Annotated in this window: 55 protein-coding genes and 1 tRNA gene (2 of these 56 cut by a window edge); 32 read left to right on the top strand and 24 right to left on the bottom strand. The window is 49.2% G+C overall.

What is annotated here, in order from left to right; genetic code table 11:
* Positions 1-556 carry the 3' portion of an isoprenoid biosynthesis glyoxalase ElbB gene (elbB, locus tag GJJ30_RS15275; protein WP_154176038.1) on the top strand. It extends 155 nt beyond the left edge of the window, so only the last 556 of its 711 coding nucleotides appear in the window; its start codon lies off the left edge, out of view; the stop codon is at positions 554-556.
* Positions 557-666: 110 nt separating this feature from the next.
* A tRNA-Leu gene (locus GJJ30_RS15270) sits at positions 667-748 on the top strand.
* 54 nt (positions 749-802) lie between these two features.
* On the opposite strand, the gene GJJ30_RS15265 is transcribed toward GJJ30_RS15270, so the two are convergent.
* From GJJ30_RS15265 to GJJ30_RS15255, 3 genes are read right to left on the bottom strand one after another with little or no spacing between them, the layout of a single operon-like run.
* Positions 803-1,294 carry a hypothetical protein gene (locus tag GJJ30_RS15265; protein ID WP_154176037.1) on the bottom strand — a complete coding sequence of 164 codons (492 nt, stop codon included), beginning with the start codon at positions 1,292-1,294 and terminating at the stop codon, positions 803-805.
* Positions 1,291-2,130, bottom strand: coding sequence for a fimbrial biogenesis chaperone (locus GJJ30_RS15260; protein ID WP_154176036.1), 840 nt, complete (start codon positions 2,128-2,130; stop codon positions 1,291-1,293). The genes GJJ30_RS15265 and GJJ30_RS15260 overlap by 4 nt, the downstream gene beginning before the upstream one ends.
* A gap of 6 nt (positions 2,131-2,136) precedes the next feature.
* On the bottom strand, positions 2,137-2,667 hold the full coding sequence (locus tag GJJ30_RS15255) for a hypothetical protein (protein WP_154176035.1): 531 nt from the start codon (positions 2,665-2,667) through the stop codon (positions 2,137-2,139).
* A gap of 225 nt (positions 2,668-2,892) precedes the next feature.
* Here GJJ30_RS15255 and GJJ30_RS15250 point away from each other — a divergent pair, with 225 nt between their 5' ends.
* The 4 genes from GJJ30_RS15250 to GJJ30_RS15235 all read left to right on the top strand — a co-directional run bounded on the left by GJJ30_RS15250 (position 2,893) and on the right by GJJ30_RS15235 (position 7,077).
* A complete protein-coding gene (locus GJJ30_RS15250) occupies positions 2,893-5,646 on the top strand; it encodes a hypothetical protein (protein ID WP_154176034.1) in 2,754 nt (917 codons plus the stop codon).
* A gap of 128 nt (positions 5,647-5,774) precedes the next feature.
* Positions 5,775-6,398 carry an SOS response-associated peptidase gene (locus GJJ30_RS15245; protein ID WP_154176033.1) on the top strand — a complete coding sequence of 208 codons (624 nt, stop codon included), beginning with the start codon at positions 5,775-5,777 and terminating at the stop codon, positions 6,396-6,398.
* Positions 6,399-6,539: 141 nt separating this feature from the next.
* Positions 6,540-6,761 (top strand): hypothetical protein, encoded by a 222-nt coding sequence (locus tag GJJ30_RS15240; protein WP_154176032.1) that lies wholly within the window; start codon positions 6,540-6,542, stop codon positions 6,759-6,761.
* On the top strand, positions 6,751-7,077 hold the full coding sequence (locus GJJ30_RS15235; protein WP_154176031.1) for a type II toxin-antitoxin system RelE/ParE family toxin: 327 nt from the start codon (positions 6,751-6,753) through the stop codon (positions 7,075-7,077). Before GJJ30_RS15240 ends, GJJ30_RS15235 begins: the two co-directional genes overlap by 11 nt.
* Positions 7,078-7,101: 24 nt before the next feature.
* On the opposite strand, the gene GJJ30_RS15230 is transcribed toward GJJ30_RS15235, so the two are convergent.
* The gene (locus GJJ30_RS15230; protein WP_154176030.1) at positions 7,102-7,707 is read right to left on the bottom strand and encodes a deoxynucleoside kinase; all 606 of its coding nucleotides are present in this window, start codon (positions 7,705-7,707) and stop codon (positions 7,102-7,104) included.
* A 95-nt stretch (positions 7,708-7,802) separates the two neighbouring features.
* Here GJJ30_RS15230 and trhO point away from each other — a divergent pair, with 95 nt between their 5' ends.
* On the top strand, positions 7,803-8,759 hold the full coding sequence (gene trhO / locus GJJ30_RS15225; RefSeq protein ID WP_154176029.1) for an oxygen-dependent tRNA uridine(34) hydroxylase TrhO: 957 nt from the start codon (positions 7,803-7,805) through the stop codon (positions 8,757-8,759).
* Here trhO and GJJ30_RS15220 read toward each other — a convergent pair.
* Positions 8,742-9,251: a GNAT family N-acetyltransferase gene (locus GJJ30_RS15220; protein WP_154176028.1), complete on the bottom strand. Its 510-nt coding sequence runs from the start codon at positions 9,249-9,251 to the stop codon at positions 8,742-8,744. The genes trhO and GJJ30_RS15220 overlap by 18 nt on opposite strands.
* A 134-nt stretch (positions 9,252-9,385) precedes the next feature.
* Here GJJ30_RS15220 and surE point away from each other — a divergent pair, with 134 nt between their 5' ends.
* On the top strand, positions 9,386-10,219 hold the full coding sequence (gene surE, locus GJJ30_RS15215; RefSeq protein ID WP_154176027.1) for a 5'/3'-nucleotidase SurE: 834 nt from the start codon (positions 9,386-9,388) through the stop codon (positions 10,217-10,219).
* A 13-nt stretch (positions 10,220-10,232) separates the two neighbouring features.
* A complete protein-coding gene (locus GJJ30_RS15210; RefSeq protein ID WP_154176026.1) occupies positions 10,233-11,840 on the top strand; it encodes a GH3 family acyl-acid amido synthetase in 1,608 nt (535 codons plus the stop codon).
* Positions 11,841-11,940: 100 nt separating this feature from the next.
* Here GJJ30_RS15210 and GJJ30_RS15205 read toward each other — a convergent pair whose 3' ends face one another.
* Positions 11,941-12,579: a LysE family translocator gene (locus GJJ30_RS15205; RefSeq protein ID WP_154176450.1), complete on the bottom strand. Its 639-nt coding sequence runs from the start codon at positions 12,577-12,579 to the stop codon at positions 11,941-11,943.
* A gap of 7 nt (positions 12,580-12,586) precedes the next feature.
* A complete protein-coding gene (locus tag GJJ30_RS15200) occupies positions 12,587-13,135 on the bottom strand; it encodes an NUDIX domain-containing protein (RefSeq protein WP_154176025.1) in 549 nt (182 codons plus the stop codon).
* A 70-nt stretch (positions 13,136-13,205) separates the two neighbouring features.
* On the opposite strand from GJJ30_RS15200, the gene GJJ30_RS15195 reads away from it, so the two are divergent.
* Together GJJ30_RS15195 and GJJ30_RS15190 are read left to right on the top strand one after the other, a co-directional pair.
* Positions 13,206-14,204 (top strand): cation diffusion facilitator family transporter, encoded by a 999-nt coding sequence (locus GJJ30_RS15195; RefSeq protein ID WP_154176024.1) that lies wholly within the window; start codon positions 13,206-13,208, stop codon positions 14,202-14,204.
* Positions 14,205-14,692: 488 nt separating this feature from the next.
* Positions 14,693-15,628, top strand: a complete 936-nt coding sequence (locus GJJ30_RS15190) for a sugar phosphate isomerase/epimerase family protein (protein ID WP_154176023.1) — start codon at positions 14,693-14,695, stop codon at positions 15,626-15,628.
* Positions 15,629-15,698: 70 nt separating this feature from the next.
* Here the strand turns inward: GJJ30_RS15190 and folE are convergent, their stop codons facing one another.
* Both folE and GJJ30_RS15180 read right to left on the bottom strand, forming a co-directional pair.
* A complete protein-coding gene (folE, locus tag GJJ30_RS15185) occupies positions 15,699-16,430 on the bottom strand; it encodes a GTP cyclohydrolase I FolE (protein ID WP_154176022.1) in 732 nt (243 codons plus the stop codon).
* A complete protein-coding gene (locus GJJ30_RS15180; RefSeq protein WP_154176021.1) occupies positions 16,393-16,809 on the bottom strand; it encodes a 6-pyruvoyl trahydropterin synthase family protein in 417 nt (138 codons plus the stop codon). The genes folE and GJJ30_RS15180 overlap by 38 nt, the downstream gene beginning before the upstream one ends.
* A gap of 339 nt (positions 16,810-17,148) precedes the next feature.
* On the opposite strand from GJJ30_RS15180, the gene GJJ30_RS15175 reads away from it, so the two are divergent.
* The 7 genes from GJJ30_RS15175 (at position 17,149) to GJJ30_RS15145 (ending at position 24,336) form a co-directional block, all read left to right on the top strand.
* Positions 17,149-18,507 (top strand): Gfo/Idh/MocA family protein, encoded by a 1,359-nt coding sequence (locus GJJ30_RS15175; protein ID WP_154176020.1) that lies wholly within the window; start codon positions 17,149-17,151, stop codon positions 18,505-18,507.
* Between the two features lie 115 nt (positions 18,508-18,622).
* Positions 18,623-19,855 carry a sugar MFS transporter gene (locus GJJ30_RS15170; RefSeq protein ID WP_154176019.1) on the top strand — a complete coding sequence of 411 codons (1,233 nt, stop codon included), beginning with the start codon at positions 18,623-18,625 and terminating at the stop codon, positions 19,853-19,855.
* Positions 19,855-20,931, top strand: coding sequence for a mevalonate kinase family protein (locus GJJ30_RS15165; protein WP_154176018.1), 1,077 nt, complete (start codon positions 19,855-19,857; stop codon positions 20,929-20,931). Before GJJ30_RS15170 ends, GJJ30_RS15165 begins: the two co-directional genes overlap by 1 nt.
* A gap of 152 nt (positions 20,932-21,083) precedes the next feature.
* A complete protein-coding gene (ispG, locus tag GJJ30_RS15160) occupies positions 21,084-23,105 on the top strand; it encodes a (E)-4-hydroxy-3-methylbut-2-enyl-diphosphate synthase (RefSeq protein WP_154176017.1) in 2,022 nt (673 codons plus the stop codon).
* A 78-nt stretch (positions 23,106-23,183) separates the two neighbouring features.
* Positions 23,184-23,372, top strand: a complete 189-nt coding sequence (locus GJJ30_RS15155) for a DUF6728 family protein (protein ID WP_154176016.1) — start codon at positions 23,184-23,186, stop codon at positions 23,370-23,372.
* Positions 23,369-23,722, top strand: coding sequence for an MmcQ/YjbR family DNA-binding protein (locus GJJ30_RS15150; protein WP_154176015.1), 354 nt, complete (start codon positions 23,369-23,371; stop codon positions 23,720-23,722). The genes GJJ30_RS15155 and GJJ30_RS15150 overlap by 4 nt, the downstream gene beginning before the upstream one ends.
* Before the next feature lie 65 nt (positions 23,723-23,787).
* Entirely contained in the window at positions 23,788-24,336 is a 549-nt protein-coding gene (locus GJJ30_RS15145; RefSeq protein WP_154176014.1) for a tetratricopeptide repeat protein, read from the top strand.
* Positions 24,337-24,348: 12 nt separating this feature from the next.
* Here the strand turns inward: GJJ30_RS15145 and GJJ30_RS15140 are convergent, their stop codons facing one another.
* From GJJ30_RS15140 to GJJ30_RS15130, 3 genes are all read right to left on the bottom strand, one after another.
* Positions 24,349-25,542 carry a DUF255 domain-containing protein gene (locus tag GJJ30_RS15140; RefSeq protein WP_154176013.1) on the bottom strand — a complete coding sequence of 398 codons (1,194 nt, stop codon included), beginning with the start codon at positions 25,540-25,542 and terminating at the stop codon, positions 24,349-24,351.
* A gap of 126 nt (positions 25,543-25,668) precedes the next feature.
* The gene (gene gldC, locus GJJ30_RS15135; RefSeq protein WP_154176012.1) at positions 25,669-26,019 is read right to left on the bottom strand and encodes a gliding motility protein GldC; all 351 of its coding nucleotides are present in this window, start codon (positions 26,017-26,019) and stop codon (positions 25,669-25,671) included.
* Between the two features lie 165 nt (positions 26,020-26,184).
* On the bottom strand, positions 26,185-26,937 hold the full coding sequence (locus GJJ30_RS15130) for a DUF4197 domain-containing protein (protein ID WP_154176011.1): 753 nt from the start codon (positions 26,935-26,937) through the stop codon (positions 26,185-26,187).
* 194 nt (positions 26,938-27,131) lie between these two features.
* Between GJJ30_RS15130 and GJJ30_RS15125 the strand changes: the two genes are divergently transcribed.
* The 4 genes from GJJ30_RS15125 to GJJ30_RS15110 all read left to right on the top strand — a co-directional run bounded on the left by GJJ30_RS15125 (position 27,132) and on the right by GJJ30_RS15110 (position 31,076).
* Entirely contained in the window at positions 27,132-28,391 is a 1,260-nt protein-coding gene (locus GJJ30_RS15125) for a competence/damage-inducible protein A (RefSeq protein ID WP_154176010.1), read from the top strand.
* 110 nt (positions 28,392-28,501) lie between these two features.
* A complete protein-coding gene (locus GJJ30_RS15120; protein WP_154176009.1) occupies positions 28,502-29,803 on the top strand; it encodes a dihydrolipoamide acetyltransferase family protein in 1,302 nt (433 codons plus the stop codon).
* 134 nt (positions 29,804-29,937) lie between these two features.
* Entirely contained in the window at positions 29,938-30,549 is a 612-nt protein-coding gene (locus tag GJJ30_RS15115) for a hypothetical protein (RefSeq protein WP_154176008.1), read from the top strand.
* The gene (locus GJJ30_RS15110) at positions 30,546-31,076 is read left to right on the top strand and encodes a 5' nucleotidase, NT5C type (protein WP_310588313.1); all 531 of its coding nucleotides are present in this window, start codon (positions 30,546-30,548) and stop codon (positions 31,074-31,076) included. The genes GJJ30_RS15115 and GJJ30_RS15110 overlap by 4 nt, the downstream gene beginning before the upstream one ends.
* Positions 31,077-31,232: 156 nt before the next feature.
* Here GJJ30_RS15110 and GJJ30_RS15105 read toward each other — a convergent pair whose 3' ends face one another.
* From GJJ30_RS15105 to GJJ30_RS15080, 6 genes are all read right to left on the bottom strand, one after another.
* Positions 31,233-32,045: an acyl-CoA desaturase gene (locus GJJ30_RS15105; RefSeq protein ID WP_310588312.1), complete on the bottom strand. Its 813-nt coding sequence runs from the start codon at positions 32,043-32,045 to the stop codon at positions 31,233-31,235.
* 125 nt (positions 32,046-32,170) lie between these two features.
* The gene (locus tag GJJ30_RS15100; RefSeq protein ID WP_438821598.1) at positions 32,171-32,809 is read right to left on the bottom strand and encodes a DUF4159 domain-containing protein; all 639 of its coding nucleotides are present in this window, start codon (positions 32,807-32,809) and stop codon (positions 32,171-32,173) included.
* Between the two features lie 73 nt (positions 32,810-32,882).
* Entirely contained in the window at positions 32,883-33,581 is a 699-nt protein-coding gene (locus GJJ30_RS15095; RefSeq protein WP_154176006.1) for a 16S rRNA (uracil(1498)-N(3))-methyltransferase, read from the bottom strand.
* Between the two features lie 45 nt (positions 33,582-33,626).
* Positions 33,627-34,196 carry a hypothetical protein gene (locus GJJ30_RS15090; RefSeq protein WP_154176005.1) on the bottom strand — a complete coding sequence of 190 codons (570 nt, stop codon included), beginning with the start codon at positions 34,194-34,196 and terminating at the stop codon, positions 33,627-33,629.
* Positions 34,197-34,283: 87 nt separating this feature from the next.
* On the bottom strand, positions 34,284-35,492 hold the full coding sequence (locus tag GJJ30_RS15085) for a M28 family metallopeptidase (protein ID WP_154176004.1): 1,209 nt from the start codon (positions 35,490-35,492) through the stop codon (positions 34,284-34,286).
* 197 nt (positions 35,493-35,689) lie between these two features.
* On the bottom strand, positions 35,690-37,879 hold the full coding sequence (locus tag GJJ30_RS15080; RefSeq protein WP_154176003.1) for a glutamine synthetase III family protein: 2,190 nt from the start codon (positions 37,877-37,879) through the stop codon (positions 35,690-35,692).
* Between the two features lie 317 nt (positions 37,880-38,196).
* On the opposite strand from GJJ30_RS15080, the gene GJJ30_RS15075 reads away from it, so the two are divergent.
* Positions 38,197-40,029 carry an LTA synthase family protein gene (locus GJJ30_RS15075; RefSeq protein WP_154176002.1) on the top strand — a complete coding sequence of 611 codons (1,833 nt, stop codon included), beginning with the start codon at positions 38,197-38,199 and terminating at the stop codon, positions 40,027-40,029.
* A 29-nt stretch (positions 40,030-40,058) separates the two neighbouring features.
* Positions 40,059-41,402 carry a tRNA (N(6)-L-threonylcarbamoyladenosine(37)-C(2))-methylthiotransferase MtaB gene (gene mtaB / locus GJJ30_RS15070; protein WP_154176001.1) on the top strand — a complete coding sequence of 448 codons (1,344 nt, stop codon included), beginning with the start codon at positions 40,059-40,061 and terminating at the stop codon, positions 41,400-41,402.
* A gap of 291 nt (positions 41,403-41,693) precedes the next feature.
* Here the strand turns inward: mtaB and GJJ30_RS15065 are convergent, their stop codons facing one another.
* The 3 genes from GJJ30_RS15065 to GJJ30_RS15055 all read right to left on the bottom strand — a co-directional run bounded on the left by GJJ30_RS15065 (position 41,694) and on the right by GJJ30_RS15055 (position 45,014).
* Positions 41,694-43,025 (bottom strand): ammonium transporter, encoded by a 1,332-nt coding sequence (locus GJJ30_RS15065; RefSeq protein WP_154176000.1) that lies wholly within the window; start codon positions 43,023-43,025, stop codon positions 41,694-41,696.
* A 70-nt stretch (positions 43,026-43,095) separates the two neighbouring features.
* Positions 43,096-44,313 (bottom strand): porin, encoded by a 1,218-nt coding sequence (locus tag GJJ30_RS15060; protein ID WP_154175999.1) that lies wholly within the window; start codon positions 44,311-44,313, stop codon positions 43,096-43,098.
* 347 nt (positions 44,314-44,660) lie between these two features.
* Entirely contained in the window at positions 44,661-45,014 is a 354-nt protein-coding gene (locus GJJ30_RS15055; protein ID WP_154175998.1) for a 4Fe-4S dicluster domain-containing protein, read from the bottom strand.
* Positions 45,015-45,201: 187 nt separating this feature from the next.
* Between GJJ30_RS15055 and GJJ30_RS15050 the strand changes: the two genes are divergently transcribed.
* Positions 45,202-46,221 carry an acyl-CoA reductase gene (locus tag GJJ30_RS15050; protein ID WP_154175997.1) on the top strand — a complete coding sequence of 340 codons (1,020 nt, stop codon included), beginning with the start codon at positions 45,202-45,204 and terminating at the stop codon, positions 46,219-46,221.
* Between the two features lie 81 nt (positions 46,222-46,302).
* Here GJJ30_RS15050 and GJJ30_RS15045 read toward each other — a convergent pair whose 3' ends face one another.
* Positions 46,303-47,031: a hypothetical protein gene (locus tag GJJ30_RS15045; protein WP_154175996.1), complete on the bottom strand. Its 729-nt coding sequence runs from the start codon at positions 47,029-47,031 to the stop codon at positions 46,303-46,305.
* 125 nt (positions 47,032-47,156) lie between these two features.
* Between GJJ30_RS15045 and GJJ30_RS15040 the strand changes: the two genes are divergently transcribed.
* The 5 genes from GJJ30_RS15040 (at position 47,157) to GJJ30_RS15020 (ending at position 53,872) form a co-directional block, all read left to right on the top strand.
* A complete protein-coding gene (locus GJJ30_RS15040; RefSeq protein WP_154175995.1) occupies positions 47,157-47,738 on the top strand; it encodes an RNA polymerase sigma factor in 582 nt (193 codons plus the stop codon).
* Entirely contained in the window at positions 47,735-48,460 is a 726-nt protein-coding gene (locus GJJ30_RS15035) for a hypothetical protein (RefSeq protein WP_154175994.1), read from the top strand. The genes GJJ30_RS15040 and GJJ30_RS15035 overlap by 4 nt, the downstream gene beginning before the upstream one ends.
* 290 nt (positions 48,461-48,750) lie before the next feature.
* Positions 48,751-49,458, top strand: coding sequence for a tetratricopeptide repeat protein (locus GJJ30_RS15030; protein WP_154175993.1), 708 nt, complete (start codon positions 48,751-48,753; stop codon positions 49,456-49,458).
* Positions 49,459-49,534: 76 nt separating this feature from the next.
* A complete protein-coding gene (locus tag GJJ30_RS15025) occupies positions 49,535-51,046 on the top strand; it encodes a S8 family serine peptidase (protein WP_154175992.1) in 1,512 nt (503 codons plus the stop codon).
* 12 nt (positions 51,047-51,058) lie between these two features.
* Entirely contained in the window at positions 51,059-53,872 is a 2,814-nt protein-coding gene (locus GJJ30_RS15020) for a CHAT domain-containing protein (RefSeq protein ID WP_154175991.1), read from the top strand.
* Here GJJ30_RS15020 and GJJ30_RS15015 read toward each other — a convergent pair.
* Both GJJ30_RS15015 and GJJ30_RS15010 read right to left on the bottom strand, forming a co-directional pair.
* A complete protein-coding gene (locus GJJ30_RS15015; protein WP_154175990.1) occupies positions 53,866-54,660 on the bottom strand; it encodes a glycoside hydrolase family 16 protein in 795 nt (264 codons plus the stop codon). The two genes, GJJ30_RS15020 and GJJ30_RS15015, sit on opposite strands and share 7 nt — an antisense overlap.
* Before the next feature lie 95 nt (positions 54,661-54,755).
* The gene (locus tag GJJ30_RS15010; RefSeq protein ID WP_154175989.1) at positions 54,756-55,595 is read right to left on the bottom strand and encodes an alpha/beta hydrolase; all 840 of its coding nucleotides are present in this window, start codon (positions 55,593-55,595) and stop codon (positions 54,756-54,758) included.
* Positions 55,596-55,751: 156 nt separating this feature from the next.
* Between GJJ30_RS15010 and GJJ30_RS15005 the strand changes: the two genes are divergently transcribed.
* Together GJJ30_RS15005 and GJJ30_RS15000 are read left to right on the top strand one after the other, a co-directional pair.
* Positions 55,752-56,456 carry an esterase family protein gene (locus GJJ30_RS15005; protein WP_154175988.1) on the top strand — a complete coding sequence of 235 codons (705 nt, stop codon included), beginning with the start codon at positions 55,752-55,754 and terminating at the stop codon, positions 56,454-56,456.
* A gap of 249 nt (positions 56,457-56,705) precedes the next feature.
* Positions 56,706-57,044, top strand: the 5' portion of a protein-coding gene (locus GJJ30_RS15000) for a DinB family protein (RefSeq protein ID WP_154175987.1). Its footprint extends 141 nt past the window's final position; only the first 339 of its 480 coding nucleotides appear in the window; it begins with the start codon at positions 56,706-56,708; the stop codon falls past the right edge of the window.

Genomic DNA, 57,044 nt, shown 5'->3' with positions numbered 1-57,044 from the left:
CGGCGAAGAAATGCCCGAAACCCGCAACGTCCTGGTCGAATCGGCCCGCATTGCGCGGGGTAAAATCCGTAACCTGGCGACGCTGACCGCCGACGAACTGGATGCGCTGGTGATGCCGGGCGGTTTTGGTACAGCCAAGAATATCACCAAATGGGCCTTCGAAGGTCCGAACGGAGCAATTTTGGAGCCCGTCAGACAATTTATTCGCGACCTGGTTGCCTTGAAAAAGCCGATTGTCGGACTGTGCATGAGCCCCACCACCATTGCCAAAGCGCTGGAAGGTAGCGGTATTTCCGCCACCCTCACGGTGGGTTCTGATCTGGAAGAAAGTCCGTACGAAATCAGCGGGATTGCCGCCGGAATCAATTCGCTGGGCCACCATGCTGAAATGAAAACCGTCCGGGAAATTTCCATTGATCGGGAAAATAAAATTATTACGGCGCCCTGTTACATGATGGAAGCTTCGATTCTGGACGTCCGGAACAACATCAAGGCGGCCATCGACGCATTGGTGGTGCTGCTGGAAGAGCAGGATTTAGATTTTACACGAGAGTAAAGAAGTGAAGGGACAAGAGTTAAAGACAAAAAACCGGGATATTCGTAGCCGGGCTTGATTTTTTAAGAGTCAATCTCTACTTTTGCATCCACAAAATAAGAAGTTTACCTGTCCATGTGGTGAAATTGGTAGACACGCCATCTTGAGGGGGTGGTTCCGCAAGGTGTGAGGGTTCGAATCCCTCCGTGGACACGAACTAAAAGCCGCTAAATCATTGATTTAGCGGCTTTTTCGTTTTAGAAAAACTTACAGCGCGGTATACGAGATGACCAGTGTCGTGGTGTAAGTTCCGCCGGGCTTCAGGAAGGGCGTCCCGCCCACCGCGCGGTACCGGATGGTCACATCCCGACTAAACAGGGCGGCCGCCAAACCCGTTGACAGGGTTTGGTTGGTGGTACTCAGAAAAATTTCAGGCCGGGTCGCCAGGTTGATCGACTGCACGCCAATCGACGAAACCGGAATGGAATTGGACTGGTATCGCAAATCATCCAGCGCGCGAATCTGAAGCGACCAGGCTACTCCCAGCGCAACAGAGAGGTTCACGGTAGCGTGATCCACCGAAACGCCGTTCTGGTAATGACTGACCGTGCTGAAACTCAGGGACGGATTTCCCAGCAATGTAAGACCCAGAAAGGCCGGAGCCGTTGTTGGCTTGCCCGTGGGACCGGTTTCGGCCAGTAATTTGCCGCTGCTGATCAACAGACTGACAAACAGAAAAAGGCCGCCAATCGCTTTCATTTTAAAACCGTTTCCAGTTCAGCCACTTTCAGCGCCTGGCTGGGTCCGCTGTCCAAAACCGCCACAATGAGGTATTTTCCGGCCGACAAATTCCGGGGCACTTCGGCCACCACTTTGAATTTATCCTGGGGCATCGTATTGACGGCAATCGGTTCAGCCTTGACTTCCTCCATCGTTTCCAGATTCAGGTATTCCATCCGTAACTGGCTTTCCACCAGGGCTTCTCCTTTGTTTTGAACCTGCACTTTTACCTGATACTGTTGCGCGGGTTTACTGACGTCCATGCTGGTAATGTCAATGTCCGGCGTCGAATTTCCTTCAGGAGTTAAATAGACGTGTACCCCAATCTGCATTTTGATCAACAACTGGGGGGCGCTGCTTTTGGCCCGCGCCAGTTCCTGTTCGTTCGACTGCGTGAGGAAAATCATCGCATTGCGGATTTTGCCGTATGCCGGTTTAGGTTCGGCCGAAATCGAAACCAGGACGTCTTTTTCCTCTCCCGGTTCCAGTTCAATCACACTTGGGGTAATTTTCAGCAGGGCGCAACACGAACCCGGCAACGTTCCCGGCGCGTAGTATACTTTGGAACCTGTCGAATCGCGACGCCAGTCGGCGCAGGTTGCCTGTAATTCCAGACGCGTGTTGGTTGGGTTGGTCAGGTGCATGCGGGCGGTTTGAACCGCATTCCCTTTTTGCTGAAAATAAAGTTTAGCCGGTGAAACCTGAAAACCCACCTGCGCCTGAGTAGATGGTGAAGCCATCCACATCAGACACAGGAAAAGTCCGGTGGCCCACCTGCTTCCCCAACTCATTCGGTAAAGGATGTGCCTGTTCATGCTGGATTAATGGGCCGCAATCGAGTAAAGCAAAGTTGCGCTGTAAGTCCCTCCCGCCGAAAGAAAAGCGGTATTTCCGGCAGTCGTCGAATACTTCATCCCGACGCTTTTCAGAATCGCTGCCGGCGCATTATTGGCAATAATCTGGTCGCTGCTCGACAGTGCCAGGGCCGGCGTGGTTCCCATTCCGGAAGCATTTTCGACCTGCACCGTTACGTTACTGACCGGGATGCTGGCCGACGTAGAAGCATTCACCAGGTCCGTTCCGGATTTTACTTTCAGATCATACGGTTTATTGCTGGTAATGGTCAATTGATTCGCCTTCGAAACGTTTAATCCATTTTTGTAATCATCGGCCGTGGCAAAAGTCAGGGTGGTCGTGTTGTCGTTGACCGTCATTGCCAATACGTCGACTAGAGTTACGTTCAACGTCACATTGACGCTGCTGCCCTGTGCGCGGGCGGATGATGCACTGAATACTGACACAATCATGGCCAGTACCCCAATTGTGAGGAGGTTTTTGAAAATTGTTTTCATACATGTTACGGTTAACTGATTATTGATTATATAATCAGGAATATGCCGTACAATTATCAGACCATTTATGTCTGATAAATAAAAATATTCAGTAGAACTGCTCAGGTATTACGTATAAGTATTTTTCCAGTTTCCTTTAACTAACATTTTCCGGTTCTGGATTTAAAATTGCAAGCTTCACTTTCCATCCACCAGTTACTAATTAGTTAGTATTGTGGCATTTGTATGAAAAAATTGATCCAGATTATATTCTTTTTAAGTCTTTATAACCTGTACGCAAGTACCGCGTGCGGGCAGATTTTAAAGGCCGAAATCTGGCGTGAATCGATCAAAACACGAATTGGAACTACTTATACAAATCGTCTGACAATTTCCAATGGCAGTACCCGGATTCAGTCGATTCGGGTAGCAGTTTTATCGGAACCTGCCATTGAGTTAGTATCAAAAATTCCGGAAAATCTGACGTTGAATCCGGGCGAAATAACGATGATTCCGTTGAAGGGATTTATCAATTCCCAGCCGGATTCGCTGCTAAACCGAATCACGATCCGGGTCGATTCCGACAACGGGCAACCGCTACTCCGAACTTCTTTCCTGGTTGAAGTGGAAGAAACCGCCCAGTCTAGTCTGTCGCTGTATACGCCCGACGAAACTATCCTGCTTTATTCCGGCGATCAGGTCGCGCAACTCCCGCTTCGGCTGGTCAATCACCGTTCTCGGCGCCAAAAAGTAGCGATTGAAGTTGCTTCGCTTCCCGACGGAATCGATCGCAGCGGTTTTCCGATCCTCGTCGCTTTATCCCCCCGCCAGGATACGAGCGTAACGCTGCGGGTTCCTCCGCTGCGCTATTGGTCGACGCGCACGCCGTACGAATTTATCGTGACCGTCCGGGATTCAACGGGCTCGGTTCTGGGCAATATAGTCTACCGAATGGCGATGGCAACGGCGACTAAACGATACGCTGGCCAGAACATTAATTCGACGGACGGTTACGGGGTAAGTGCCGCCGTGACCAAGTTAAGCAACAACCAGTGGGCGCGCGAAGGCCGAATCTGGGGTCGGGATTCGCTGGGCAAGTCGCAGATCGATTTCCAGATTCATTACCTCGATTACGTTTCCGACAATTTTCGCCAGTTGCAAAACTCCCATATTTCGATTCAGAACGACCGGACACTGGTCAGGCTGGGCAGTATGTACGATTACCACGAAATGCCGCTGCTGGGCCGGGGGTTGAAAGTAAATCTCATCCGCCCCGATCACCAGTGGACGTTCTGGGCCGTCAACACCAATCCGAACTGGCTGAACCCTCTCGCCAATACCTGGTCCGGAAATATGGTTTCATTCCGGTATGACCAGGCAATTGCGAACAGTCCGGGCAGTTTGTGGTCGGTAAGCAGCAGTTATTACACGCAATCAGCAACGATGCGGGCCGGTTTCCTGAATTTTGGTTCGTTGCAGTGGCACCAGTCCAAACGGCATTCGCTTGAACTTCTTGGAGGGCAAAGCGTGGAGTTCTCACGTCATGCCGCCGATCGGGCGCGCACCCTGGGCTGGGCCGGGCAAGTTAATTACGCCTATCATTCGACCGAATTGAACTGGCTGATTCGATCCTACGTCAGCAGTCCAAATTACGCCGGATTGCAAAAAGGTGCTACGCTCCTGCAAAGCCAACTCATCTGGCAGCCCTCGGAAGAAACGACGCTGGCGGCCCGGTTGAACCACATTCGCTACGATCAGATCTGGTATGCGTCGCCATCGGAACGCTTTCGGCGGATATTTGGCAACTCCATTGCCGAAATCAGTCTGAAGCGGCAATTAAAGTATTTTACCGTTGGCCTTCGTCCTTTCTGGTATTCTCAAATCGATTTTACAAATCCGTTCAGCCAACGCGCTGACTCCTACCGTATATCGACCTCTATTTCCTATCAGTATGGCCCCCGTCAACATGTTGATGTAAGTTATGATGTCGGCACCTTTCACGACCGGACGCCCACTTCAAACCGCCCGACACTCCTGAGCCACCGGGTACTGTCTTCCTGGACTCTGGGGGCATTTAATTTATACGGGTATTGGCAAAAAGGGGCGTATTATTTGAGCGATTTGCGAACCGATCAACCCAATCGGTCGATGGTGGCTTCGGTAACGCCAATGGTCGATTTCTCGCTCTTTAATCATCGGCTGATGGGCTCCGTTGGCTTGAATTACCTCTACGATGCCCTTTCGACCGGCACCCGTTGCCTGGCCGTAGGGCGGGTACGGTTTGACATTACACCGGATTTGTGGGTGCGCGCCGTCGGCAATGCTACGCCCTACAGCCAACAGGCCGATCTGGCTTACAGTCAATACCGGCTGGAAGTTACCAAGCAGTTCAGCCAGTTGAAATTAAACCGTCGCGGACAAATGCGGCTCAGTTTTTTCGAAGACGCCAATGCCAACGGAATCCGGGATTCCAACGAACGTTGGATGGACAGTCTCCTAGTCAGCGTTAACAATAACTCCCTGTTAACCAATTCGAAAGGAACCATCGTTTACCGAAATTTGCCTCCCAGCACGTACACGGTTTCGGCGGTGAGCGTCAACCAGGTTGGCGAACCGGTGCAATACACGGAAAAGCTCACGGTGGGTCGAACAGTAAACCGTATGATTCCGTTGCAGCGCACGTTCCGCGTTAAGGGTCAGTTGCACGCCCAGACTAAAAATTACGATCATAAACCTATCGAATTCAGCCGGTTTACGCTGGAAGTCTTGCGGAACGATCAGGCGGTTTTATCGACGGCTCCCCTCCCCGACGGTGGTTTTGTTTTCCACATGCCGCCGGGTGATTACACGCTCCGGGTTCACGATTACGCGCGGTTGGGCCAGACCGTGGTGCAAACGGTACCATTTAAGCTCAGCCAGAGCGGTCAGCATCCCGAGCTTGACTTAACGATCGATGCCTCGACCCGTGCCGTCGAAATCAAGCGGTTTGGGGCAAAATAAAGTTTCTGAAAAGCATTTCCGGGTAACTTAATCAGGCTTTTTTCGGTTATTATTTTGTACAGTTTGCCGGTAAAAACCACATCACCAGACTCTTTCCGGCCAATATTTCCATTCAAATTTGAACCGAGATGTGCTATTCCATTCTTGTCTCATCCAAGCTGGGCGAACTGGCTAAACAATTCAAAGCTGATACCGATGACAGTTCAGGTGAATACGTGCCTGGAGGTAAAATTTCCGGTTTTGTTCATCCGAAGCTGCCCGTCATTACGCAGGATGACCCGGGCAAAATTCAGCTTTTTAAATGGGGATTAATCCCGGCCTGGGCGAAAGAAGACAGAGCGGCTGAACTATCAAATTCGACGCTGAACGCCCGAGAAGATACGATTTTCGAAAAACCGTCATTTAAAGACAGCATTGTATCCAAACGTTGCCTCTTGCTGATCAACGGTTTTTACGAATGGCGGCACGAGAATAAAGACAAAATACCGTATTTTATTCAGTTGAAAGATGGAAAACCGTTTGCCTTAGGCGGTATATATTCGGTCTGGAAAGGCCAGCCTTCCTTTTCGATTATCACGACCAGCGCCAATCCGCTCATGGAATACATTCACAACACCAAGAAGCGAATGCCGTTGATACTCAGCCATCAGGAAGAACGACGCTGGATCGATCCGAACCTGACGAAGGCCGAAATTACGGAACTGATGCACCCTTTTGACGAAAATGAGATGGATGCGACGATTTATAAATAAATTAGGTCCAGGCCATTTTCAGGTTTAAAAATAGTAACGTATACTTACTTAAAGATTAAAGTTGCTATATTAGTATGTACAAGTTTGACTGTATACTTAATTCATGATATTTTTTAATTTAAAACTGCGGATGAAAATTGCATGGCAACGATAAATCTTCATATTGAGACGAATTCGGAGCACCTAGCTGCTTTTGAAAATTTGGCAAAAAAAGTTGGTGCCAACATCAGTCTTGAAAAACCGGCGGAAAAACAAAAAGCCGATATATTGAATGATATTGAAGAAGGGTATCGTCAATCTGTTCTGCATGAACAAGGGAAACTGAAATTACCGACGCTGGAACAGTTTCTCGATGAATTATGAAATCATTCCGACGCATCCCTACATTCGGGAAGCTAAGGCTTTAGCCAAAAAATATCCTTCGCTCAAAAACGATCTTCTCAAACTTTTCGAACAACTGCAAATAAACCCGCAAAGCGGTGAATCGTTAGGCAAAAGCTGTTACAAAATCAGAATTTCTATAGCCAGTAAAGGTCGTGGAAAATCCGGCGGAGCCCGTGTAATCACTCATGTTCGCATTACTTCGGAAAAAATCTATCTTCTTTCCATTTACGACAAATCAGATCAGGAAATAATTGAAGATGGTGAGATCAGTCAACGGCTTGACAATATCGAATAAGCAGGACGCTGCCTTAAAACCACTTCACCTCAAAACCTGGTCAACTTTCTTGATAACCGACACCAAATCCGCCGGGTTGTTGACGTAATCCATCGTGTTGACGTCGATTTCCAGCAGTTTTCCGGCGGAATAGTCGGCCGTAAAGGCTTCGTAATAGCGGTTGAGGTTTTCAAGGTATTCCTGGCTGATGCTTTTTTCGTAAGCCCGACCCCGTAATCGGATTCGTTCCTGAAGTCTCGGAATTCCGGCGCGCAGGTAAATCATCAGATCCGGCGGACGAACCAGCTCCAGCATGTTTTCGAACACCTTGCGGTAGGTCTGGTAATCGCGCGGACTCATCAAACCGCTTTCGAACAGGTTGCGGGCAAAAATGAAGGCATCTTCGTAAATAGTTCGGTCCTGTACCACCGACCGGTTTCCGGCGTTGATCGTCAGCATTTGTTCGAAGCGGCTGTTCAGAAAATAAATCTGCAAATTGAACGACCAGCGGTGCATGTCCGCGTAAAAATCTTCCAGGTAAGGATTGCCCTCAACGGCTTCTTTCAGAACTTCCCAACCGTAATGGGCAGCCAGCAAGGTGGCTAGTGTGGTCTTTCCGGCACCAATATTTCCGGTTATCGCAATGTGCATAGCAGCGGTTTTAAAGTCAGCATTACGCCAAATGTGTTCGTCAGGGATACTTTTTGTATCTTTGTGTGTTACCGATGACAGGAATTGATTGAAATATGAAGCCCTATCGCGTTTTACTATATTACTGCTATACAACTATTGAAAACCCCGCGCAGTTTCGCGATGAACACCACCGGTTGTGCATTGAACTGAATTTGCTCGGTCGGATCATCATTGCCCCCGAAGGATTGAACGGTACGGTTTCGGGTTTGCCCGCCGACTGCGACGAATATATGCGGATTGTCAAAGCCGATCCGCGCTTTGAAAGTCTGGAATTCAAAGTCGAAGAATACGACTCTCACGCGTTTCAGAAGTTGAATGTGCGCCTGAAAGACGAAATCGTCAATTCTGATCTGCCGGTCGATCCGCTCGTTCAAACCGGTATTCACCTTGAGCCCGAGGAGTTCAAGCGGATGAAAGACGATGAGGACGTAGTGTTGATTGACATGCGGTCCAATTACGAGCATTCCGTCGGCAAGTTTAAAGGTGCGATTACGTTCGATATGGAAAACCTCCGGGAATTACCGGACCACATGGACGAAATCAGGCACCTGAAAAACAAAAAGATCATCACGTATTGCACGGGCGGCATCAAGTGCGAAAAAGCTAGTGCGTACCTGCTGAAGCAGGGTTTTGAAAACGTCTACCAGCTTCACGGTGGGATCATTAAATACGGGATTGAAGAAGGTGGGGAAGATTTCGACGGCAAATGCTACGTCTTCGATAACCGCGTGGCCGTGGATGTCAACCAGATAAATCCGGTGGTTATTTCAAGTTGTTACCGCTGCGGTACGCCTACCGACCGGATGATCAACTGCGCCAGCCCGGCCTGCAACAACCATGTGACGCTCTGCGAAAACTGCGGAAACGCGCACCAGGGAACCTGCGCCGACGCGTGTAAAACCGACCCGGAATTGCGGCATTACGACGGAACCGGTTATTACGCGAAGGAAACCCGCGGCTACTCGCCCCTGTTGGGTTACCGGAGCCAGCAATCATCCATGAGTCACTAATTCCTTTTCGAGCACGAAATCATTCATCCAGTACGGTCCGATCGGAATATCTTCCTCCCGGACCACCCGAAAGCCCAGCCGTTCGTAAAATTGCCGGGCTTTATTGTAGCGGTTTACGTTGAGATACAGGCGTTTGCCGCCAGCCGCCATGCATTGCCGGATAACTTCATCGAGCAAAAACCGCCCGGTGCCTTTTCCCTGTTCCGAGGGCAGTACGTAGATTTTATGTAATTTAAACCGGTCTTCGGCCGACGAATTTTTCGAGTACGAAGCAAAACCGATCAGTTGGCGGTCCGAATACGCCAGGATAAACGTGTGATGCTGATTCAACATCTGTTCCAGCAGGGCTTCTTTCGAATAAATTGTCTGAAACATGTAGTTGATCTGTTCCTGATCCAGAATGGCGCGGTAGGTCGGTTCCCAGATTTGTTCCTGCAGGGCAATAATTGAATCGATGTCGGAAACGGTAGCGGTTTTGTACTCGAGCGGCATGTTTTTTTGCAATTATACTCCCAAAGGTAAAGGTTTTACCGACCACACTCAACCGCATCTTTCCTCGTTTTACACGTACCCATTTCATTAATTGATTACCTTTGAAATCCAGTAAACACACAAACCGAATTACCATGTCGGAACAAAAACCGCTGATTCTTGTCACCAATGATGATGGCATCACTGCCAAAGGTATCCGTACATTAGTTGAACTCATGCAGCAACTGGGTGAGGTTGTGGTGGTTGCGCCCAACAGTCCGCAATCGGGCATGGGCCACGCCATCACCATTGCTTCGCCCCTGCGCTTAAATAAAGTCGATCTTTTTCCGGGACTTTCGGCCTACGAATGCTCCGGCACGCCCGCCGACTGTGTCAAGCTGGCGAAACATTTTGTTTTGAAAGACCGCAATCCGGATCTGGTTGTCAGTGGCATCAACCACGGCAGCAATACGTCGATCAGCGTCCTGTATTCGGGAACGATGTCGGCGGCCATTGAAGCGGCCATCGAAGGCATTCCGGCGATTGGTTTTTCGCTGTGCGATTACGCCCACGATCCTGATTTTTCCCACACCCACGATCATATTCTGAAAATTGCCGGACACGCGCTCGAACACGGAATTCCGAAAGGCGTGGCTTTTAACGTAAATTTTCCGTCGAAAACGGACCTGCCTCTGCAGGAAATCCGGATTTGCCGGCAGGCAGATGCCCGCTGGCAGGAAGAGTTTGATCAGCGCAAAGATCCGTACGGACGCAGTTATTTCTGGATGTCGGGCAAATTTGTCAACGATGATACCGGCCAGGATACCGACGAGTTTGCCCTGTCGCAAAACTGCACCGCGCTCGTTCCATGCCAGTTGGATCTGACTGATTACAAGATCATTAGTGAATTACAATCGTGGAATATCAACGAACGGACGGCGGCCATACCGTCGCCGGAATCCGTTGAAACTGCAAAACGATCATTTTAAACCCCATTGACGCATGGCCTTATTGGGAAGCTTATTAAAACGTGGCATTTCACTGACAAACGTGGTCAGACGAAAAAAATTGAACGCCCTTAAATTACAGAAGAAAACCTTTGTCAAACTGATTGGAAAAGCGCGGTACACGCAGTTCGGGCAGGCCTTCCAGTTTGAAGATATCGAAAACTCCGCCTTTTTCGACGACGAAAAAGAATTTTATGCCAAATTCAAGGAACTGGTCCCTATTTACGATTACAACAAGATTTACAAGGATTGGTGGAAACGCTCCGTTGAGGGCGAAAAAAATGTTTGCTGGCCCGGTCGGGTGAAGTATTTTGCGCTCAGTTCGGGCACTTCGGAAGCGGCTTCCAAATACATTCCGGTGACCAAAACCATGTCGAAGGCGATTCAGAAAACCAGCATTCGGCAAATTCTGAGTCTGGGAAGATACCAGCATCTCCCCTCTCAATTGTACGAAAAAGGCTTTCTGATGCTGGGCGGCAGCACCCAGTTGAATTACCGGGACAATCACTTTGAAGGCGACCTGAGCGGGATTACGGCCAGTAAAATTCCGTTCTGGTTTCAAAAGTTCTACAAACCGGGGAAAGAAATTGCCGCAGAACGCGACTGGGCGCTGAAACTGGATGAAATTACCGAACAGGCCGATCAGTGGGACATCGGTTTTGTGGTGGGGGTTCCGGCCTGGATTCAACTGCTGATGGAAAAAATCATCGCCCATTACAAGGTCAAAACCATTCACGACATCTGGCCGAATCTGATGGTTTTTTGCCACGGTGGTGTTTCATTCGAACCGTATCGGAAGGGCTTTGAACACCTGCTCGCGCACCCGATTACCTACATTGAAACGTACCTCGCTTCGGAAGGCTTCATTGCCTACCAGACGCATCCCGACGCTGTTGGCATGCAGCTGGTGCTCGACAACGGCATTTTCTTTGAATTCATCCCGTTCAACGACGAAAATTTCAATGCCGACGGTGAGATTATCGACAAACCGCAGGCACTGATGATCGACGAGGTGGAAGAAGGCAAGGAATACGCGCTGATGATTTCAACCTGCTCGGGTGCCTGGCGCTACCTGATTGGCGACACGGTTAAGTTTGTCAACAAAAAACGCTGCGAAATCGTCATTACCGGCCGGACTAAGCACTTCCTGAGTCTTTGCGGAGAACACCTCTCCGTCGATAACATGAACAAAGCCGTCGAGCTGGCCTCGCACGACCTGAAGATCAATGTCCGGGAATTTACGGTCGCCGGAATATCCCACGAAACACTTTTTGCCCACCATTGGTACATCGGAACTGATGATAAAGTGGACGAAACGGTTTTGAGAGACCTGATCGATACGAAACTGAAAGAACTGAACGATGACTACGCCGTCGAACGGCGACACGCGCTCAAGGATGTGTTTGTTACGGCGCTCCCTAGCGCGATTTTTTATAAATGGATGGAATCCAAAGGTAAAATGGGCGGTCAGCACAAATTTCCGCGGGTTTTGAAGAAAAATTTGATTGCCGAATGGCAGGGCTTTCTCAAATCCCAGGGCATCGAAACCGAGGATATCCAAAACCCTGTCAGCGCCGGGCCGTCGAACGGTCAAAGACCCTGACAGCGGTTAAAGACCCTGGCAGCTGATTAAATCTTTCGAGAAAATAATTTCGCCCCAGGATACTCACCGCTGTCAGGGTCTTCGACCGCTGACAGGGTGGTTAGTGTTTCAACATCGCGACCAGGGGATCGTACAGGCGGGTCCAGGCCAGATTCAGGGCAATTCCAATAAACACAATGCCGGTCGTTCGGTTAAAAATCAGCACGACTTTGGGCGTAAAAAACCGCTTTAACTTGTGAGCGAAAATAGCCAGCGCCGACTCGGTTGAGAAGATACTGATCAAACTGGCGATCATAAAGGCGTACCGTTCGCCGGGGCTATAATGCAGGGAATTAGTGAGGTAAGCCGCCAGCGTCACCCAGGTAATGAAGTTGATGGGGTTGATCGCATTCAGCACAAAACCAGTCGTGAAATAATACAGGAAATTTCCAAAACGGGTTTTCGGATACGCCAGTCGCGGAGCTCCTTTGAAGATATTGGCCACGCCCATCGCCAGCAGCAGCAGCACCCCAAACAAGGTCAAATAAAACTCAAAACCTTCGATCTTCGGCAAAAAAGCCGTGCCGAACAATGCACAGACAACGAAAATGGAGTCGCAAACTACTACTCCGAAAGCAATCTTGACGCCCGAGCGGTAACCATTATCGACGCTGTTCTGCATCAGGGAAAAGAAAACGGTTCCGAAGGTCAGACAAAGTAGAATACCTGCAATTAAGCCGTAAAACGTTGCTTCAATCATCATTCGCTCAAATCTGTTTCAACCGCGCCACTTTCAACAGCGCGCAGACACTGAGCGCATCGGTGATTTCACTCCGCATCACCATTTCGACAGCGTCAGTCAATAAAACCCGTCGAATTTGCAATTGTTCAGTTTCTTCCGGTTCGTGCGTTCCCTGAACCAGTTCTTCGGCAATGTAGAGAAAGCCTTCCTCGTCCGTCGCCGAATTCGAGGTGTGAATCCGGCCAATCATCGTCCATTTTCCCGCTTCCAGACCGGTTTCTTCCTTCAGTTCCCGACGGGCTGATTCCAGCAGATCTGTGCCGATGGGCGCTCCACCTTCCGGAATTTCCCAGGAATATTCGTCGAGCGGATACCGGTATTGGCCGACCAGATACGTATACCCATCCTGATCGAGCGGAACGACGGCAACGGCTTTGTTCTTGAAACTGACGACGCCGTAAATTCCGGGCGTATTGGCCGGAGTTACAACATCTTCGTGCTTGATTTTCAACCAGTTGTTATCGTAAACAACCGTTGAAGTAAGTGTTTTCCAGGGATTTTCGGTGAACTCCATAGCGGCAAATGTAAAGAGAAATCCTTAACAGTTTACTACATTTGCAGGCTATAAACCTGCCATTGGCTTCATGCAACAAACCCAACGGATTAAATACAAATGGATGTCAATCTCGCTGGGTTTGAGTGCGGTGTTGATGTTGCTCAAGTTTACGGCCTGGTGGCTTACCTCCTCCACGGCGGTTTTAACGGATGCGCTGGAATCCATTATCAACGTGGTAGCCAGCGGTTTTGCGTTTTACAGCATTTACCTTTCGGGGCTTCCCCGCGACCGAAATCATCCGTATGGTCACGGGAAAATCGAGTTTTTTTCATCCGGTTTCGAGGGAGCGCTTATTCTGTCGGCGGGCGTATTTATCATTTTTCAGGCCATTCAATCATTTTCAGCACCGCAACCCATTACGCATCTGGATTGGGGCGTCGGCCTGATTGCCTTAACCACTTTCGCGAATGCGTTGACGGGTTGGCTTCTTGTCCGAAATGGCAAGGCCACTAATTCGATTACCCTCATTGCCGACGGCCGCCATTTACTAACCGATAGCCTGAGCAGCCTGATTGTTGTGGTCGGAATTGTCATTATTCTGATAACCGGGCTGACCTGGTTCGATGGCGTTCTGTCGCTGATTCTTTCCCTGGTGATCATCTGGAACGGTTTTGGATTGATCCGCCAATCGGTAGCTGGTTTGATGGACGAAACCGACCTGAGCTTACTCCAACGAATTGTTGATATTTTGAATCAGTACAAACACCCCAACTGGATCGATATCCATAACATGCGCGTCCAGCGGTATGGCGCTGATCTGCACATCGATTGTCACCTGACGTTGCCGTATTACTGGACCCTGGCGCAGGTTCACCACGAAGTCCACGAATTTGAGGAAGTCCTTAAAGGTGAGATCAATACGGAAGTCGAGATTTTCATTCACGCCGATCCGTGCCTGCCCGAATGCTGCCACTATTGCCGGATTACGGATTGCCCGGTTCGGGCGCAAGTGTTTTCGGGCGATGTGGAATGGACGATTTCCAATCTTTCCACCAATCAGAAACATTTTCTTACGGCCGAAGGATAATTTCGACAGGATTCGTTGTCAAAAAAAAATTGTAAAAACCTGTCAAAAAAAGTTGGGCATTTGCAACTTTTTTGTAATTTTCGGTGAGAATTTAGTGCTCAAATGAGATACTTAATTCAGGTTGTATTCATATCTCGGTTAAAAAGGCCCCCGCACTTGCTGCTGAGGGCCTTTTTCCTTTTAAATGATTACCATTCAATTCCTGCCTAACTTACCAACTGAGGTTTTCATTTTTGGCGAAAAAGAGCGGTTTTGAGTTGTCCAAATTTCAATGTATTTACCCCATTTTGATTTGGTAGCGAGAAATACTCATTTTCCCAATTTCAGTGGTCCAGTGACGGAGCGGTTTTAGAATACTTTTTTCCATCCTCCCGATTTCCAATCAGCTCTCCAACCTTTTTTTATGATTGATCCGACCACCTTTTTCATTAACTTGCCTTTCAGCTTCATCCCCGGTTAAGGGCCAACCCAACCTAAAACGTAAAAATATGGCATCACGTCGCACTTTTTTAAAACAACTCAGCGCGGTAACGGCTTTGTCTTCAGCCCTCCCGGCCCTTGCGGAAACGGCCGCTAAAAAACCGTTCTTTGAAATTTCGCTGGCCGAATGGTCACTTCACAAGGCACTTTTCAACGAGAAAAAAATTACCAACCTCGACTTTCCGGGTCTCGCCAAAAAAGAATTTGGGATCGATATTGTGGAATACGTCAATCAATTCTTCAAGGACAAAGCACAGGACGCAACTTATCTGAAAGAATTGCTAATGCGCTGCAAAGATAACGGCGTTCGAAACCACCTGATCATGATCGACGGCGAAGGATTTCTGGGCGAAACCGACGCCGCCAAACGCAACGAAGCCGTTGAAAAACACAAACCCTGGGTCGAATGCGCCAAAACGCTGGGCTGCAAAACCATTCGCGTCAATGCGTTTGGCAAAGGCACGGAAGAGGAAGTTGCCAAAGCCGCCGTCGATGGACTCGGGAAATTGGGCGAATTTGCCAAAACCATGAATATCAACGTCATCGTTGAAAATCACGGAAGCTACTCTTCCAATGGTCAATGGCTGACGGGTGTTATGAAGCAGGTAAATATGAAAAATGTCGGTATTCTGCCCGATTTCGGCAATTTCTGTATCAAACGCAGCGACGGATCGGAATGGGGCGGCAAGTGCGTGGAAGAATACGACCGGTACAAGGGCGTAACCGAAATGATGCCGTTTGCCAAAGGTGTCAGTGCCAAAACCCACGATTTCGACGCCAGCGGCAATTGCACCGAAACCGACTATATGCGCATGATGAAAATCGTGAAAGACAGCGGATTTAAAGGAATTGCCGGAATCGAATACGAAGGCTCCACATTAAGCGAATACGACGGCATCAAAAAAACCAAAGCGCTCCTGGAGCGCGTGGGGACACTTGTTTGATTTTTTTTTAATGAACAATTAATAATGAATAGGCTGACGCAAGAAATTCATTATTAATTGTTCATTTCAATTAAAGCGCAGCCGTCGGTTCGCTGACGTGGCGCAAAAATTCCTGGCGGGTGGCGTCGTCTTTGAATTTGCCGCCGTAATGAGCGGTTACCGTCGAGCTGTTGACATCCTGCACCCCGCGCATGGAAACGCACAAATGCCGGGCGTCGATAATGACAGCCACATCTTCCGTCTGCAAAACTTCTTTTAATTCATGGGCAATCTGCTCAGTCAAACGCTCCTGAACCTGCGGCCGTTTGGCATAATATTGCACAATGCGGTTTAGTTTGGATAAACCGATCACTTTTCCGCTCGAAATGTAGGCCACATGCGCCCGCCCGATGATCGGAACGAGGTGATGCTCGCAGTGCGAATGAACGGTTATTCCCTTTTCAACCAGCATTTCGTTGTACTGGTATTTATTCTCAAAAAGGGCCGCCTTCGGTTTATTCGCCGGATTCAGTCCGCTGAAGATTTCCTTCACATACATCTTGGCCACGCGACGGGGCGTACCTTTCAGGCTGTCGTCGGTCAGATCCAGGCCCAGAATGTTCAGAATCTCGCGAAAATGATCTTCGATCAGTTCAATTTTGGTGTCGTCGCTGATATCAAACGCATCAGCCCGTAACGGGGTATCAATTGAGGAACCCACATGCTCATCCCCAATTTCGTCCACTGTCAACTCATCCAGCATATTATAAGTAGGGTGATGGCCGTTAGACCGGGTATTCAACGAAGTTCCGTTCGGTTTCATAGAGTCTGATTTTCAAGTCCAGAGATAAATCAAGTTTACTGCGCAGCGAATCGTAAATAACAATGGCGATGTGTTCAGCGGAAGGATTCAGATTTTTAAATTCTTCGGTATCCAGGTTAAGGTTTTTATGGTCAAATTTGTCCGTAATGTGCTCTTTAATCAGATCGCTGAGCACTTTCATGTCCATTACAAACCCCGTCACGGGATCAACCTCACCGGTTACCTGAACAAACACCTCGTAATTATGGCCGTGATAATGAGGATTATTACACTTGCCAAAAACCCGCCGGTTTTCTTCCTCCGACCATTCGGGGTTGTGGAGACGATGAGCCGCGTTGAAGTGTTCTTTGCGGAACACCGCTACCCGTTTTTTGTCCATTCTGTCAGAACCGGCCACCCGGTTTTTTACGATTGTTAAAAATTCTCGACCAAAATGTCGTCAGAAAGGTTGTCTGCAACACATTTGAGCCGTCAAGCGGTGGAATTTTCCGCTTTCAGGAGAAATTTTAGTGAGTTTCGGGAATATAACAGCCGGGTTGCCGGTTTGGTTCATCGTTCTGTTACGCTTGTGTTAATTATCTATAACCGCATTGTTAGGGATAAACCGTTTTCTGTCCAAAACATTAATCGCGAAGTAATCGATGCATTTTTTTTTCCTACCGATATTTTGCTTTTTTTTACGCACAAGTCCACTGCTAACCCTTAATTTCAAGACCTTTTGAAAACGAATCGACGCCATTTTCTGCGATCTGCGGCCGCAACGGTTTCCTCTGCTCATTTATTTCCCTCCATTTTAACCGGCGCACCGGAGCAGGATAAGAAAGTCCGGCTGGCGTTCATTGGCGTCGGAGGGCGTGGCCGCAGCCACGTTGAACAGGCACTTTATCGGCCGGATGTTGCCATTACGGCAATCTGCGATATCGATCCCGAAGCCATCAACCGCACCAAAGCCATGATCAGCAAGGCCGGTCGGCCCGAAGCGGCTGTTTATGGAAAAACTGATCGGGATTTCGAGAACATGCTAAAACGCGACGACATCGACGGCGTTGTGATTGCCACGCCCTGGGAATGGCACGTGCCCATGTCCGTAGCCACGATGAAAGCCGGAAAATACGCGGGCGTCGAAGTATCGGCAACCGTCACCCTGAAAGAATCCTGGGACCTGATTGACGCATCCGAAAAAAGCGGAATGCCCTGCATGATTCTGGAAAATGTCTGTTACCGACGTGATGTGATGGCGGTTTTGAACATGATTCGGCAGGGAATGTTCGGAGAAATGCTCTATGCGCACTGCGGTTATCAGCACGATTTACGCAATGTTAAATTCAACGATGGAACGGTTAAACAGGGCGTTGGTGCCGAATTTGGAGCCAAGGGTTATTCCGAGGCTCGCTGGCGCACCCAGCATTCCGTCGAACGCAACGGCGACTTGTATCCGACGCACGGTTTGGGGCCCGTGGCCCACTGGCTGGATATCAACCGTGGAAACCGGTTTTTGCACCTGACTTCCACGGCAACAAAATCCCGGGGATTGCACAAGTACATCGTTGATAAGGGCGGACCGAATCACCCCAATGCCAAAGTCAATTTCAAACTGGGCGATATTGTCACGACGGTCATTCAGTGCGCCAATGGTGAAAATATCGTCATCATGCACGATACCAACTCGCCCCGCCCCTATTCGCTCGGTTTCCGGGCGCAGGGAACGCAGGGAATTTGGATGGACGACGGAAAAACGATTTATATTGAAGGAACGAGTCCAAAACCGCACCAGTGGGAGCCGTTTAAGGAGTATCAGGAGAAATACGATCACCCAATCTGGAAACGCCACGCCCAAACCGCTGAAAATGCGGGGCACGGCGGCATTGACTTTTTCGTCATCCGGGCCTTCATCGAATCCGTCAAACGAAAAGTGGCTCCCCCAATCGATGTCTATGACGCAGCGGTCTGGAGCGCCATAAGTCCGCTGTCGGAAGAATCCATTGCCAAAGGCAGCAAACCGATTGAAATTCCGGATTTTACGCGGGGAAAATGGAAAACCAACAAACCCATTTTTGCGCTGAATGACGACTATTAGGCGGGTAATTGCGTAAAATTCAAAATAAAATTCTTATTTTTAAAAAATTTTAAAATATTCTAAACAGCGGCAGTCGCTTCAGTCTGCCGCCCTGAACGCTTTATACGCCAAAACGATGACCCCGACCGCCACCCGGAATTCCACCAGTAATTACCTCGGCCCACTGCTGATTGTCGGCATGTTATTTTTCATTTTTGGATTTGTCACCTGGGTAAACGGTGTCCTGATTGCCTTTTTCAAACAGGCCTTTCAACTCAGCACGGTAGGCTCGAACCTGGTTGCGTTCGCGTTCTTTATTTCATACACCGTCATGGCCATTCCATCCTCCGTGTTGCTGAAGCGAACGGGTTTTAAAAACGGGATGTCACTCGGTTTGATCGTCATGGCAATCGGAACAGTCATTTTTATCCCGGCCGCGAAAGCGGTTTCCTATCCACTGTTTCTGGTCGGTTTATTCCTGATCGGGATCGGTTTAACGGTTCTGCAAACGGCTTCAAATCCCTACGTGACAATCCTTGGTCCACGCGAAAGTGCCGCCCAACGGATCAGTTTTATGGGTGTTGCCAATAAACTGGCCGGAATTATCAGCCAGTTGATATTTGGAGGATTACTGCTGACCAGCGGAACCGTATTATCCGCTTCCGAGTCGTTGGATAAAGTGGTGACGCCGTATATGATTCTGACGGGCGTTTTGATTGTGTTGGCCATGCTGATCCGGTTTTCTACGCTACCTGAAGTTTCGGAAGAACAGGAAGAAGATAAAACAGTAGTCGTTAAAACCGCCACGACGGAAAGTGTCTGGCAACACGCTAATCTAGTCCTGGGCGTCCTGGCCATTTTCTGTTACGTGGGCGTCGAGGTCATCTCCGGTGATACGATTATTAACTACGGAACCGCTCTGGGGTTCACAAATGATCGGGCGAAATACTTCACGGCCTATACGCTGTACGGCATGTTAGGTGGTTATATTTTGGGAATTATCTTGATTCCGCGCTTTCTTTCCCAGCAAAAATCGCTTTTGTACGGCACCAGCCTGGGAGTGATTTTAACGATTGGCGCCTTGATTTCGGACGGTTTCACTTCGGTTTTGTGCATTGCACTGCTCGGTTTTGCCATCGCCCCCATCTGGCCTGCCATCTGGCCGCTGGCGCTCAATCGCCTGGGTCGCTTTACGAAACTGGGTTCCGCCCTGTTGATCATGGGAATTTCCGGTGGAGCCCTGTTACCATTGTTACACGGTTATTTAACCGACACCGTCAGTCCTAAACTTGCTTACGCCCTAATCCTTCCTCTCCTGGGTTACATTTTGTATTATGCACTGGTGGGAAGCAAAAAAACCAATTGGTAATGAGTCAATTAAGCGTTTCTACACCCGGCCGAATCTGTTTATTTGGTGAACACCTGGACTACCTGGGTTTGCCCGTTATTGCCGCTGCTATCAACCGGCGCATCCGAATTACCGGTTTTCAACGGACTGACACCAAAGTGATTATTAACCTCCCGGACGTCAACGAACGGGAAGAATTCGATTTGTCGGGATCGAGTCTGGTTTACACCAAACCGCGCGATTATTTCCGCAGTAGTTACAATGTGCTGGTCCGGCACGGCTACCGGTTTTCGAAGGGAGTTGAATGTGAAGTTCGCGGCAATATTCCGATCAATTCCGGCACCTCCAGTTCTTCGGCACTCGTGGCGTCCTGGCTTCATTTTCTAATGCGCATGAGCGATCGTCCCCGACTGTTAAGTCGTCAGGAAATCGGCAATCTGGCTAACGAAGCCGAAACCCGTGAGTTTGGCGAGCCGGGCGGCATGATGGATCATTATTCGACGGCCATTGGCGATGTGATTTATCTGGAATCTGAACCGGAAATCGAAATCGAAGAACTGCGCCCCAAACTGGGTGCCTTTGTCCTGGGCGATTCGCAGGAACCCAAAGATACGCTGACCATTCTGGGGCGGTTACGCACCGGGGTGAACGACATTGTGAAAAAAATCGAAGCCATCAACCCGGAATTTTCGCTGCATACGACCGACGTTCTGGAACTGGACGATTACCGTCCGTATTTATCCGGCGGTGAAAATATCCTGCTCGAAGGCACTATTTCCAACCGCGATTTGCTCCGTGAAGCCCGGCAGGAATTGGAAGCCGCCGACCTGAATCACAATCGACTGGGCGATCTGCTCAACCGTCACCACGCGAATCTGCGGGACGCGCAACGCATTTCAACGCCGAAAATTGACCGGATGCTCGAAGCCGCCCTCAACGCCGGTGCGCTGGGCGGGAAAATCAACGGTTCAGGCGGTGGTGGCTGCATGTTTGCCTATGCGCCCGGCCATGCCGGTGCCGTTGCCGAAGCGATCGAACGGGCTGGCGGTGCGGCCTATATTATCCGCGTCGATGAAGGCACGAAGGTGGAAGAATAAATAACTCACTGATTTTCAATCATTATAGCATTAACTCACTTTTGGCCGTAAGGAACAATTTGGGCCAAAAGTGAGTTCTACAGATAGCTTTTGCGGGGAAAACGCTCCGGTTTTTCTACCTTTGTATCTCTTCCGCACACGCTGTTTAGGCTATGCTTGACTTCGCAACACCGTCATTACTATCATCCGCCGAAAAACCGGCTCTTTATTGCAATTCCCTTACCGGTTATTCCCGTCGTAAAACGATCACAGTACCCATCGGCACGGTCCCTTTAGGTTCCGATTTCCCCATTCGGGTACAGTCAATGACGACCATCGATACGATGGACACGCTCGGTTCGGTCGAACAGTCGATCAAAATGATCGAAGCGGGTTGCGAATACATCCGAATTACCGCGCCAAGTGTGAAAGAAGCGCAGAATCTGGAAAACATCCGCAAAGTATTACGGGCGCGCGGCTACACCACGCCCCTCGTTGCCGACATCCACTTTACCCCCAATGCCGCCGAACTGGCCGCTCGAATTGTGGAAAAGGTTCGGATCAATCCCGGGAATTATGCGGACCGGAAGCGGTTCGAAACCATTGATTACACGGATGCGTCCTACGCGGCAGAACTCGACCGGATTCGGAACAAATTCCTGCCGTTGGTCCGGATTTGCAAGGAATACGGAACGGCCATGCGGATTGGTACCAACCACGGTTCGCTCTCGGACCGGATTTTAAGCCGCTACGGCGATACACCCCTTGGGATGGTGGAATCAGCGCTGGAGTTTCTGCGAATTTGTGAAGACGAAAACTACCACAGCATCGTCCTTTCGATGAAATCCAGCAATCCGCAGGTCATGGTCGAAGCGTATCGGTTATTGGTCCATCGCCTTGACGCGGAGGGCTTAAAACCGTATCCGCTGCATTTGGGCGTTACCGAAGCGGGTGAAGCCGAGGACGGCCGGATTAAATCGGCGGTGGGCATCGGAACCCTGCTGGAGGACGGTTTGGGAGACACTGTTCGGGTTTCACTGACCGAAGATCCGGAACGGGAAGCGCCTGTTGCGCAGGCGCTTATCGACCGATATACCAAACGGGCGGAACACCACCCAATTCCACCGATCAACCATTACCCGATCAATCCGTTTCAATATACCCGGCGGAAAACCCACGAGGTCGCCAACTTTGGTGGGATTAACGTGCCGCGGGTGATTGCCGATTATTCCGAAATACCGGTTACGGATCACGAACAACTCCGGCCGGTTGGTCATTTTTACCTGCCTGTCCCCGACAAGTGGCGGATGAATGATCTGGGAACGGACTATATCTATACCGGATCGGAACCGGTATCGTTCATGTTACCCAACGGGCTGAAAGAAATATTGAATTACGACACCTGGCTTGCCGCCAGCGATAAGGTCCATAAATTTCCGCTGCTCCATTCGCATCAGTATTTAGCTAATCGACAAAAACCGTCCGGTTTACATCCGGTGCTCAATTTTGTCGAAACGCGTCTGGGTGACTTCTCCGACGAATTAGCCAGCGCGTTACAGAAAGACAAGCACGTGGTGCTGGTGGTTCGGACGGAAAATTCCCACGCAATGGCCGAACTTCGGCGGATTTACGGTGAATTAATCGACCGATCCATTACGTGTCCGGTTGTTAATCTGCGCAGTTTTCCGGACAGTCAGGGCGATTCGTTGCAATTGTATGCGGCTACGGATATCGGCGGTTTGCTGGTGGATGGCCTGGGCGATGGCGCCTGGCTGGCAACCGACCTGCTGCCCGCAATGCCGGAGGAAGAACGGCTGCAAACCGCCAGCCGGTACAATTCGATTGCGTTTGGCATTCTTCAGGCCGCGCGCACCCGGATGTCGAAAACCGAGTACATTTCCTGTCCGTCGTGTGGCCGTACGCTCTTCGATTTGCAGGAAACCACCGCCATGATCCGCAAACGAACCGATCATTTGAAAGGCATCAAAATCGGCATCATGGGTTGCATTGTCAACGGGCCTGGCGAAATGGCCGATGCCGATTATGGTTATGTCGGCATCGGAAAAGACAAAATTTCGTTGTACCGGGGTCAACAGGTCATTAAAAAATCGGTTACTGCCGAGCACGCCGTCAACGAACTGATCGAACTGATCAAAGAAGACGGTCGCTGGAACGAACCGGAAACGGAATTATGAGTTAAGAATTAAAAGTTATGAGGTTTTCAGCTTGCGTCAGCCAACTCATAACTTATCACTCTTATCTAAAAATCTATTATGTCCAGAATTGGGGAGTATTTTAAACTGGGGGAAGTGTTCCGGTATTTTTTCCGGGTTTTTCAGAAACCTGACCCGAGCCGCCCGACCAATACCAACATCCGCATGATGCACGGAATCAACCGAATTTCGATCATTATGTTCCTGATCTGTCTGATCGTGATGATTGTCAGAGCGATAATGCGATGAATATTGAAACGCTGCGCCAATATTGTCTTTCCAAAACCGGTGCTACCGAATCCTTTCCGTTCGGTGAAGAAACGCTGGTGTTTAAAGTCGGCGGCAAAATGTTCGGGCTGACCTCGCTGAATGACGATCCACTGTCGGTTAATCTGAAATGCGACCCGGAACTGGCCGTTGAGTTGCGAGAACAGTACGATGCGGTCCGGCCGGGATTTCATATGAATAAAGTTCACTGGAATACGGTTATCATCGACGGGACGATTCGGGAAAGTGAACTAAAAAAATGGATCGATCATTCTTACGAATTGATTGTGAAGAGCTTGCCGAAAACAACTCAGCGGGCGCTCGAAAAATAAGGCTTGAGTTGCAAGATTCGGGCTTTTTTGGTAGTTTAGAGTACTTTTGTGAAAACTTCAGACGAATGGAAGTTGCGCTGCTCGGATTCCTGTTCATGGTGTTTTTGTTCGCCCGGTATTTCGTGATTGATCACGATACGCCCGCCGACAAAGACCGTCATCGGTTTGCCGAAGGAATTGCCCTGGCCCAGCTCCACCGCTACGAAGAAGCCCTGGTTTACTTCAACGAAGCTGTTAAAAAGTATCCCAAATCTTCCCTGGCGTTTGCGTATCGGGGAAAATGCCACCTGCGGAATGAAAATGCGTATTCGGCACTCTTCGACCTGACTTACGCACTCAGCCTCGACAACACCATTCCCGATTCATACCTCGATAAAGGAATTGCGCTGTATCAACTTAACCAGTTTGGGGAAGCCTTTAAAGAATTTGACAAAGCCGTCTGGTATTTTCGGGGCCAACAACCCGACGCCATCCGCTGGCGGGCTCTGGCGCGGATGCAGCTCGATCAGTACACGCAGGCGCAAAAAGACCTGATTCGGGCCATTGAACTGGGCGACGAAAACTCGGCGTATTTGTTGAAGCAACCGCCTTTCTCGAATGTTATCTATTCCTAAAAAACCCCTGCCCTACTTCAAGCGGGCAATCTGATCGGTATTTCGTTTTGTATCCAGTTTAGCGGTTTTTGCCATTTCAAGCGATTTCTGAGCCGCTTTCAACCCATCCGTCGTTTTTCCACCCCGGCGATACACTTCCGCCAATTCAAAATACAAATCAGCCTGTTCGGCCGGATTTTTGGCCTGCGGAATCGCTTTATTGGCCCAACGCGCCACCGTCGGCGCATCGCTGGCGTCCGGGCTTTTCCGATTAAATAACCGGATCACATAAAGGTATTCGGGTGTAGAAAACTGGTTCTGGGCAATATGTTCATCCATCCGCGAAGCCGCTTTGGTAGCCTGTCCGGCGCGAAAATAGGCGTTTATTTCCGGCAAGAGCGTCCGGTTACTGGCCACCCGCGGTTCAATGCCCACCTGCTGAAGCTGATTGCGGATGGTAATGATTTTGGCGGCCGGATACTGACTGCCTCGGCTGCTGTACAACGAAGACATCAAAATATTTTCGCCTACGGTTTTCACCATCTCGGCGCCATTGGCTTTGACAAACTGGTCGAGGTGGCCAATCATGTACTGGAACATCGGATTATCGATGTCCAGAATCAGCTTTTGCAACACCAGCCAGTTGGTCGGACTGGTGTAGGTGTTAGCCGCCTGCCGGGTTGCATAATCGTTCATGACTTTGATGTTCGTCACGGTATCGCGCGTCACCCGGGCCAGCATTCCGTAGTCAATCAGGAAATTAGCTGAGCGTTCCCCGCCCTCATATCGTTTCGCCATGGCTGATGAACGGATTTCCGGATTCAAAGCCGTCGTTCCGTGCCGAATCACCTCGTCCACCGTGTTATTACTCATTGCCATGTGAATCAGATTCCCTTTGGCATCCATGTACAGAAACAACGGCAGCGATGGCACGAAGAGGTGATTTTTGTCCAGAAAAGCGACTGTACTTTTGGCCGAAATGTCGATTTTAGAGTTGATAAAGCGGGAATTGTAGAATTTTCCGACGCTCTTGTCCTGAAAAGTGGGAATAAAACTCTGGCAAACGTGGCAGGTTTCGGAATAGACTTCAATAAAAACCGGTTTTTTAGCCTTTCGTGCCGCTTCGAAAACCGTCGGAAGTGCCTCCTTCCGAAACTGCACGCCCTGAGCGGCCACCAAACCTACCGTAAGCCAAACAACAATTAAAAGGGAACTGAACTGTTTCATCGTAAGATTCTGGAATGGAATAGGTTTACGGTTTACCGTTTTCGGTAAGCTGATTCATTCAACAATTACTATTTAAAACGCGACAGCTTACCGAAAACGGTAAATCGTAAACCCAAAAACCGTTAATTACGCTTGCTTTTGCTGCTCGCGGTATTCTTCTTCGACTTTTTTACTCAAGGCCCGGCAAAGATTGTCGATCTGATCCGCCATGGGCTGATCGCCGGTCGCAGTCACAATGGTATCGGCCAAGCTTCCGAGCACTTCAATGCAAAACCGCTTCATGTCGGTCACGGCCATGTCTTTGGTCCATAAGTTCAGCCTCAGCGTACCCTGGTTGTAATGATCCCAGACCGAAACCACAACCGCTTTAGTGTCGCTCAACCCTTCATTTGGATTGTCCGTGGCATTCCAGAAAATCTTTTCCGGGATATTTTGATCGTCTAATTCAACTGCAAAATTGATTTCTGATTTTTTCATCGTTTTCGTATTCAAACATTAAAAACTCCGCAAACCCGGGCCGAATCGCCAAAAGGCAGCTCAGTCCATTGCGGAGTTCTACACCCTCAAAGGTAACCATTTGTCGCACGGATTTCCAATGGTGCGGGTGCGATTCAAAATCAAAAAACCGGCTTTTACCGCATTCTATTGCTGACCAAACACTTTCTTGAGTAAATCCGTCACCCGGGCCGCCGGGTTTTCCCGAATCCGTTTTTCTTCCTGTTCAACCAGGGTAAAAATTCCGTCAACCGCTTTGGTTGCCGCGTAGTGGGTTAGGTCCGGATCCACTTTCTGGGTAACAATCGGCAACTTATTGTAGGTATTGACGAGATCGCCGTAGTAGCGGGTCGCGCTGTTTTTCTTCAGGGTGCTGTCGATAACCGGCGTAAAAGCCGCTAGCAATTCCGTCGAAGTCGTTTTCTTCAAATACTGCGTGGCCGCGTTTTTTTCTCCCCGTAAAATACCAATCGCGTCCTGAATGGTCATGGAAGTTAGCGCATTCAGGAAGATCGGTTTTGCTTTTTTAGCGGCATCTTCGGCCGACCGGTTGAGCGATAAAATAAACTGGTCGACCTGTTTGCCCATTCCGATTTTGCGCAATGCCGACTCTACTTTCTGGGCTTCCGGGGGCATCAGAATTTTAATCAGGGAATTTTTGTAATAACCGTCTACGGCCGAGGCCTGGTCGGACCCTTTGCTTATTCCGATCCGCAGGGCTTCTTTCAAACCGCTGGCAATTTCGTCGCTCGACAATGATCCCCCCGACGCGGCCTGGCCAACTTTTTCAAGAATCTGGCCAAAGACATTCTTCTTTTTCGGTTGCGTGGAATCCGACTGGGCTAATGCGGTGCCCGAATAAACGGCGAGTATCAGGCCCAGAATTACTGTTTTTTTCATGTGCTAATCAGGTTGACTCTACTTGTGAAACGTTCGCCGAAGTTTTATCGGCAAAAGATAAACCGTTTTTTTACGTATTTTTGGCTCGAAACCAATCGGTCGATTGTTGTTTCATCAATCGCCTTTACTTCGTAAGACAGGAAAACTGGGCAAAAGTCAAAGGCCGAACCGCAAAAACTTGAAGATTCCCTTTCATGAAATCAATTTTGGCCGAAGTAATAACGATTGGTGACGAAATACTGTTTGGGCAAATTACCGACACCAACACCCAGTGGCTCGGTGCTGAATTAACAAAAATCGGAATCCGAACCGTCCGTAAATCTTCGGTTGGCGATCAAAAAGATGCCATTATTGGTGTTTTGAAAGAAGCCACCGAACGCGCCGATCTGGTGATTATTACCGGCGGTTTAGGGCCGACGAAGGACGATATTACCAAAGTAACGATCTGCGAGTTTTTCAACACAACGCTCGATCGAAATCCCGAAGCGCTGGCCTTTGTGACGAAGTTTTTTGAGAGTAGGGGTCGCCAAATTACTGAAATTAACGCGAAACAGGCCGATTTACCGCTGAACTGCACGTACATTCCGAACGACTGGGGCACCGCTCCGGGCATGTGGTTCAATGAAAACGAAACAGTTTATATATCGTTGCCGGGTGTGCCGTTCGAAATGAAAAATCTGATGCAGCACCGGCTGATTCCGATGTTGCAGAACCATTTTGAAACTCCGGCCATCGTTCACAAAATGATTCTGACGGTCGGAATTGGTGAGTCGTTTTTAGCCGAAACCATTGCTGCCTGGGAAGATGCCCTGCCGGGTCACATCAAGCTGGCGTATCTGCCCAGTTTCAGCCAGGTGCGACTCCGACTGACCGGAACCGGAACGGACCCGATTCAACTTCGAAAAGAACTCGATGAGCAGGTCGCGGCCGTTTTGCCGCTGATCCAGCAATATGTCTTTGGGTATGACGATGATCAACTGGAAACCAAAGTCGCCGAACTCCTGTCTAAAAAAAGCTGGATGCTGGCCACGGCCGAGAGTTGCACCGGCGGTTTTGTGGCGAGTCAGATCACGAGATTTGCCGGTTCCTCTGCGTACTTCGTAGGCGGGGTCGTAAGTTACAGCAATACGGTTAAAGTCAATCAGTTGGGTGTAAAACCCGAAACGCTGAACCAGTTCGGAGCCGTAAGTGAAGAAACTGTTCGCGAAATGGCGGAGGGCGTCCGTAAAAATCTGGGGGCCAATGTGGGGATTGCCACGAGCGGAATTGCCGGCCCCGACGGCGGAACACCCGAAAAACCGGTCGGCACGATCTGGATTGCCTGTTCAACCGAAAAACAAACCGTCTCCCGCTTGCTGAAATTCGGTCCGCACCGCGAACAGAACATTCAACTAACCAGCGTTCACGTCTTAAACCTCCTTCGGCAAACCTTGCTGGAAGAACAAGAGGAATGAATAGAATTAACAATGAATCATGAACATTGAAAACCGTAATCCTTTTCATTGTTCATGATTCATTGTTAATTCTATTCTTCTCTATCATAAAGTAGAAAAAAGGAAAATCTATGGCACTTGTTGACATGGTAATGCCCAAAATGGGCGAAAGTATTATTGAATGTACGGTTATCTCCTGGCTCAAACAGCCCGGTGACCGCATTGAAGCCGACGATTCAATTCTGGAAGTTGCTACTGATAAAGTCGACACGGAAGTTCCAGCTTCGCACACTGGTATTTTGAAAGAAGTGCTCGTCCACGACGGCGATGTCGTAGCCATCGGCAGCCCCGTTGCCCGGATCGAAGTGGAACAGGAAGAAGGTGTGGCCGCCGAACCGCTGCCGCCGGGTGAAACGGAAGAGCAGGACGTTGCCAGCGTGGCGGCAAAGCTGGAAGCCGAACTATCGCAGTTTTCGTCCCGGAATCCGGAAATTCGCACGGATGCGGAAACAGCGGTTGGCGAACCCAATCGCTTCTATTCCCCACTGGTTATGAGCATTGTCAAGGCCGAAGGGATTTCCCAACAGGAACTCGCATCTATTACCGGCACGGGTGCCGAAAACCGGGTTACCAAAAACGATATTCTGGCGTACGTTGAAAAACGGAAAACCGAGCCGGTTTCGCCTGGTCCGGCGCTGCCAAAAGCTGTATCGGTTAACGGACAGAACGATATCATTCAGATGGACCGGATGCGGAAGATGATCGCGGAACGGATGGTGGAATCGAAACGGATTGCGCCCCACGTTTCGTCGTTTGTCGAAACCGATATGACGGTTCTGGTGCAATGGCGGGAACGGAACAAAAAGGAATTTCAACAGCAATACGGCGAAAACATTACATTTACGCCCCTGTTGATCGAAGCGGTTGTCAAAGCCATTCGGGATTTTCCAATGATCAATATATCGGTTGATGGAGACCAGATCATTGTCAAAAAAGCGATTAACATTGGCATGGCGGTGGCACTACCGAGCGGAAATCTGATCGTGCCGGTGATCCACAACGCCGATCAGTATAATCTGGTGGGTTTAACCAGGAAAGTTAACGACCTGAGTCGTCGCGCCCGCGAGAACAAACTCACCGCCGACGATCTGGCAAATGGCACCTACACGGTTTCCAACATCGGAACCTTCGGCAATCTGATGGGAACGCCCATTATTGTGCAGCCGCAGGTCGCCATCATGGCCTTCGGTACGATTGAGAAAAAACCGGCCGTGATTGAAACGCCCCAGGGCGACCTGATCGGAATCCGTCAGAAAATGTTTATTTCCCACAGCTACGACCACCGCGTGGTTGACGGCTCACTGGGAGGCCAATTTGTCAAACGGGTCTCAGATTATCTCGAGCGGTTTGATTCGGACCGGAAGATCGTGTAAGCAGGGCCGGACAATTCAAGCTGTCATTTACGCACTTCACCCGACGAAAGTAACACACGGCACAGTTGGAGACGGAATCATGCCATCTTTAAGGTTAGTTTTGGGTCGATTTTCACTTAAATACCACCATTCCAATGAAAGTAAGACTGATTTTCTCCGGCGTACTGTGCGCGTTATCGGGTTTCACAGCTGTTTTTGCCCAAAGTAACGCGCGGGTCGATAAAATCCAGGGCATCGAAACGTACGTCATGTGTGAACCCCTGCGGGCGTACGAAACCGTGTTCGAAGTCTCCTCCGGGGCTAAAGCAGCTTCCCTGTTTACCGGTGGCGTTGTCAACGAAGGCGTTTCGGATAAAGCATCGCAATTTGTCAGACGAGCCAGCAAGCAGGGAAAAAGCGACAACAAGGAATTCGATGCGGTAGTTATTTCGGGCTCCAAAACCGCGATTGCGGTGAAGTTTAAAGGTGATGGTGGCGACAAAGGACTGGCTAAGGTCCGGAAAATCGATGGGTTGGCGGTATATGTGATGAATGAGCCCCTGAAAGAGTACGAAACCGTGGTCGATGCGTCCGGCGGTTTGAAGGCTAAATCCTATTTTACCGGCGGAATTGTCAACAATTCCATCGAAGAAGACATTGAACAGTTTGTCCGGCGGGTGAAAAAAGAAGCCGACGAAGCCAAAAAACCAATCGACGCCGTTGTATATTCAAGCGGCAAAAGAGCCATTGGTGTAAAATTTAAATGATGAAACCTCGCATTGCAATTGACATGGATGACGTGCTGGCGGACACCGTCGGCAAGTTTATTGACATTTACCGCCGTGATTTTGATACCGAAGCGCTGCCTACGGTTTTCCGGGAACAATCCTTTCATGAACTGCTCGAAAAAGACGTTTCCCAGAAACTCTCGGACTATGTTCATGAACCCGGTTTTTTTACGGACATTGCCGTGATGCCCGGTGCCCAGGAAATTACCCGCGCCTTATCGGAAAAATACGATCTCTTCGTAACCTCAGCCGCGATGGAGTTCCGCAATTCGCTTTCGGAAAAATACGACTGGCTGGATCAGCACTTTCCGCACATTCACTGGAAAAACCGGGTATTTTGTGGCGATAAAAGCATTATCAGAGCCGAGGTCATGATCGACGATATGCCGTACAATCTGGTCAGTTTTCAGGGTAAAGGCCTGCTGTTCGACGCTCCGCACAACCGCGATAACACACTCTTTGAACGGGTACTTTCGTGGGAAGAAATTGCGAAAGTGTTGCTTTAAGTGTAGAGATAAGAGGTTAGATTAGAGACAAGAGAGTTAAGCACACGGACATTCTTTTATTCTCTTGTCTCTTGTCTAAGATCTACTGTCTCAAAAAATCAAATCCCCGGCAATCATCAGATTGCCGGGGATTTGATTTTTTATTCCTTGTTGCGTTTACGCAGACATGGTTTCGTTTTTCTCCACCAGCCGCTCGTGACCGGTTTCAAATTCCGCGCTCGTTGCTTTTACGGGACGCATTTTGATGATACCCACCGCCGACAGGAATCTAATAACCGGATAGGTCGGATCGAGTTCGTACCATTTAGCGCCAAAATTAGCGGCATTCGGGCGTTTGTGGTGGTTGTTCTGGAACAGCTCGCCCATCATCAGCCAATCGAAGAACATCGAGTTCTTTGATTTATCATGGTTGTCAAAATTGGCGTATCCGTATTTGTGGCCGCTCCAGTTGACGATAGCGCCGTGGATCGGGCCCATCAGGAAGTGAATCGGCAACAGAAAGAAGAACGCCCAGTGCATATCGAGGTAAACAAAAGCGAAGATGTAGAACAGTGAATAAGCCGTTCCCCAGGCAACGCGCGAAATCCAGGAATCGCCGACTTTTTCCAACGATTCCCAAACCGGATAGTTACGATCAAATTTGGCTTCAATGGGTTTAACCCGGTTCAAAACCGCGTTATAAATGTCTTTTGTTTTCCACATCATCGTGAATACGTTTTTGGTATGATGCGGAGAATGCGGGTCTTTGGGCGTATCGCTAAACGCATGGTGCATCCGGTGCAAAACCGCATACGCCCGGGGGCTCAGATACGATGACCCTTGCGAAAGATAGGTCAGGAAAAAGAAAAACCGCTCCCAAACCTTACTCATCGTGAACATTTTATGCGCCGAATAGCGGTGCAGGAAAAATGTCTGGCAGAAGAGTGAAATGTACCAGTGAAGAACAAAGGCAATAAGGATTATTACCACGGGATAAAATTTGTTAAAGGTGAATGGCTAAAAACCAACTTCAGTGCAATTAGATTATACAAATCTACAACAATAACGTAGATAGTTAATAGAATAAGACAAATTTTTGAAAATTATTTTTTTCATCAGAAGGCGGTCGTCGAATACTGTAAAAGGTTCGCTCCCATCCGTAAAGCCTGCTGGCGGGCCTCTTCGGGGTCATTATAGACCGATTGATCCTCCCAGCCATTGCCCAAATCGCATTCGTAACTATAAAAACAAATTAACCGGCCTTCCCAAATTAATCCAAATCCCTGCGGTGACTTTCCGTCGTGTTCGTGGATTTTAGGAAGGCCATTCGAGAAGGCATATTTCTGATGATAAACCGGGTGATTGTACGGTAATTCGATAAATGACAGTTCGGGAAATACCTTTTTCATCTCGCGCCGGATGAATTTGTCCAGTCCGTAATTGTCATCAATGTGCAAAAAACCGCCCGACATCAGGTACCGGCGCATATTCTGAGCTTCGGCGTCCGAAAACACCACGTTGCCGTGGCCGGTCATGTGGACGAACGGATACGAGAACAATTCCGGGCTCCCGACTTCAACAATGTCCTCTTCCGGAAAAATATTCATCCGCAAATTGGAATTGCAAAACTTGATCAGGTTCGGAAGGGAGGTCTTGTTGGCGTACCAGTCGCCCCCGCCATTGTATTTAAGCTTCGCGATTTTATACGAATATTGCGCCCATACCGCCGTTGAAGTCCCGCACGTGAAAAACAAGATCGCAAGTATAAATCCAGTCAGTCGTTTCATTCCAATAGACTTTAAACGCTAAACTCACTTTAACAGAAACTTATCCGGCGTTAATTAAATGAATTGTGTGACAGGCTGCCAGCGCTGCGGTTTCCGTTCGCAGCCGGGTTGATCCCAAGGTAACCATTTTAAATCCCTTCTCAACTGCCTGAACAATTTCATTTGCCGAAAAGTCACCTTCCGGTCCAACCAGCATCAGCGTAGTTCCCCCCGGTTGGGCGGTTTTAAAAAAAGATGCAGCCGGTTCATTTTCAGGCAAATGGGCAATGTACCGGTGATCAGCTGACAATGTTAAGGCAGTTTCAAACTCCATTAAGGGGTTAATTACCGGCTTATAAAACTGTAACGATTGTTTCATGCCCGCAATTGCAATCTTTTCCAGCCGATCCGTTTTTAACATCCGGCGTTCGGAATGCTGACCGATAAAAAAGCTGAACTGATCGATGCCAAATTCGACCGCTTTTTCCACCAGCCACTCAATCCGGTCGCTGTTTTTGGTGGGCGCCACCGCCAGATGAATCCGGTACGGACGGGGCGGTTCAAACTCGGTTTCCACAATTCGAAACGTACAACGGCGCGGATCGGCGGTTATGATCACACATTTATGACGTTTTCCGTTTCCGTCGGTCACATCAATGGTCGCGCCTTTAGACAGACGGAGTGTTTTGACGCAATGCCGGGATTCTTCCTCGCTCAGAAACGAATTCGATTCTGCGTCGGGCTGATAGAACAAATGCATAATCAATCGCTGGCAAACACCGGTTTGCTTCCCCTTCAACGCTTCTTACTCCTCCGATTCGCCGTTCGAAAATGAATACATGGTCTTATCCAGCTTCAATGTATTCTTGTTAAACTGATCGATAAAATCTTCAATCACATCTTCCGTGATTTCCTCAACATTCAGGCAAACATCCAGGCTGATTCCGTACTCAAAATCGTGGTCAATCTCGATATGTTCCTGAACCTTAACAGCTTCCGTTTCTTCGATTTCCTCGATTAGTTCAGTCAGAAACAATTCAATTTCCTCTTCCAGTTCCGGTTCGATCCGGTAATCGGGTTTGCGTTCTTCCACCGGAACGTATTGCGGAAACGATTTTTTAACTTTCTCCATGGCCATTTCATACACAAGACTGCTGTGATGCAGGCGCAGGGTGTAAATGATGGCGTCGTATATAACTTCGTTCTCTTTGTGCTTTCCGACAAACTGAACATGAACGCATTCGCCGGAATTCAGAACCTCCAGGTCATCGTCTTCATCTTCGACATACACGAACGAGCTTCCTTCTTCTTTGCACTCATCTTTCAGAAGTTGAATTGTTTCCGGTTCAAATCCTTCGTTTTTATACGTTGCCATTTCAATTACTGTTAAATTTTATTCTTCCAGACAAATCTACGAACGCACCTGCGATATTCAACATCCAAATACGATACTCCGTTCAATTCACAATTTCTCGGCCGTAATTTCGTACGTCTGATAATGCCGCACAATCGTCTGAATGGCAAAATCAACGGCCGTCGGGATGGTTGATAAATCCGTCACAAGCAGTTGATCCTCCGGGCGATGAATATTCGGCATCCGCCCCTTGCGGTCCATCGCCGACAGGGTCATAACCGGTATTTTACGGCGGACAAACCAGACGCTGTCGAAGTCGGCAATGTGCCAGCGGCCGGGTTTTACCAATCCCTGAAACGGTTTTTCATCCAGCAGTTTTTCCGCCGATACCATCAATTCGTTGGCGTATTCAATCACTTCAATCGTCCCGGTATGCTTGATCAGGTGAAGCGATCCATTGCCTAAGGTATCAAAATTAACCACGGCCGTCCGGCCCTTCGGCCAGCTATCAACATGCTTATTAAGGTACGCGCGCGAACCGATCATGCCCACTTCTTCGGCGCCGGTCAATACGATTTCCGTCTCCAGTCCGGGCAAATAGAGTTGCTTCAATCGCTCCGCTGTGGCAATGGCGGCAACTACGCCCGTCGCGTTGTCGCTGGCTCCGTTGGAGTGGCCGTAAAGCCAGTATCCGAGCGTGCCGAGCAAAGCCTGAAGCACAAAATAGGCAATCAAACCGTAGCGAGTCCAGGGCACCCAGCCGCTGTTCAGGCCGAGTTGTTCGAAGGTCAGCAGAAAACCGGCGCCCAGCATCAAAACCAGTGAAATGACGAGCGAGATGTGAAAGCTATTGACAGTGCCGGTCCGGTAGAGCAGCGAAATCGGAGCAGTATCGTAATGCGCCATCAGAATGACTTTCATGACCGGTTTTTCGTGGTCACCCGCGTAACCGAAACCGGTTTCCCGCCAGCGTCCAATAATATTGTGCGAAGTAACCAGCGGAGGAAGCTGGGTTACCGGGGAAAACCGCCAGTTGAAAAAAAGCCAGGCCAAAACGATCCAGCCCCAACTCCAGATAACCGCTACCCAGCCCAGCCATGGAGCCACCAGCAAACCGCTTGATAATCCGGCAACTAACCAATAAATAATGGAGGTATAGGTCCGGGGAGTCCGAAAGGGTTCTACCACAACCGTTGCCTGAAGCTCCCGAAGAGTCGATGCCAGTAATTCGATGGCAGGCGCTTCGAAGTTCGTAGCCGCACCCCGGTGTGGCAGGCGGCTCAAATCGCGTATTAACGTTTCAACGGTAAACGGCATCTGCGAATTCTGTTAGGTCGGACGGGGGCAAGTTTCGCACTCAAAATTTGGTTTAGCGCGCAAAAGTGTAAATAAACGGTTAATTCTATAAAAAGCCGTGAAGCAGAACAAAAACCCCAGTCTAAAGTAACATAAAAACAAAAGCCTGCACCAATTGGCACAGGCTTTATGTAACGATTATGGTTGGAAAAACATAATTACTTGACAAACAGCATTTCGCGGTATTTCACCAGCGGCCAGTCTTCATCATCGATGATTAATTCGAGCTTGTCAACTTCGTACCGAATTACGTCGAAGAAATCCTTCACCTCCGTGGCGTAAACTTTGGCCATTTCGGCGGTATCCGTCAACGCATTGGCTTTCTTGCGAGTCTCGGTCATGGCGTCGACGCCCTTCTTGATCGCCAGCACGCGGGCCGAAACTTCGGCAATGATGCCTTTGATCGGATCGGCTTCCGTCGTCATGCCCAGATCAACGAGCGCTTTAGCGGTTTCGGCCAGTTTGTTCAGGTATTTCAACGCCGTTGAAACTACGTGATTCATGGCCAGGTCACCAATCACGCGCGACTCGATCTGTACTTTCTTAACGTATTTTTCGAGTTCGATTTCGTACCGGGAATGTACTTCGGAGTGGCTCAGAACGCCCGTGCGCTCGAACAGATCCAGCGAGTCCGGTTTCAGGTAAACGCCCAACGCTTCCGGCGACGACTTGATGTTCGACAGTCCGCGTTTGGCCGCTTCCTCAACCCACTCATCCGAATAACCGTTTCCTTCGAACAGAATGCGTTTTGAATCCGCGTAATACGCTTTCAGGATATCAACAATGGCCAGCTCTTTCTTTTCACCGGCAGCCAGACGTGCGTCCAGATCCGCCTTGAATTTGTTCAGCTGATCGGCCATGATCGCGTTGAGAACCGTCATGGTCGAAGCGGAGTTGGCACCACCACCGACGGCACGGAATTCGAATTTGTTACCCGTGAAAGCAAACGGTGACGTCCGGTTCCGGTCGGTATTGTCGCGCAGCAGCGACGGAATCCGATTGATTCCCAGTTTGTAATAAACGTTATCGCCTTTATTTACAATCACTTCCGACTTCGTTTCAAGATCTTCCAGCGCTTTCGTCAACGACTCACCCAGGAAGATCGATACGATGGCCGGGGGAGCTTCGTTGGCACCCAGTCGGTATTCGTTACCGGCCGAAGCAATGCTGGCACGCAGCAGGTCTGCATGGTCGTGAACCGCCTTGATGACGTTGACGAGGAAAGTCAGAAACCGAAGGCTCTCTTTTGGTTTCGAGCTGGGAGCCAGCAGGTTAACACCGGTGTTGGTTCCTAGGGACCAGTTGTTGTGTTTCCCGCTACCGTTGATACCAGCGAACGGTTTTTCGTGGAACAACACTTTAAAGTTGTGACGCTCGGCCACTTTCTCCATCAAGTCCATCAACAGGGCGTTGTGGTCGATGGCCAGGTTGACTTCTTCAAAGGTCGGAGCCACTTCAAACTGGCCGGGAGCCACCTCGTTGTGACGGGTCCGGACCGGCATACCGAGTTTCATGGCTTCGAATTCGAAATCAACCATGAACGCGTTTACGCGCGGGGGAATCGTTCCGAAATAGTGATCTTCCAATTGCTGACCCCGGGCCGGCGCATGACCGAAAACCGTCCGACCGGCCATTACCAGGTCCGGACGGGCAAAGAACAGGGCTTTATCAACGACAAAATATTCCTGCTCAGGTCCGAGTGTTGGAGTTACTTTCGTAACATTCCGGTCGAAATACTGGCAAACCGCTGTTGCAGCTTTATCAACAGCCGACAGAGCTTTCAGCAGCGGAGTTTTATAGTCAAGGGCTTCACCCGTATAAGAGATGAAAACCGAAGGAATGCAAAGCGTTTTACCACCGGCACCGTTGTCCATCAGGAAGGCAGGGGAGCTGGGGTCCCAACCCGTATAACCGCGCGCTTCGAACGTATTCCGCAAACCGCCACTGGGGAAAGAAGAAGCATCCGGCTCCTGTTGAACCAGGGCCCCGCCTTTAAATTTCTCGATTGCCTTGCCTTCCATCGTTACGTCGAAAAACGCATCGTGTTTTTCCGCCGTGTCGCCGGTTAGCGGCTGGAACCAGTGGGTGTAGTGGGTTGCTCCTTTTGCAACCGCCCAGGATTTCATGGCATTTGCAACTTCATCCGCAATATCGCGGTCAACCTTACCACCAGTTTCAATGGCCTGAGTAATTTTAAGGTAGGCTTCTGGCGACAACAGGGAACGCATTACCTCATTATTAAAGGTATACGAGCCGTAGTATTCGGAAACACGTTCCGAAGGAGCCGCTACCGAGAGGGCTTGCCGACTTTGTGCAATTTCGAGAGCTTTAAACCGAAAGTTAGACATATTAGGTTCGAGGTGGTTTTTGGATTAAAAACGCCCAAAAATAGTCATTATCTGATATAAATTCCAACAAATCACATCAATTTTAACCTATTTTTCACGAAAAATTGTTAAAAATCACAAATATCGGTTTCAATCGAATCAAAATTACACTTCTGGGAAAATAACTATTTCACAATATTTTTGCACCTACCCTAGAACGAATTGCATCTACGTAAGATGTGAACTTCGCTATTCTTACAACCGTTTATCTAATAAGCATTTATACCTCTTTAAAACCTGTTAACTTTACCGTCCATTTACCGTATTTTCTGTACTTAATGAAGAGTCGATTCCTGCTTATTTTGGTTTATTTCATTGGCTGGACGGTCTGGTTGTTACTTAGTCGGGTCCTTTTTCTGATCTATCAGCCTCAAACTCAGCAGTTGGACCCTTCAACGATTCTGGGCGTTTTTGCAAACGGCTTGCGGATGGATTTGTCAACTGCCGGTTATCTGACGATTTTGCCCGCTCTTCTGATTGCCATTTCCCCGGGGTTGTTTCCAAAAAAAATTTCCACGACGCTCCGGGTGATTACGTTTGTTGAATTGATTATCGTTTCGTCCGTCACCGTTGCCGATCTGGAAGTCTTTCGCGCCTGGGGTTTTCACCTGGATGTTACTCCGCTGCATTTTTTAAAATCACCCCGCGAAGCAGCTGCATCAGTGGCGGCCTCCCCCATTCTGTCGCTGGTAACGCTTTTCATCGGTATGTTGCTGGTCGGCAGTTATTTTTTTAACCGACTGATTCAGCAGTTCGTCAGCCAATTCGAACCGGTTCGCTGGTGGATTGCAACTCCAGCCCTTTTACTTGCTGTGGTGGCATTGATTCTTCCGATTCGGGGGGGATTTCAACTGGCGCCCATGAATGTGAGTACGGTTTATTTCTCACCGATTGCCTTTGCCAATTACGCGGCCGTGACTCCTCAATGGAATTTTATGCAATCCTGCCTGGAGGGGAATAAATACGGCACCAATCCGTTTGCCTTTTTTGAAAAAGGTCAGGCTTCTAAAACCTTAAAGTCTCTTTATCAGCCCGTTGCGGCTCATCAGCCGGTGATTTCCACCATCCGGCCCAATGTAATTGTAATCGTCTGGGAAAGCTTTACGGCCAAATCTGTTGCGGCATTGGGTGGTCGTACGGGCATAACGCCCCAGTTTGAAAAACTGACGCATGAAGGGCTTTTTTTTAATCAGTTTTATGCCAGTGGCGACCGCAGTGAAAAGGGCCTGATTGCCCTCCTGAGCGGTTTTCCGGCCCAGGCCACCGCATCCATCATGACCTTACCGGCCAAAGCGGAGAAATTACCGACGTTGGGGCAGCAATTTAAAAAAGCCGGTTACCAGACGTCTTTTTACTACGGAGGTGAAACGGAGTTTGCCAACATTAAATCGTATCTCTTTCATAATCAATTTGATCGGATTGTTTCCAAAACGGATTTCAGGCCTTCTGACTGGAATTCCAAATGGGGTGCGCACGATCACATTGTTTACAATCGAATTTTATCGGATTTGAGCAAAACGAAAGCGCCATTTTTTGTTTCGTTTTTCACCCTGAGCAGCCACGAGCCGTTTGAGGTTCCGATGAAAACCGTAATTACCGGTTCCGATGAAGAATCGCTGTTTCTCAATTCAATGTACTATGCTGATCAGAGTTTGGGCAATTTTATCGCCCAGGCGAAGAAGCAACCCTGGTGGTCGAATACACTCCTTATTATTACCGCCGATCACGGCCACCGCTTACCGGTTTTGACTTCCGACCGTGTGCGCGATTTTCACATTCCGATGCTGTGGCTGGGCGGTGCGCTGAAGGCTACGCCACGGGTGATTGATCAGATTGGCTCGCAAACCGACCTGGCTTCTACCCTGTTGCGCCAGTTGAATCTGGATGCTTCCGATTTTAAATGGAGTCGCGATTTGCTGAATTCCCAGAATCGACCATTTGCCTACTTCGCCTTCAACAACGGTTTTGGCATTGTTCAACCCAACCGCCATTTGCTTTTCGACAACACCAGCCGCCAGCTCATTTCATCGGGTGGAACTGTTCATAAAGAAGATATTGAATTGGGCGAAGCGTACGAAGAAGAATCGTACCAGGATTTTTTGAACAAGTAACGTGCGTAAGTTTTTGTATTTTTGCACCAATGAAAAAAATTGCCTTTTATACACTCGGTTGTAAACTGAACTTCTCCGAAACCTCGACGCTGGCCCGCATGCTGGAACAGCAGGGGTACGAGCGGGTGGAGTTCAATCAAAAACCGGATATTTTCATCATCAACACGTGCTCGGTGACGGATAACGCGGATAAAAAATGCCGGAAAATTGTCCGTGAAGCCCAACACATTAACCCTGACGGGTACGTCGCTATTGTCGGCTGCTACGCCCAGTTGAAACCGGAAGAAATCGCGACCATTCCCGGCGTCGATGCGGTTTTGGGCGCGGCCGAGAAATTCCGGCTGGCCGAATTGCTGGGCGGTTTTGTCAAGGAACCGTCAGGAAAAGCTACAGTTTATCATTCCCCAATTACCGAAGCCGTTGATTATCATGCTTCCTATTCGCTCAACGACCGTACCCGAACGTTTCTGAAAGTGCAGGATGGCTGCGATTATCCCTGTGCTTACTGCACGATTCCGCTGGCTCGCGGCAACAGTCGGAGTGACAGCATCGGGAACGTGGTTCGGGCGGCTCGGGAAATTGCGGCCCGAAATGTGAAAGAAATTGTTTTAACCGGCGTCAATATCGGCGATTTTGGGTTGCAGTCTAAAACCGGTCAGGGTAGTCAGCGGAGAGAAACATTTCTGCAACTGATCCAGGCGCTGGACGAGGTGGACGGTATCGAACGGTTTCGGATCTCGTCGATCGAGCCGAATTTACTGACCGACGAAATCATTGCATTCGTCGCACAGTCCAACCGGTTTGTCCCCCATTTTCACATTCCGCTCCAATCGGGTTCCAATTCGGTGCTGGGTTTGATGCGCCGACGCTACAAACGCGAACTTTATGCGGAACGGGTGGCAAAGATCAAGGAATTGATGCCGCAGGCCTGCATTGGTGTCGATGTAATCGTTGGTCATCCGGGCGAAACCGAGGAAGCTTTTCGGGAAACATACCAGTTCATAACGGAGCTTCCGGTATCGTATCTGCACGTTTTCACCTACTCCGAGCGGCCTAACACGCTGGCTCTGACCATTAAACCGGTGGTTCAACCGTCTCAACGGGCTGAACGTTCAAAGATGCTGCACATTCTATCGGACAAAAAAAGGCGGTTTTTCTACGAGCAACAAGTCGGTCGCGAAGCCACCGTATTGTTTGAGGAAGACGTCGAGAACGGCCAGATGTTGGGCTTCACCGAAAACTACGTTCGGGTTACGGCCACTTACGACCCTCTGCTGATCAACGAAACCAAACGGGTTCTGCTCACCGGTTTAAATTCTGCCGGAATCATGGAAGTCACCGATTGTGTGAGCGCTGAATCGCTTGTGCACTGAGTGTAAAACCCTGTCAGCGCCGGGCCGTCGCTACGGTCGCAGACCCTGACAGTGGTTTCAATTTGCCTCATGTTGCCACCTTTCCATACTATCCTGATTCTATTTCCTGCACCAGTTGCTAACGGCTTGTGACTGCTTCTCTGGAAATAGCCGAATTTCAAGCCGCTGGCAGGGTCTCCGACCGCTGTCAGGGCTTAGCAAAAAAAGAAGGTATCCGTCAAAGACAGATACCTTCATCGAGTACAACAAAACCACAGGCAACCCCTGTGGCTCTGTCATAATATTTTTGAATTAAGCAGCGTCTACCAGGAATTCGTCGTGCTGGCTTACATCCAGACCAACTTTTTCGTCTTCTTCGCTCACACGCAGAGGCAGAATGGCGTTGGTGACGATCAACAGCAGGTACGATGCACCGAAGGCAAAAACCGATACAATGACCAGGGCCATCAGGTGGATGAAGAACAGTTTGGTGTCACCGAAAGCCAGACCTTCGTCAACAACGGCCGAGTTGATGCCTTTCGAAGCGAAAATTCCAGTCATCAACATACCGACCATACCGCCTACGCCGTGGCAAGGAAACACATCCAGCGTATCATCCAGCGTTGATTTTGCCCGCAGGTGAGCAACCGTGTTGCTGATGATACCCGCCACTGAACCAATAAAGATCGAAGTTGGAATGGTAACAAAACCGGCAGCTGGAGTAATAGCAACCAGGCCCACAACTGCACCAATCGCGAAACCCAATGCCGAAACTTTCTTGCCTTTTGAAGCGTCGAACAGCACCCAGCCCAAACCAGCCGCAGCAGCCGCCGTGTTCGTGGTGGCGAAAGCCGAAGCAGCCAATGGCGTTGCGCCAACCGCTGAACCAGCGTTAAAACCGAACCATCCGAACCACAGTAAACCCGTACCCAGCAGAACGAAAGGAATGTTGGCCGGTGGGAAATAGCTCGACTCTACCTGCGATTTCCGGCGTTTCAGGTATAATGCTCCTGCCAGAGCAGCCCAGCCGGCAGACATGTGAACAACCGTACCTCCCGCAAAGTCAAGGACACCTAATTTAAACAGATAACCATCCGGGTGCCAGGTCATGTGTGCCAGCGGAGTGTAAACGAACAGGCTGAATAGCACCATGAACAGAACGTACGATTTGAAATTAATCCGTTCGGCCATTGAACCGGTAACCAGTGCCGGAGTAATCATGGCGAATTTCAACTGGAAGAAAGCGAAAACAACCAGCGGAACGGTAGCGGCCAGCGGCCAGGGCTTGCCATCCAGCACGCCATTGAACATGAAAAAGGTGGTCGGGTTACCGATAAAACCGCCGATGCTTTCGCCGAAAGCGAGGCTGAAACCAACAACAACCCACAGGATACTGATTACCCCCATCGCAATGAAACTTTGCAGCATCGTTGAGATGACGTTCTTGTTGTTCACCATACCGCCGTAGAAATAAGCCAGACCGGGGGTCATTAACAAGACAAGGGCAGCGGAGACCAGCATCCAGGCGGTGTCGCCCGAATTAATTCCTTCCGTAACAATGGTTTTGGGAACGGAGGGAAAAACGACTCCCAATACACTGACAAGCAGCAATAGGATTAGCGGTAAGTACGATTTTTTTTGCATGATACCAAAAACGGTTTAGTTGTACATTAGGATTGGAAAGGTCAGAAAAGGACCAGTGTGGGGTTGCGTATTAGAACTTGTAAATAAATGCGAGACCAAGAGTTGACTGCGACGATTTGGTAAACTTGCCATCGCTATCCTCAAATTGCTGTGATTCAGCGGTGTTGCTACCAGCCGGTTTGGCGTAGCTATCAATCCGGAATTCCGGTTTGATGATCAGGTTGCCATCGGCAGCCGTAATGTTACCCGTCAGAGTAATCGAGTTGACACTCGTTCCCTGTCCGAGGAAGTTGCGCAAACCACGGGCACCATCTTTATTGTCGAAATATTCGTAGCGGGCACCCAGGCCAAATTTACCGGTAAAGGCGTAGTTGGTATAAACCGCTACTCCACTCCATTTGGAAGTTCCGGCTTTAACCGGGGCATAGCCCTGAAAATCTTCTTTTTGTGACCCAACGGCGGCATTCAGTCCCAGATAGAATTTCTCGGTAATCTGGTAGGTGGTCGTTAAATCGAACACCGAATACATTCCTTTTACGGCTTTACCGGTAGAATCCGGATTGGCTTCGTTACTCACAATACCGTTCAGGTAAACGTTCCAGCCGGATACGGGAGAAAAGAAGAACTGACCAATAATGCCTTTCGCCTTGTTATTGTCTCTCCAGTTGTCGACGTTGTTAACGATACCCAGCATCAATGAAGCCTTGTCGCTGAACGCGTAAGTACCCTTGATACCCGTGTGGTAGAATGGGCCGTTATTGAAGAGGTTCGAAAGGGAATAGTTGTAGTTGACCGGCGCATCGATGACTTCATACCCGATGTGGGTACCAAACTGGCCCACCATGATCGAGAATTTGTCGGAAGTCTTCCAGTTAATATAAGCTTGTTTAATGGCCAGGGTCGTTGTTCCCTGTCCCAGGGGGCCGATTACATTCCCGTAGTTACCCAGGTCGGCATTTGGACCAAAGGTCAGGTCCAGCATCATGTCAACTTTGTCGGTACTGTACCCAATTTTAGTTTGAACTAACCCTAAAGAAATTTGTCCGGCACGTTGATCGAATACCCGGGCAGTTCCTGCAGCACCCAAATTACTACGTGATCGTGGATTATTGAGATTTCCGCTATAATATGAATCAATGTACCCTGAAAAAGAGAATTTACCTTTGTTTTCGGCTCCCGTCTCCGTGGCGGCTACCTCCTGCGGCTTGGATGTAGTCGATGTGCTGTCCTGAGCTTTGGACAATAAGATGGAAAACGAACAACATACCAGTAAAACAGTTTTTTTCATAATTTCCTTTGGTTTGTTCGAGGATCTACTGAATAATAAATTTGACTCACAAATATTATTAGTGAATATCTTAAATGCAAATATTTAGTGAAATTTAATATAGTTTTCCCCAAAAACACCTAAAAACTTTCGATTATGACTATAATTCAAACCTATTTTTCATGAAATACTGAGTATTTTACGAAAACAGCATATTTTGTAATACAAGCCTATTTTGAAATATTATACAACTATCAATTTATTCATTCATTCAATTAATTATAAGAATATTACAATTTTGAATAGTTGAAACAAAAAAAATCCCGAATCGTCGATCCGGGATTTTTTTGATGTATTGAGTAAGTCAATCAGACAGCCTCGGCATGAAGCCAGGCCTTTTTTGCCAGTAGGGTTTCTTCTTCTTCCACATTATCCGGGTCGGGAATACAACAGTCGACCGGACAAACGGCTGCACATTGCGGTTCCTCATGGAATCCCACACATTCCGTACATTTATCAGAAACGATGTAATAAAATTCGTCGGACACCGGGGTTTGCGGATCTTTCCCGTTGACTACCGTACCATCACCAAAATCGACAACATCCAACTCAGTTCCTCCGCTCCAGGTCCATTCGACACCGCCTTCGTAGATAGCGGTATTGGGACATTCCGGTTCGCAGGCACCACAATTGATGCACTCATCCGTGATCATGATTGCCATTTGCAGGTAGAAATTTAATGATTCGTAATGCGCTCAATTCTTCGAAAAGAAATAGCTGAACAATACGAAGCTGTTGCTTGATAGACTAAAACGATAATTGATCAACAAATATAATTATTTAAAGGTTGGGACCAAACTATAATTTATTTTTACCGGTTGATTACCGTATATAGTCGCCATGATAAGAATGAATTTAAACGATCGAATTACCACGTTTGTCCGGTTGGGTCAATTCTTGAAAGACCCCGAAAATGCGCCTGAATTGCAGGAAATCGCCGAAAAAGCGTATTACTCCAACCATTGGTTCACGACCGAAAACTGCGCAAAAGCCATTCAGGCGATTGCGGATGAATACCTGAATGAAGAAAAGTTATCGGCATGGATAAAAGGTTATAACGTTTCCGCCAAAGAGGTTAAAAATGTGGGAGTTGTCATGGCTGGCAATATTCCGGCGGTCGGTTTTCACGATTTATTGTGTGTTCTGCTGAGCGGGCATCGGCTTCTGGCGAAACTAAGTACACCTGATTTTGTACTAATCAATTATTTTATAAAAAAAATCATTGAAATCAATCCCAATTTTGCCGAACGAATCCAGATTAGTGAGCGTCTGAACCAGGCCGATGCGTACATTGCCACCGGAAGCAGCAATTCGGCGCGCTATTTTGAATATTACTTCTCCAAAAAACCGCACATTATCCGAAAAAACCGCTCTTCGGTTGCCATTCTGACCAATCGGGAATCGGAAGTCGATTTCGAAGCTTTAGGACACGATGTGCTCGATTATTTCGGGCTGGGCTGCCGCAATGTCTCGACCGTTTTTGTGCCCGAACATTACGATTTTGTTCCATTTCTAAAAGCACTTGAACCACTGGCCTTTAAATTTACCAGCCACCACAAGTTCAACAACAATTACGATTACAACAAGTCGATCAATCTGATTAACGCCGTTCCGCATTTCGACAACGGTTTTTTGCTGGTGCTCGAAAACGAGGGACTGGTCTCTCCCATCTCTACGCTTTACTTTCAGACGTATTCCGATCTGAGTCAACTCGAAGAAAAACTCGAAGTCCTTTCGGCCCGAATTCAATGCGTCGCTTCAAAGGACGGTTTTTATCCGGGCAGTGTTCCTCTGGGCAATACGCAGCGCCCCGGCCTTGGCGATTACGCCGATGGTGTTGATACAATGGCGTTTCTGGAAAGAATATAGGTGAAGGGAATTAATAAAGTTCCGGGAGGACATCACGACCTCCCGGAATCCTGTACTACAAACCTATAATGAATATGATCATTACTTTTGGTCAGATGCCAGCGAGTCGCCATTGGTTGCGGTCGGGGCAAGCGGTCGCATTGAAAAAAACGATTCCGAAGGTTTTCTGGACAAGGTAAGCAGGCTGTTAACGGTTGGAGCTTTATCCGGTATTCTATAAATCTTAACCCGGTAATCTCCCGAAGGCATGTAGCTCAGGTTAAAGCGATGATATTGCTGAAAATTTTTGCTGAATTCCTGACAAACCGTATTACCTTTTGCAGTTAGAATGTCAATCCGCAATCGCTCCTCGTGCGGATTGTAAATAAATAGTTTCAAAATAGCATTGTCACCGTCGGAAGTCGGTACAACCCGGGCCGAAATTCCCTCCGACGACGCCAGCCGCTCGGCATGCATCATTTTTCTGCGTGTGCGGGCAACTCTCGCATCCTCGTTATCCGTTGGCAATGCCACCGTTTTAACGTTTGAAGGCTCTTTCTTCTGCAAACTAATGCTGGTTAAGGCCGCATTGAGTCGCCGAACGTTTCGCTTCGTCAGCTTGACCAATTTGTTGGGCAGCACTTCCTGATGCATTAACTGTTGCTCCGGATTGTAATACCGAATGGCGGTGCCGCTGGTCCGGTAATCGGTTGAAACCTCCCAGTAACCGGATGGATTTGGCTTGCTGTTTTCATAGTAGGCCACGTCCTGTGCCAGAACAGAACCGGCGGGAAGCAGGCAGGCATACAAAATTCGAAAAATCGTTTTCATGGGATGGACAAAAGTTTGTTATGAACTTTTAGTCGCATACTTCCCATCAATAGGTAACATACTTTCGTAAAAATTGAAAATCACACATTTTTCGGCATATTTGATAGCATCATCGTCACCACCTTATGCGTTTTTTTGCCCGCCACCCCGCCGACTCCGACCTGATTACCGGACTGAAAGCCGACGGTTTGCCGCGCCGACAATCGGAGGATCGGTTATACCAGAAGTACCGGTACCTGATTACGGATGGCGTTCGAAAACACCGTCTTGACGAAGATGAATGCGCCAGTGCCTATTCCGATACCATTCTGACCGTTATCGAAAATGTCCGGGGAAACCGGTTTGAAGGTCATTCGGAGCTCAGCACGTATATTTACCAGATTTTCACCAACAAATGCATCGACCTGATCCGGAAGAAATCGAGTCAGCGGAGTCAGGTTCACAACGCGCTTTCGCTGGACGATTCGCTGCTGCAACTCCCCGATTCAGCCCGGTCAATTGTTCAGCAACTGATTGCCCAAAGTGATTTGGAACGCCTTCGTGGCCTGATTGCAAAACTGGGCGATAAGTGCCGGGAAATGATCCTGGCCTGGGGCGAAGGCTATTCCGACGAGGAGATTGCCCGGCAAATGAATTATAACACGGCTTCGGTTGCGAAAACGAGCCGCTTGCGGTGTTTGGAACGCTTGAGGGAATTGTATAGATGAACGAGCTGGAACGCATTGAGGATTATTTTTCCGGTCGGTTACCGGCGGAAGAGCGGGCGCGTTTTGAGACGTCCCTGCAAACGGATTCTGCCCTTGCCGAAGCCGTCGCCTTTTACCTGGCAGCGCAACAAGCCGCTCAAAGCGAAGCACGCAACCGGCGAAAAGCGGAGTTTGAAAAGCTGCGCACCGAAACGCCGGTCATTCGCCGATTGTCTGCCTTACCGGCTTTCGCGCTGGCTGCCAGCATTTTATTAATCCTTGGCTTAGGAAGTTACTGGTTATTTCAGCGACAATCGCCGTCGGCGATTCTGCTGGCGGAACAATATATTCAGGAAAATTATTCGCATGTGTCGATCACGATGGATGGCCGCAGCGACAGTCTGCAAACCGGGATCAGTTTCTACAACGCCGGAAAATTCCGCGAAGCCGGAGCGGTTTTTAACGAATTGGTACGCCATCAACCCGATAATGACCGGGCCCGGCAGTTTGCCGGACTCGTTGCGCTCCGAACCAATCAGTACGCAGCGGCCATTGATCATTTTCACCGGCTGAGCGAGCAGAGAGACCTGTTTGCCAATCCCGGCCTGTTCCTTGAAGCCCTCGCCCGATTGAAGCGGAATCAGACGGATGACAAAGCCCGGGCCGAAATCTTGCTCAAAATTGTGGTGAACCAGAATCTGGAAGGAAAAGCGCAGGCGGAAAAACTGCTGGAAGCGTTTTGAGAAAATACGGTTTTCGACGGAACTGGCGCAGGCAACAAATATTGAATAACAAATAGCGAATATTGATAACAAATATTGAATAGCGAATATTGAAAAGTGAGTAATGACGGGCCGCCCGCGTGATAACGAAAACGGATTTCCGTAAACCGAAAACCGTAATCCGATATCGTCCTCCAATTAATTTTCAGACAAACTGTTAGCTTGATTTACGAAAAAACCGACTAAAGGAGAAGCGGAGGAAATACCGCGTTTTTCAACGATTAGTCGATTTTGACTGAAAGCTTCCCGCGATGACTGACTTTGAATGGATCGATGATTACTTTGCGGGACGGTTGTCGCCGGTCGAACGGCACAATTTTGAAACCGCGCTCACCGATCATGCTTCGTTACCTGAGTCGGTTGCCTTCTATCTCCTGGCCCGCCGGATTGCCCAACAGGAATCAAACCGCATTGCCAAACCGCTTCTCATTCACCGTCCCATCTTCCGGCAGGTGGTTACGGCAGCCGCCAGCCTGGTTGCAATCCTGGGCTTTTTCTGGATGATTTGGGTTTGGAAAACACCCGTTTCACCTACCAATCTGGCCGATCAATATGTACAAAAACGGTATAGTCAATTTCCGATTTCGCTCGATAGCGCGACTGACAGTCTGAAAACCGCCTGTCATTTTTATAACCAGGGCAATTGGGAAGCCGCCGATGCGGTTTTTAAAACCATACTCCAACAACAGCCCAATCAGGCGGAAGCGCTAAAATTTGCCGGTATTGTTTCCCTCCGTCGCCGGAAATACGACCAAGCCATTGACTATTTTCACCGTCTGGGTCGGCAAACCGATCTCTATTCAAATCCCGGTGTTTTTCTGGAAGCGATCGCTAATTTGAAGCGGGGACAACCGATGGATAAAAACCGGGCCAAAAATTTGTTACACACTGTAATTCAGGACAATTTGGAAGGGAAGGACGAAGCCGAGCAGTTGATCGAACGGTTACAGCATAACTAACATGCCAATTTCATTCCCACACCTTTCCGCAGACGAGTGATTCCTTGAACGAAAACCTAATAAAAACCAATCTCTCATGCGTAACTCTCTGGTTCTCCTGACCATAGGATCCATTTTATTCGGATTTGCATCCTGTCAAAAACAAACTGCTCCCCCCAATTACGCCGTTGACCAGAACATTATTCTCTTCAGAACGGACAAACTCCGCGGGGGCTGGAGTTCAATTCCGGTTCAGAAACAATTACGAATGATCGATTCGGCAAACGCGTTGTTAAAAAAAGCCGGAAAAGACACGATGAAAATTGCCCGCTGGTGCGCCTGCGATAGCTCGCTGATTTTGCTGGAAGGCAAAGACCTGGACGATCTCAAGATCAACGGTCGGGAATTGGCCGACGGCACCCGACCCAGCGGTGGCGTTTCCGGCGATCCGCCGTACGATATTTCGTTCAATTCCGGAAATAATACGTTGATCTGGCCCCAGCTCATAGGCGAAAGCTCCCTGAACTACGTCACACAATTGCCGTACGAACCGGCTAATAAAGACGCTTTTGGACCCAATACGGGGCCATTTACTCCAACCCTTTCGCCAAACACGACCACCCCGTTTATCATCGCCATTACGGATACCGGAATCCGCCCCGGACCGTGGCTCGGCGGTTTGTTGAACTTCTTCTGGGTCAATCCAAACGAAACACCCGGCAAGGATATAGATCGCAACGGAATGAAGGGAGACATGGGTGGCTGGAATTTCATCAATAATTCACCCAATTTGTACGATTCGGTGGGTCACGGAACCCGCGTGTCGTCCCTGATCCACGAACAGTTGACCGGTTCGGAATGGGCGCAGCGAAATGTTCGTTTTATGTTCCTGAAAACGTTCAAACATAATGGGAAAGGCATTCTTTTCGATAATCTCTGCGCCATGTCGTATGCGCGGCAAAAAGGAGCCAAAATCATTAACGCCAGTTGGGGGTACTATAATCCGTCCCAATCCAAACTGCTGGCGTATTTCATCAAAGAACTCAGCAGTTCAGGAGTGCTGGTCGTTGCCGCAGCCGGAAACGCAGATTCAACGGCGGACGCCAGCGCCAAACTCTACTGGGGTGTTGCTCCAAATAACCTGCGGAACAGCGGCCTGAATCCATTCTGGCCCGCGTGTTTTAGCGGTAGTTTCAGTAATGTAATTACCGCGACAACGCTGAATGCTGAAACAAAAGTAGCGTTAAAAGATCGCAATATACCTTCGAACCAATTGATTGGGCCGTGTGGGAACCAGAATTATTCAGCCAGCTACGTAAATATTGGCGTTTTGAATAACCAACCACACACTGCCGGATCCGCCTATTCCTTTTGTCAGATTGTCGACATTCTCAACCAGGGGAAATCCACTTCCGGTTCCTCGTACGCAGCCCCGGTGGTGACCGGAAAAATTGCGGCTTATGCGGGTCCGAACTGGTCGTCGAGCAAGGATATTTTATACCAGAAATTACTGCAAACCACATCGGTTTATGGTAGTGTACTGAAAACCGACCCCAAATTTGTTCCGTTCACCACCAACGGCTTTTACGTTTTTCGAGAGGATAAATAAGATCAGGCACGCATGAAACCGACCCAGGTTGTCTATTTTAGCGTCCAGCCTGCCCATTTCGCCCGGGTAAGCTGGACGATTTGGGTTGGGATCAGTTTCTGGCTCGTAATCACGGGCGGTTTCACTCATGCTCAATGTCCTCCCCAAACCGCCATTCGCCAGGCATACGACAGCCTGATGCAGCTTCCCGCCGGGCAGCAGACTCCGGCGTTCCGTCAACTCCTCGGCGTTTGCAACCGCTGCCGTTCTAATCAGGACTCAACCTACGGCCAGATTTGGCACCGGCTGGGTGCGCTGGCTTATTTTCAGAAAGATTACAAAACCGCCCTCGTCTGCACGAAACGGGCCATAGCCATCAATGCCCAAAAACGCCCGGATGCCAGCCGATCCTTTCTGGCCAAAAGTTACTTTAATCTCGCCAAGATTTACCTCGAACTCCAGGACGAGCGGCAGGCGCGTCTGGTTTTCCAGCAATTTGTTGCGCTGGGGAGCCAATTCCCGGAGCGTTTCGAACTGGTGGCGATGGGCTACTGGAACTTGTCCACCCTGTTTTTTAAAGAGGCTGATTACCAGAAAGCGATCCGTCAGGCTGACTTGGGGGCACTCTTTTCCGAACGAATCAACCGCCCCGATCTGCTGGCGGCCAATCTGACCGAAAAAGCCAACTGCCTGAAAGAAATGGATGATTATGAGCAAGCCCTGTCGATCATGCAACGGGTCATTCAGATTTTTGAAAAAGAGTCAAAACCTACTGTCGAGCGCGCCAATGCGTTCGGGGCAAAGGCCAGCGTGCTGGTTCGATTAGGCTGGTTTCAGGATGCCTTAGCCGCGTATGATCAGGCGTATCGGATTCACCAGCAACTTGAGAACTCTTCCTACGGGCTCTCCCAGATTACTTCCAACATTGGATTTGTGTACGACAATTACCTGCACCAATACAACAAGGCCCTGGTTCAGTATCGGAAAGCATTGGCAACGATTGGAGACGACAAATACGGCCGGGTGCGGATTCTGAGCAACATTGGGGAGGTTTACTGGCGCAAAAAGCAATTCCGAAATGCCCTGAATTACTTCCAGGTCGCGCTCGACAGCCTGCATTTTGACGATCGACAAAAACCGCAGGCCCTGACCGAAGCCATTCGATCGACACCTTATAAAGAATATCTGCTGTCGATCATTCAGGATAAGGCGTACACCTGGCTCGATTACGCCCGAAATCAGCCTAATCCGTCGCGAAATTTCCTCCAAACCGCCCTCAAAAGTTTCCAGACGGCCGATCAGATTATTGACGTCATGCGATTTGAACAGGTCGGCCAGCAATCGAAATTGTACTGGCGGGAAACGACGCACAGCCTGTACGAACGCGCCATCGAAACCGCTTTTCTGTTGCAGGACAGCGAGCAGGCCTTTCATTTTTTTGAAAAAAGCCGGGCGGTTTTGTTAAGCGACAAGCTCAACGAACTGGGAGCGCGGCAGCAATTGCCCGCGCAACTGGCTCAACAGGAGCAGGAATTTCACCGCCGAATCAACAACTTACAAAACGAATTATCCGAATTGAAAACCGGTCAGCGGGCATTTGATTCCACGCGAACGGCATTGCTGACCGAGCAGGAAAAACTGGATTCGTTTCTGAAGAAACTGGAACGGGAAAATCCGACGTATTACCGCTACAAATTTGATAATACCGTTCCGTCGCTGGCTCACCTTCAAAATTGGCTGAAAGACCGGCAATCGACGCTGGTTTCGTATTTCGTTGGCGACAGCGCCCTTTACATGCTTTCCGTCGAACCAGCAGCAACCAGATTAATAAAACAGCCCATTCTCGATTACCAAAAAGCCGTGCAGGCGTTTTTGCAGCTATGTACGACGAGTCAGCAAAACCGCCAGTTCGGGCATTTTGTTGCTTTGAGTAATCTGATTTACAACCAGTTGATAAAACCGCTTTCGCTTTCCACCGAGCGGGTGATCATTTCGCCCGATTACCATTTCATTCCGTTTGAAACGCTCAGCCGGACCGCCAGTCAACCCGATTTTCTGATTAATCACCATGCGTTTAGTTACGGCTATTCGGCAACGGTTTTGTTGAAAGAAACCGCGGTCTCGTCCTCGGGCAGTTCGGAATTTCTGGGTATGGCGCCGGTCCATTTCAATCCGCAACTTCAGCAGGCAAGCCTGTTGGGTTCGGATCAGGTGGTGTCCAAAATTGGAAAGCTGTTCAGCCAGCCAACGGTTTTAACCGATCGGGCTGCGACCCGCCGGGCTTTCCAGACGCAGGCCCCCAACTTTCAGGTCGTGCAACTCTTTACCCACGCCGAAGCCGACAGCATCGGGCGCGAACCTCGTCTGTATTTTGCCGATTCCACCCTGCGGCTTTCGGAATTGAACGACGATTCGCCATACCAGACGCAGCTGATCGTCCTGTCGGCCTGTAAAACCAGCATCGGTGTCAATCAGCAGGGCGAAGGGGTTTTCAGTCTGGCGCGCGGTTTTGCGACGCTCGGAATACCAAGCGTTCTGACGACGCTCTGGAGTGTTGAGGATCAGGCCACTTACGAACTGACGGAACGGTTTTACGAACACCTGAGCCGGGGAACGCCCAAAGATCTGGCACTCCGGCACGCCAAGCTCGACTGGCTCAAAACCGCATCCCGGGCCAACCAACTCCCCTATCGCTGGGCCGGTATGATTCTGGTTGGCAACGCCGAACCGCTTTCTTCCTCCACCAAAATGCAGTGGTGGCTGGGGGGCGGTTTAGTGGTTATTCTGGCCATTATCGGCGGCAGGCAACTACGCCGTCGGAATAAGTCTGCCAAAGTAGGTCATTGAAAAACCCGCACATAATCGATTTCCATGCGTTGCGGCCAGATCGATTCATCGACGCCCTGCTGGCCACCCCAATTGCCGCCAACTGCCACATTTAGAATCAGATAGAACGGCTGGTCGAGCGGCCACTGTTCGTAACTGCTGCCGGTTTCTTTCTTGGAAATGGAATAATAAACCGCATTGTCGATCAGAAAATCAATCTTGTCGGTGGTCCAGTCGATGGAATATAGGTGAAAATCCTGCGTAACGCCCGGCACCACTTTGAAACCGCCTTTCTGGGTGTGTTTAACGTGGTTATAAGCATCGGTATGAATCGTTCCGTGAACCTGATTCTCGTTAAAACCGACATGTTCCATGATGTCAATTTCGCCATCCAGCGGCCATTTCATCGGCGTTTTGGCGCTCAGCATCCAGATCGCCGGCCAGGTTCCGCGCCCTTTTGGCAACTTCGCCCGAACGTCAATGCGGCCGTATTTCCATTCCGCCAACCCCTTGGTAATCAGTTTCGCGGACGTATAATCGCGGTTTTCGTGCTTCTCTTTCCTCGCTTCGATGATGAGCAAACCGTTCTCGACCCGGGCATTCTCAGCGCGTGGCCCCAGGTAATATTGCAGTTCGTTGTTTCCAAAACCGCTTCCGCCGACGTCGTATTTCCACTTCCTGGCGTCGGGCAAACCGGCTTTGTCAAATTCGTCGGCCCAAACCAGTTTACGTTCGGCAACCGGTTCTGGTTCGCTGATTTTACAGGCTAGGAAAACGGCCAGCGTAAGGATTGAGAATAGGACGCGCATAAAAGTGAATGAAAAATGTAAAGTGACGAATGCTAAATGTAAAAGTATAAAGTTGCCAGTCACATTTGCATTTAGCATTCGTCATTTTACATTTTTCATTCTTTTTTGCTCCCAAAGGCCCAGACCAGAAACTGCGGCATGACCGCGCTCCAGGTTTCGGGATTGTGAAAACCGCCCATCACCTCGACGTAACGAACCTCTTTTCCCCAACGAAATCCTTTGCGTTCGATTTCGGCGATCAGGTCGAGCGTGTCGTCAATGGAATCGATGACACCGTCGTGGTCGCGGTCGTCGGTTTCGTCGAGCGTCCCGGTTTGAAACCAGAACTTCGACCCGCGTGGCGGTTTTGTCTTTTGAACCTGCGCGTGTATAATTCGGTCAGTATCATCGGAATAGCCGTCGTTCAACCCGCGCTGCCGCCACCAGAACGAACCGGAGAACACCCCGGCTTTGCGAAACAGCTCCGGGTGGTTCCAGACCAGATCGAACGCCGACAAACCACCGAGCGAAAAACCGGCAAAAACCGATTGCTCCGGATCGCTCACAACCCGATAGTGTTTCTGCACGTATGGCAGCAATTCATGAATCACAAACTCGGTATACGATCCGGCTTTGGCGCCCCGGTGGAGGTAATCGGCCTGTGCGGCAACACCATATTCCTGAATCCGGTCTCCGCAATGAATGGCCACGAGCACAAACGGCCGGATGGCTTTTTGCTGGTAAAGGCAATCCAGAACCTGCGTCATGCGGAGCCGCTCCAGATCCTGACCGTCGTTGAGGTACAAAACCGGAAACCGCCCGGTAGAGGTGTCGTATTCGTTCGGAAAAATTAGATCCAGCCGTACGGACCGGTTCAGATGAATCGACACCAAACCGATATCCGTTCGAGTCGTCACACCGTCGGCAAAGGAGGAAGAAGTAATAAAAGCACTCATTAATAACCAGTTACAAACAACCCGAATCACATTCATTCGGCTAATGGAGGCAAAACAGGTGCCATAAATTGTTTCAAAATTACATACAGTTTTCTTGGAAATTCTTAAATATGGTTATCTTTCCTCCGGAATCATCAACAAAAAACACACGCTCACTTGCAGGAAGATTACAGAAAATGGTATTCGCACCACCTCGGTCGCGATATCGAAATGCTTGTTTATGGCGACTGGGGCTATCCGGTTTTGCTTTTTCCCACAACAATGGGGCGGTATTACGAAGCAAAGGATTTCAAGCTCATTGAATCCGCTCAGTGGTTTATCGACAATCGGAAAGTTAAAATTTATTGCATCGACAGCATCGACCGCGACAGCTGGTATGCCAAACACCTGCACCCGGCCACCCGCATCCAGAACCACATCTGGTACGACCGAATGGTCAACGAAGAGTTAATTCCGTGGATTCAGAAGGAATGCAATGTCGGAAAAATTGCGGTGGGCGGTTGCAGCTTCGGCGGTTTTCAAGCGCTGAATTTTGCCTTTCGGCACCCCGAAAAAGTGGCCCACCTCTGGTCGATGGGTGCCAAATTCGACATTAGATCATTTATGAGCGGCTATTACGACGACAATGTCTATTTCAACAACCCGCCCGACTATATTCCGAACGCGCACAACGACCATTTTTACCAGATGAACATCGTTCTGGGAACTTCGGAACACGATTTCTGTAAACCGGATAACTACGCCATGTCGGACATTTTCAACAGGAAAGGCATTCACCACTGGCTCGATGTCCGGCCCTGGGGATCGCATGACTGGCCTGTCTGGCGCGACATGTTCCCGCATTATTTGTCGCGGATTTGATTGACGGTTTATAGTTTACGGTTAAGAGACTATTTAAATTTTAAAATTTTTCTTATTAGCCTTGCCCCCAACCCCCTAATGGGGGCTTTAAGACGCCAATTAAAGCCCCCTTTAGGGGGTTGGGGGCGGACCTTTACGGTAGAAGATGAGATTTTTAAACCGTCTCTTAGAGCATTTAGTAAACCACGCTATTCCAACCACTAACTCACCCATCAACTATAAACGCTAAACCTTAAACTATTTGCAGGAATGAAATACGGCTACGCGGAAACGCATCGCTCCTATGGAGAATCCATTCAGCAGCTTCGGGAGTACATTGAGGAATTGCCGGGGCGAATGCGAGCTTTTTCGGACGAGGAATTAATGGAGCGGAAACCCGGCAAATGGTCACGGAAAGAGATTTTGGGGCATTTGATCGATTCGGGGCTCAATAATTTGAAGCGGTTTACGGACGCACAGTTTCTGCCGTCGCCGTTTGTCGTTCAGCGGTATGATCAGAACCAGTCGGTGGTGTTTAATCGGTATCACGAATTGCCGCTGGAACATTTACTTACGTATTGGCAGGCATTGAATCGGCAAATTGTGTAT

This window comes from Larkinella terrae (genome assembly GCF_009668025.1).
Classification (GTDB): Bacteria; Bacteroidota; Bacteroidia; order Cytophagales; family Spirosomataceae; genus Larkinella; species Larkinella terrae.
Note: the sequence above shows the minus strand (reverse complement) of the source record. Positions and strands in the feature narration are given on the sequence as shown.

Excerpts from the sequence above, each read along its gene's own strand:
- GJJ30_RS15265 (WP_154176037.1), bottom strand. The coding sequence starts at position 1,294 with ATGAAAGCGATTGGCGGCCTTTTTCTGTTTGTCAGTCTGTTGATCAGC.
- GJJ30_RS15260 (WP_154176036.1), bottom strand. The coding sequence starts at position 2,130 with ATGAACAGGCACATCCTTTACCGAATGAGTTGGGGAAGCAGGTGGGCC.
- GJJ30_RS15255 (WP_154176035.1), bottom strand. The coding sequence starts at position 2,667 with ATGAAAACAATTTTCAAAAACCTCCTCACAATTGGGGTACTGGCCATG.
- GJJ30_RS15250 (WP_154176034.1), top strand. The coding sequence starts at position 2,893 with ATGAAAAAATTGATCCAGATTATATTCTTTTTAAGTCTTTATAACCTG.
- GJJ30_RS15245 (WP_154176033.1), top strand. The coding sequence starts at position 5,775 with ATGTGCTATTCCATTCTTGTCTCATCCAAGCTGGGCGAACTGGCTAAA.
- GJJ30_RS15240 (WP_154176032.1), top strand. The coding sequence starts at position 6,540 with ATGGCAACGATAAATCTTCATATTGAGACGAATTCGGAGCACCTAGCT.
- GJJ30_RS15235 (WP_154176031.1), top strand. The coding sequence starts at position 6,751 with ATGAATTATGAAATCATTCCGACGCATCCCTACATTCGGGAAGCTAAG.
- GJJ30_RS15230 (WP_154176030.1), bottom strand. The coding sequence starts at position 7,707 with ATGCACATTGCGATAACCGGAAATATTGGTGCCGGAAAGACCACACTA.
- trhO (WP_154176029.1), top strand. The coding sequence starts at position 7,803 with ATGAAGCCCTATCGCGTTTTACTATATTACTGCTATACAACTATTGAA.
- GJJ30_RS15220 (WP_154176028.1), bottom strand. The coding sequence starts at position 9,251 with ATGCCGCTCGAGTACAAAACCGCTACCGTTTCCGACATCGATTCAATT.
- surE (WP_154176027.1), top strand. The coding sequence starts at position 9,386 with ATGTCGGAACAAAAACCGCTGATTCTTGTCACCAATGATGATGGCATC.
- GJJ30_RS15210 (WP_154176026.1), top strand. The coding sequence starts at position 10,233 with ATGGCCTTATTGGGAAGCTTATTAAAACGTGGCATTTCACTGACAAAC.
- GJJ30_RS15205 (WP_154176450.1), bottom strand. The coding sequence starts at position 12,579 with ATGATTGAAGCAACGTTTTACGGCTTAATTGCAGGTATTCTACTTTGT.
- GJJ30_RS15200 (WP_154176025.1), bottom strand. The coding sequence starts at position 13,135 with ATGGAGTTCACCGAAAATCCCTGGAAAACACTTACTTCAACGGTTGTT.
- GJJ30_RS15195 (WP_154176024.1), top strand. The coding sequence starts at position 13,206 with ATGCAACAAACCCAACGGATTAAATACAAATGGATGTCAATCTCGCTG.
- GJJ30_RS15190 (WP_154176023.1), top strand. The coding sequence starts at position 14,693 with ATGGCATCACGTCGCACTTTTTTAAAACAACTCAGCGCGGTAACGGCT.
- folE (WP_154176022.1), bottom strand. The coding sequence starts at position 16,430 with ATGAAACCGAACGGAACTTCGTTGAATACCCGGTCTAACGGCCATCAC.
- GJJ30_RS15180 (WP_154176021.1), bottom strand. The coding sequence starts at position 16,809 with ATGGACAAAAAACGGGTAGCGGTGTTCCGCAAAGAACACTTCAACGCG.
- GJJ30_RS15170 (WP_154176019.1), top strand. The coding sequence starts at position 18,623 with ATGACCCCGACCGCCACCCGGAATTCCACCAGTAATTACCTCGGCCCA.
- GJJ30_RS15165 (WP_154176018.1), top strand. The coding sequence starts at position 19,855 with ATGAGTCAATTAAGCGTTTCTACACCCGGCCGAATCTGTTTATTTGGT.
- ispG (WP_154176017.1), top strand. The coding sequence starts at position 21,084 with ATGCTTGACTTCGCAACACCGTCATTACTATCATCCGCCGAAAAACCG.
- GJJ30_RS15155 (WP_154176016.1), top strand. The coding sequence starts at position 23,184 with ATGTCCAGAATTGGGGAGTATTTTAAACTGGGGGAAGTGTTCCGGTAT.
- GJJ30_RS15150 (WP_154176015.1), top strand. The coding sequence starts at position 23,369 with ATGAATATTGAAACGCTGCGCCAATATTGTCTTTCCAAAACCGGTGCT.
- GJJ30_RS15145 (WP_154176014.1), top strand. The coding sequence starts at position 23,788 with ATGGAAGTTGCGCTGCTCGGATTCCTGTTCATGGTGTTTTTGTTCGCC.
- GJJ30_RS15140 (WP_154176013.1), bottom strand. The coding sequence starts at position 25,542 with ATGAAACAGTTCAGTTCCCTTTTAATTGTTGTTTGGCTTACGGTAGGT.
- gldC (WP_154176012.1), bottom strand. The coding sequence starts at position 26,019 with ATGAAAAAATCAGAAATCAATTTTGCAGTTGAATTAGACGATCAAAAT.
- GJJ30_RS15130 (WP_154176011.1), bottom strand. The coding sequence starts at position 26,937 with ATGAAAAAAACAGTAATTCTGGGCCTGATACTCGCCGTTTATTCGGGC.
- GJJ30_RS15125 (WP_154176010.1), top strand. The coding sequence starts at position 27,132 with ATGAAATCAATTTTGGCCGAAGTAATAACGATTGGTGACGAAATACTG.
- GJJ30_RS15120 (WP_154176009.1), top strand. The coding sequence starts at position 28,502 with ATGGCACTTGTTGACATGGTAATGCCCAAAATGGGCGAAAGTATTATT.
- GJJ30_RS15115 (WP_154176008.1), top strand. The coding sequence starts at position 29,938 with ATGAAAGTAAGACTGATTTTCTCCGGCGTACTGTGCGCGTTATCGGGT.
- GJJ30_RS15110 (WP_310588313.1), top strand. The coding sequence starts at position 30,546 with ATGATGAAACCTCGCATTGCAATTGACATGGATGACGTGCTGGCGGAC.
- GJJ30_RS15095 (WP_154176006.1), bottom strand. The coding sequence starts at position 33,581 with ATGCATTTGTTCTATCAGCCCGACGCAGAATCGAATTCGTTTCTGAGC.
- GJJ30_RS15090 (WP_154176005.1), bottom strand. The coding sequence starts at position 34,196 with ATGGCAACGTATAAAAACGAAGGATTTGAACCGGAAACAATTCAACTT.
- GJJ30_RS15085 (WP_154176004.1), bottom strand. The coding sequence starts at position 35,492 with ATGCCGTTTACCGTTGAAACGTTAATACGCGATTTGAGCCGCCTGCCA.
- GJJ30_RS15080 (WP_154176003.1), bottom strand. The coding sequence starts at position 37,879 with ATGTCTAACTTTCGGTTTAAAGCTCTCGAAATTGCACAAAGTCGGCAA.
- GJJ30_RS15075 (WP_154176002.1), top strand. The coding sequence starts at position 38,197 with ATGAAGAGTCGATTCCTGCTTATTTTGGTTTATTTCATTGGCTGGACG.
- mtaB (WP_154176001.1), top strand. The coding sequence starts at position 40,059 with ATGAAAAAAATTGCCTTTTATACACTCGGTTGTAAACTGAACTTCTCC.
- GJJ30_RS15065 (WP_154176000.1), bottom strand. The coding sequence starts at position 43,025 with ATGCAAAAAAAATCGTACTTACCGCTAATCCTATTGCTGCTTGTCAGT.
- GJJ30_RS15060 (WP_154175999.1), bottom strand. The coding sequence starts at position 44,313 with ATGAAAAAAACTGTTTTACTGGTATGTTGTTCGTTTTCCATCTTATTG.
- GJJ30_RS15055 (WP_154175998.1), bottom strand. The coding sequence starts at position 45,014 with ATGGCAATCATGATCACGGATGAGTGCATCAATTGTGGTGCCTGCGAA.
- GJJ30_RS15050 (WP_154175997.1), top strand. The coding sequence starts at position 45,202 with ATGAATTTAAACGATCGAATTACCACGTTTGTCCGGTTGGGTCAATTC.
- GJJ30_RS15045 (WP_154175996.1), bottom strand. The coding sequence starts at position 47,031 with ATGAAAACGATTTTTCGAATTTTGTATGCCTGCCTGCTTCCCGCCGGT.
- GJJ30_RS15040 (WP_154175995.1), top strand. The coding sequence starts at position 47,157 with ATGCGTTTTTTTGCCCGCCACCCCGCCGACTCCGACCTGATTACCGGA.
- GJJ30_RS15035 (WP_154175994.1), top strand. The coding sequence starts at position 47,735 with ATGAACGAGCTGGAACGCATTGAGGATTATTTTTCCGGTCGGTTACCG.
- GJJ30_RS15030 (WP_154175993.1), top strand. The coding sequence starts at position 48,751 with ATGACTGACTTTGAATGGATCGATGATTACTTTGCGGGACGGTTGTCG.
- GJJ30_RS15025 (WP_154175992.1), top strand. The coding sequence starts at position 49,535 with ATGCGTAACTCTCTGGTTCTCCTGACCATAGGATCCATTTTATTCGGA.
- GJJ30_RS15020 (WP_154175991.1), top strand. The coding sequence starts at position 51,059 with ATGAAACCGACCCAGGTTGTCTATTTTAGCGTCCAGCCTGCCCATTTC.
- GJJ30_RS15015 (WP_154175990.1), bottom strand. The coding sequence starts at position 54,660 with ATGCGCGTCCTATTCTCAATCCTTACGCTGGCCGTTTTCCTAGCCTGT.
- GJJ30_RS15010 (WP_154175989.1), bottom strand. The coding sequence starts at position 55,595 with ATGAGTGCTTTTATTACTTCTTCCTCCTTTGCCGACGGTGTGACGACT.